Origin of the sequence: Chryseobacterium gotjawalense, assembly GCF_030012525.1 — a bacterium.
GTDB classification, from domain to species: Bacteria; Bacteroidota; Bacteroidia; order Flavobacteriales; family Weeksellaceae; genus Kaistella; species Kaistella gotjawalense.
The window spans coordinates 1499114-1556784 of record NZ_CP124855.1 but is presented as its reverse complement, the minus strand read 5'-3'; the positions used below and the strand labels follow the sequence as shown (position 1 = coordinate 1556784).

The 57671-nt window shown below is 38.0% G+C and carries 44 protein-coding genes, 3 tRNA genes, 3 rRNA genes and 1 riboswitch (2 of these 51 running past the window's edge); of the genes, 32 read left to right on the top strand and 18 right to left on the bottom strand.

What is annotated here, in order from left to right; all coding sequences use genetic code 11:
• The 12 genes from QGN23_RS07185 to QGN23_RS07130 form a co-directional block, all read left to right on the top strand.
• Positions 1–979 carry the 3' portion of a glycosyltransferase family 4 protein gene (locus QGN23_RS07185; RefSeq protein WP_282906297.1) on the top strand. Its footprint begins 110 nt before the window's first position, so 979 of the gene's 1089 nt are visible here — the last part of the coding sequence; its start codon lies beyond the left edge, outside the window; its stop codon occupies positions 977–979.
• Positions 969–1568, top strand: a complete 600-nt coding sequence (locus tag QGN23_RS07180) for a DapH/DapD/GlmU-related protein (RefSeq protein ID WP_282906296.1) — start codon at positions 969–971, stop codon at positions 1566–1568. Before QGN23_RS07185 ends, QGN23_RS07180 begins: the two co-directional genes overlap by 11 nt.
• A gap of 28 nt (positions 1569–1596) precedes the next feature.
• Complete coding sequence (locus QGN23_RS07175) at positions 1597–2733, top strand: NAD-dependent epimerase/dehydratase family protein (RefSeq protein ID WP_282906295.1); 1137 nt, start codon at positions 1597–1599, stop codon at positions 2731–2733.
• Between the two features lie 6 nt (positions 2734–2739).
• A complete protein-coding gene (locus QGN23_RS07170; protein WP_282906294.1) occupies positions 2740–3774 on the top strand; it encodes a hypothetical protein in 1035 nt (344 codons plus the stop codon).
• A 24-nt stretch (positions 3775–3798) separates the two neighbouring features.
• Positions 3799–4791 (top strand): MraY family glycosyltransferase, encoded by a 993-nt coding sequence (locus QGN23_RS07165; protein ID WP_282906293.1) that lies wholly within the window; start codon positions 3799–3801, stop codon positions 4789–4791.
• A 202-nt stretch (positions 4792–4993) separates the two neighbouring features.
• Positions 4994–6004, top strand: a complete 1011-nt coding sequence (locus QGN23_RS07160) for a Gfo/Idh/MocA family protein (protein WP_282906292.1) — start codon at positions 4994–4996, stop codon at positions 6002–6004.
• Between the two features lie 6 nt (positions 6005–6010).
• Positions 6011–6556 carry a dTDP-4-dehydrorhamnose 3,5-epimerase gene (gene rfbC / locus QGN23_RS07155; protein ID WP_282906291.1) on the top strand — a complete coding sequence of 182 codons (546 nt, stop codon included), beginning with the start codon at positions 6011–6013 and terminating at the stop codon, positions 6554–6556.
• A gap of 124 nt (positions 6557–6680) precedes the next feature.
• The gene (gene rfbB, locus QGN23_RS07150) at positions 6681–7760 is read left to right on the top strand and encodes a dTDP-glucose 4,6-dehydratase (protein ID WP_282906290.1); all 1080 of its coding nucleotides are present in this window, start codon (positions 6681–6683) and stop codon (positions 7758–7760) included.
• 56 nt (positions 7761–7816) lie between these two features.
• Entirely contained in the window at positions 7817–8215 is a 399-nt protein-coding gene (locus tag QGN23_RS07145; RefSeq protein WP_282906289.1) for a four helix bundle protein, read from the top strand.
• A gap of 67 nt (positions 8216–8282) precedes the next feature.
• Entirely contained in the window at positions 8283–9140 is an 858-nt protein-coding gene (gene rfbA, locus QGN23_RS07140; RefSeq protein WP_282906288.1) for a glucose-1-phosphate thymidylyltransferase RfbA, read from the top strand.
• 357 nt (positions 9141–9497) lie between these two features.
• Positions 9498–10799, top strand: a complete 1302-nt coding sequence (gene rimO / locus QGN23_RS07135; protein ID WP_282906287.1) for a 30S ribosomal protein S12 methylthiotransferase RimO — start codon at positions 9498–9500, stop codon at positions 10797–10799.
• Between the two features lie 342 nt (positions 10800–11141).
• The gene (locus QGN23_RS07130; protein ID WP_282906286.1) at positions 11142–11519 is read left to right on the top strand and encodes a septal ring lytic transglycosylase RlpA family protein; all 378 of its coding nucleotides are present in this window, start codon (positions 11142–11144) and stop codon (positions 11517–11519) included.
• Positions 11520–11816: 297 nt separating this feature from the next.
• On the opposite strand, the gene QGN23_RS07125 is transcribed toward QGN23_RS07130, so the two are convergent.
• Both QGN23_RS07125 and QGN23_RS07120 read right to left on the bottom strand, forming a co-directional pair.
• The gene (locus QGN23_RS07125) at positions 11817–12713 is read right to left on the bottom strand and encodes an IS3 family transposase (protein ID WP_282906285.1); all 897 of its coding nucleotides are present in this window, start codon (positions 12711–12713) and stop codon (positions 11817–11819) included.
• A gap of 23 nt (positions 12714–12736) precedes the next feature.
• The gene (locus QGN23_RS07120; RefSeq protein WP_133439681.1) at positions 12737–13003 is read right to left on the bottom strand and encodes a transposase; all 267 of its coding nucleotides are present in this window, start codon (positions 13001–13003) and stop codon (positions 12737–12739) included.
• Positions 13004–14389: 1386 nt separating this feature from the next.
• Here QGN23_RS07120 and QGN23_RS07115 point away from each other — a divergent pair.
• The 5 genes from QGN23_RS07115 to rrf all read left to right on the top strand — a co-directional run bounded on the left by QGN23_RS07115 (position 14390) and on the right by rrf (position 19789).
• A 16S ribosomal RNA gene (locus QGN23_RS07115) occupies positions 14390–15906 on the top strand.
• A 223-nt stretch (positions 15907–16129) separates the two neighbouring features.
• Positions 16130–16203 (top strand) — tRNA-Ile (locus tag QGN23_RS07110).
• 94 nt (positions 16204–16297) lie between these two features.
• A tRNA-Ala gene (locus QGN23_RS07105) sits at positions 16298–16371 on the top strand.
• 367 nt (positions 16372–16738) lie between these two features.
• A 23S ribosomal RNA gene (locus QGN23_RS07100) occupies positions 16739–19501 on the top strand.
• 180 nt (positions 19502–19681) lie between these two features.
• Positions 19682–19789, top strand: a 5S ribosomal RNA gene (gene rrf, locus QGN23_RS07095).
• Together the 16S, 23S and 5S rRNA genes with 2 tRNA genes alongside form the textbook arrangement of a ribosomal RNA operon.
• A 147-nt stretch (positions 19790–19936) precedes the next feature.
• On the opposite strand, the gene QGN23_RS07090 is transcribed toward rrf, so the two are convergent.
• From QGN23_RS07090 to QGN23_RS07080, 3 genes are all read right to left on the bottom strand, one after another.
• On the bottom strand, positions 19937–20881 hold the full coding sequence (locus QGN23_RS07090; protein ID WP_282906284.1) for an ISAon1 family transposase: 945 nt from the start codon (positions 20879–20881) through the stop codon (positions 19937–19939).
• 28 nt (positions 20882–20909) lie between these two features.
• Entirely contained in the window at positions 20910–21263 is a 354-nt protein-coding gene (locus tag QGN23_RS07085) for an ISAon1 family transposase N-terminal region protein (RefSeq protein ID WP_282906283.1), read from the bottom strand.
• Between the two features lie 575 nt (positions 21264–21838).
• Positions 21839–23134 (bottom strand): O-acetylhomoserine aminocarboxypropyltransferase/cysteine synthase family protein, encoded by a 1296-nt coding sequence (locus QGN23_RS07080; RefSeq protein WP_282906282.1) that lies wholly within the window; start codon positions 23132–23134, stop codon positions 21839–21841.
• A gap of 132 nt (positions 23135–23266) precedes the next feature.
• Positions 23267–23372: riboswitch (SAM riboswitch) on the bottom strand.
• A 384-nt stretch (positions 23373–23756) separates the two neighbouring features.
• Between QGN23_RS07080 and QGN23_RS07075 the strand changes: the two genes are divergently transcribed.
• Positions 23757–23954, top strand: a complete 198-nt coding sequence (locus QGN23_RS07075) for a dodecin family protein (RefSeq protein ID WP_133438710.1) — start codon at positions 23757–23759, stop codon at positions 23952–23954.
• An 87-nt stretch (positions 23955–24041) separates the two neighbouring features.
• Here QGN23_RS07075 and QGN23_RS07070 read toward each other — a convergent pair whose 3' ends face one another.
• Together QGN23_RS07070 and panC are read right to left on the bottom strand one after the other, a co-directional pair.
• Entirely contained in the window at positions 24042–24608 is a 567-nt protein-coding gene (locus tag QGN23_RS07070) for a hypothetical protein (RefSeq protein ID WP_282906281.1), read from the bottom strand.
• 180 nt (positions 24609–24788) lie between these two features.
• On the bottom strand, positions 24789–25637 hold the full coding sequence (panC, locus tag QGN23_RS07065) for a pantoate--beta-alanine ligase (RefSeq protein WP_282906280.1): 849 nt from the start codon (positions 25635–25637) through the stop codon (positions 24789–24791).
• Between the two features lie 196 nt (positions 25638–25833).
• Here panC and QGN23_RS07060 point away from each other — a divergent pair, with 196 nt between their 5' ends.
• The 8 genes from QGN23_RS07060 to QGN23_RS07025 all read left to right on the top strand — a co-directional run bounded on the left by QGN23_RS07060 (position 25834) and on the right by QGN23_RS07025 (position 36209).
• Positions 25834–26604, top strand: a complete 771-nt coding sequence (locus tag QGN23_RS07060; RefSeq protein WP_133438707.1) for a glycogen/starch synthase — start codon at positions 25834–25836, stop codon at positions 26602–26604.
• Between the two features lie 15 nt (positions 26605–26619).
• A complete protein-coding gene (locus QGN23_RS07055; RefSeq protein WP_282906279.1) occupies positions 26620–28212 on the top strand; it encodes a DUF4270 family protein in 1593 nt (530 codons plus the stop codon).
• 35 nt (positions 28213–28247) lie between these two features.
• Positions 28248–30101 (top strand): glutamine--fructose-6-phosphate transaminase (isomerizing), encoded by a 1854-nt coding sequence (gene glmS / locus QGN23_RS07050; protein WP_282906278.1) that lies wholly within the window; start codon positions 28248–28250, stop codon positions 30099–30101.
• Between the two features lie 107 nt (positions 30102–30208).
• On the top strand, positions 30209–31612 hold the full coding sequence (porK, locus tag QGN23_RS07045) for a T9SS ring complex lipoprotein PorK/GldK (protein ID WP_282906277.1): 1404 nt from the start codon (positions 30209–30211) through the stop codon (positions 31610–31612).
• A 43-nt stretch (positions 31613–31655) separates the two neighbouring features.
• Positions 31656–32342, top strand: a complete 687-nt coding sequence (gene porL / locus QGN23_RS07040) for a type IX secretion system motor protein PorL/GldL (RefSeq protein WP_282906276.1) — start codon at positions 31656–31658, stop codon at positions 32340–32342.
• Positions 32343–32393: 51 nt separating this feature from the next.
• Positions 32394–33953, top strand: a complete 1560-nt coding sequence (porM, locus tag QGN23_RS07035) for a type IX secretion system motor protein PorM/GldM (RefSeq protein WP_282906275.1) — start codon at positions 32394–32396, stop codon at positions 33951–33953.
• Positions 33954–34196: 243 nt separating this feature from the next.
• A complete protein-coding gene (gene porN / locus QGN23_RS07030; protein ID WP_282906379.1) occupies positions 34197–35075 on the top strand; it encodes a type IX secretion system ring subunit PorN/GldN in 879 nt (292 codons plus the stop codon).
• Between the two features lie 102 nt (positions 35076–35177).
• A complete protein-coding gene (locus QGN23_RS07025; RefSeq protein WP_282906274.1) occupies positions 35178–36209 on the top strand; it encodes an NAD(P)/FAD-dependent oxidoreductase in 1032 nt (343 codons plus the stop codon).
• A gap of 133 nt (positions 36210–36342) precedes the next feature.
• On the opposite strand, the gene QGN23_RS07020 is transcribed toward QGN23_RS07025, so the two are convergent.
• From QGN23_RS07020 to QGN23_RS06990, 7 genes are all read right to left on the bottom strand, one after another.
• Positions 36343–37659, bottom strand: a complete 1317-nt coding sequence (locus QGN23_RS07020) for an ABC transporter permease (protein ID WP_282906273.1) — start codon at positions 37657–37659, stop codon at positions 36343–36345.
• A 30-nt stretch (positions 37660–37689) separates the two neighbouring features.
• Positions 37690–38619, bottom strand: coding sequence for an ABC transporter ATP-binding protein (locus QGN23_RS07015; RefSeq protein ID WP_133438698.1), 930 nt, complete (start codon positions 38617–38619; stop codon positions 37690–37692).
• Positions 38620–38964: 345 nt separating this feature from the next.
• Complete coding sequence (gene dusB / locus QGN23_RS07010; protein WP_282906272.1) at positions 38965–39960, bottom strand: tRNA dihydrouridine synthase DusB; 996 nt, start codon at positions 39958–39960, stop codon at positions 38965–38967.
• 92 nt (positions 39961–40052) lie between these two features.
• Positions 40053–40256: a hypothetical protein gene (locus tag QGN23_RS07005; RefSeq protein WP_282906271.1), complete on the bottom strand. Its 204-nt coding sequence runs from the start codon at positions 40254–40256 to the stop codon at positions 40053–40055.
• Positions 40257–40258: 2 nt separating this feature from the next.
• Complete coding sequence (locus tag QGN23_RS07000) at positions 40259–40888, bottom strand: DUF3575 domain-containing protein (protein WP_396127347.1); 630 nt, start codon at positions 40886–40888, stop codon at positions 40259–40261.
• A 4-nt stretch (positions 40889–40892) separates the two neighbouring features.
• A complete protein-coding gene (locus QGN23_RS06995) occupies positions 40893–42065 on the bottom strand; it encodes a thioredoxin family protein (protein ID WP_282906269.1) in 1173 nt (390 codons plus the stop codon).
• 200 nt (positions 42066–42265) lie between these two features.
• Positions 42266–43939, bottom strand: coding sequence for a glutamine--tRNA ligase/YqeY domain fusion protein (locus QGN23_RS06990; RefSeq protein WP_282906378.1), 1674 nt, complete (start codon positions 43937–43939; stop codon positions 42266–42268).
• A 682-nt stretch (positions 43940–44621) separates the two neighbouring features.
• Here QGN23_RS06990 and QGN23_RS06985 point away from each other — a divergent pair.
• The 3 genes from QGN23_RS06985 to QGN23_RS06975 all read left to right on the top strand — a co-directional run bounded on the left by QGN23_RS06985 (position 44622) and on the right by QGN23_RS06975 (position 50824).
• The gene (locus QGN23_RS06985; protein WP_282906268.1) at positions 44622–48833 is read left to right on the top strand and encodes a T9SS type B sorting domain-containing protein; all 4212 of its coding nucleotides are present in this window, start codon (positions 44622–44624) and stop codon (positions 48831–48833) included.
• Positions 48834–48952: 119 nt separating this feature from the next.
• Positions 48953–49915: a YpdA family putative bacillithiol disulfide reductase gene (locus tag QGN23_RS06980; protein ID WP_282906267.1), complete on the top strand. Its 963-nt coding sequence runs from the start codon at positions 48953–48955 to the stop codon at positions 49913–49915.
• Between the two features lie 195 nt (positions 49916–50110).
• Entirely contained in the window at positions 50111–50824 is a 714-nt protein-coding gene (locus QGN23_RS06975) for a DUF3575 domain-containing protein (protein WP_282906266.1), read from the top strand.
• Positions 50825–50902: 78 nt separating this feature from the next.
• On the opposite strand, the gene QGN23_RS06970 is transcribed toward QGN23_RS06975, so the two are convergent.
• Positions 50903–51907 carry an o-succinylbenzoate synthase gene (locus tag QGN23_RS06970; protein WP_282906265.1) on the bottom strand — a complete coding sequence of 335 codons (1005 nt, stop codon included), beginning with the start codon at positions 51905–51907 and terminating at the stop codon, positions 50903–50905.
• Positions 51908–51956: 49 nt separating this feature from the next.
• On the bottom strand, positions 51957–52973 hold the full coding sequence (gene fbp / locus QGN23_RS06965) for a class 1 fructose-bisphosphatase (protein WP_282906264.1): 1017 nt from the start codon (positions 52971–52973) through the stop codon (positions 51957–51959).
• A 263-nt stretch (positions 52974–53236) separates the two neighbouring features.
• Here fbp and QGN23_RS06960 point away from each other — a divergent pair, with 263 nt between their 5' ends.
• The 3 genes from QGN23_RS06960 to QGN23_RS06950 all read left to right on the top strand — a co-directional run bounded on the left by QGN23_RS06960 (position 53237) and on the right by QGN23_RS06950 (position 56478).
• Positions 53237–54475, top strand: a complete 1239-nt coding sequence (locus QGN23_RS06960) for an aspartate kinase (RefSeq protein WP_282906263.1) — start codon at positions 53237–53239, stop codon at positions 54473–54475.
• A gap of 5 nt (positions 54476–54480) precedes the next feature.
• Positions 54481–56319, top strand: coding sequence for a lysophospholipid acyltransferase family protein (locus QGN23_RS06955; protein WP_282906262.1), 1839 nt, complete (start codon positions 54481–54483; stop codon positions 56317–56319).
• Positions 56320–56405: 86 nt separating this feature from the next.
• Positions 56406–56478 (top strand) — tRNA-Phe (locus QGN23_RS06950).
• Between the two features lie 216 nt (positions 56479–56694).
• Here the strand turns inward: QGN23_RS06950 and QGN23_RS06945 are convergent.
• Entirely contained in the window at positions 56695–57639 is a 945-nt protein-coding gene (locus tag QGN23_RS06945; RefSeq protein ID WP_282903876.1) for an ISAon1 family transposase, read from the bottom strand.
• A gap of 28 nt (positions 57640–57667) precedes the next feature.
• Positions 57668–57671: the end of an ISAon1 family transposase N-terminal region protein gene (locus QGN23_RS06940; RefSeq protein WP_282903875.1), read on the bottom strand. It continues 350 nt past the right edge of the window; the window shows 4 of its 354 coding nt (coding positions 351–354); its start codon lies beyond the right edge, outside the window; its stop codon occupies positions 57668–57670.

The following is a 57671-nucleotide window of genomic DNA, read 5'->3' as shown; positions in this document are numbered from 1 at the left end:
TATATTTTTTGACCATGGAAATAATTCATTGAATTTTTTTAGAAACGAACTCCAGCTGAAAATTGTAAAAAAGGAAACTGCTTTTAATTTAAAGATCAGGAGATATCTGCCTTTTACTAAGAAAATATCCAATAAGACAATTTTTCATTCAAGCTATTATCGGTACAGCAATTCTAAATATGCGATTAATGTTACGACCATTCACGATCTGACCGCTGAAAAATTCAGAAGTGGCTTAGCGCGATGGATTAATCTGCAGCAGAAAAAACAGGCGGTCCGAAAATCAAAAGGGATTATCTGTATTTCTGAAAATACGAAAAAAGATTTATTGCATTATATTCCTGAAGCCTCAACGAAAGAAATACGGGTCATCTATAATGGCGTGAGCGATGATTATTTTAAAATCGATAATGATTTTGATATATCCTTAAAAGATCGCCGTTTTAAAGCGTTACAAAATGGTAAATATGTACTGTATGTAGGACACCGGTCGCATTATAAAAATTTTGATATTGCTGTAAAGGGCATGCAGGAATGTATAAAAGATTATCAGTTCGTAATCGTGGGTGAACCTTTGAGCAGTACCGAAAATAGTTTAGTGGAAAAGTATCTTGGTTCTGGCTATACCGTGCTTTCAGGACTGAAGAATAGTAAGTTAAATTTGCTTTATAATAAGGCATTTGCTCTTTTGTATCCCTCTTCCTATGAAGGGTTTGGCATTCCCATTTTAGAAGCGATGAAAACACACTGCCCGGTGATTGCAAATCATAGCTCTTCTATTCCGGAAGTGGCAGGGGATGCCGCTATATTGATTGGCGATATAGCACCAGAAAAGATTGGGAAAGCCATAAAACATTTAGAGGAGCACGATTTTAGACAGGAGTTAATCAAAAAAGGGATTTTGCAGAGCGCAAAGTTCAGTTGGGATAAAACAAGTGAGGAGTATTTAAATTTTTACAAAGATTTATATGAAGAGTAGTATTCTAAGAAGGTACGGGCTGTGGGGAACTGTGGTGATGTTTTTTAATCTAATAAGAACAAAACTGCTGTTTCCCAAAGCGAGATTGATTAGGTTTCCCATTGACGTGCGTGGCATAAGGTTCATTCACGTCTCTGAAGGGTTTACTACCGGTTCAGGTTGCAGGATTGAGGCTTATCCCAACCGCGATGAAAAAGTGCTGTATTTCGGCAGAAACTTCCAGATGAATGATTATGTTCATATCACTGCAACGGAATCGGTGCGTATTGGTGATAACGTGCTGTTGGCGAGTAAAATTTATATTTCGGACTGCGCTCACGGAAGTTATGGCGGAAACCAGCACGACAGTCATCCTGCATCAGTCCCAAGTCAGCGGCATTTATTTTCGAAGCCTGTCGTGATTGAAGATAATGTATGGATCGGTGAGATGGTGTCTGTTTTGCCGGGCGTTACTATCGGAACAGGCAGTATTATTGGTGCGAATTCTGTGGTTTCCAAAAGTATTCCTCCCAACGTTATTGCAGTAGGATCGCCTGCTAAGCCAATAAAAAAGTTTAACTTTGTTACCAAAATTTGGGAGAAAATATAGCGGAATCAGTGGATGTTGATTAAAATAAATGATGAAAAATATACTCATAACAGGAGGGGCAGGATTTATAGGATCGAATCTGGCGCTCGAACTCCTCAATAAAGGCTATAATGTAACTGTTCTGGACAGCTTGTCCCCACAGGTTCATGGCTGTAATCCTAATCAATCATCGCCCCTTTACCGCAATATTAAGGACAAGGTGAGATTTATTCAAGGGTCCGTAACGCATAAAGAAGACTGGCAGAAGGTTTTACCAGACCAGGATGCTGTCATACATTTGGCTGCAGAAACAGGCACAGGCCAATCGATGTACGAGGTGGAAAAATATACGGAGGTGAATATCGCAGGTACTTCCTTAATGCTCGATTTGCTTGTCAACGGTAATTATAAAGTAAAGAAGGTTGTGGTCGCTTCTTCCCGCTCCATTTATGGGGAAGGCAAATACCGCCACCCTGAACTGGGCATCGTATATCCAGACCACAGGAAGGATGAAAGGATGCAGCAAGGCGATTTCGAAGTTAAGTATCATGATGATCAACTGTTGGAAGTCCTGCCCACCTGTGAGGAGTCAAAAATTCATCCCTCTTCGGTTTATGGAATTACCAAACAGACGCAGGAACAGCTGGTGATGACCGTGTGTCCCACGGTAGGTATTGCCGGCGTGTCTTTGCGTTATCAGAATGTTTATGGTCCAGGTCAGTCTTTGACCAATCCCTATACGGGCATACTTTCAATTTTCTCTACGCGGATTAAAAATGGCAACGCTATCAATATCTTTGAAGATGGAAAAGAAAGCCGGGATTTTGTCTATATTGATGATGCAGTGGAGGCGACGCTGTTAGGCCTGGAAAAAGTCGAAGCCAATAATAATGTGTTTAATGTAGGGGCTGGTGTTGCCACCAACATACGGTGCGTGGCTGAAATGCTCTGTGAAAATTTCGGACTGCAGGTTCCCATAGACACCTCAGGTAATTACAGAATGGGAGATATCCGTCATAATTTTGCAGATTTATCAAAAATCAATTCCAAATTAGGCTTTATCCCTAAGGTAAGTTTTGAAAAAGGGATTAAGCAGTTTACCGACTGGGTTTTGGAACAGGAAATTCACGAGGATAAGCTCAGCTACTCTCTGGAGGAGATGAAGAAAAAAGGATTGTATAAATAAAGGGAAATGAATCAAAATAAATTTTTTGGAAAAAAAATTCTGTTCTTCTCTGTGCAGACTTTTGATTTGGAAAAAAAAATTCAAGCTAAGTTGGAAGAATTGGGTGCCACCGTACTGTATTTTGATGAAAGACCTGCCAACAGTATTTGGGCTAAGGGGATTATCCGTGTCAAAAAGAGTTGGTATCAGTGTAAGATCGACCGGTATTATCATAAGGTATTTGAGCACATAAAAAATCAACATTTTGATTATTTACTGGTGAATAAGGGTGAGGTGATGCCCGCCTTTTTTTTAGAGAAATTAACACAGCAAATGCCTGATTGTATAAAAATATTTTATACCTGGGACTCTTTCAAAAACAACAGACATCCCGAAAAAATAATCGATCTTTTCGACAGAAAATTTTCTTTTGATGCAGAAGATGCGGCAGCGTATGGTTTAAATTTCAGACCTTTGTTTTTTCTCGATGATTACAGGAAGATCCGGAATTCCTGCACAAATAAAAAATTTGATCTGATTTTTTTAGGAACCGCTCATTCAGACCGGTACAGAATTACCCGGGAGGTTAATGATTGGTGCCTGAGCAAAGGATTGCGGACTTACTATTATTATTATATACCTAACAAAATAGTGTATTATTTAAAGAGGAAATTGGATAAAACCTTTTTGCAGTTTGATATTAAAAAATTGAGTTTTAAAAGTTTAAGTGCCAGTGATATTGTGAGGTGGTATGATGAGTCTAATGTTATTTTAGACGTGAACCATCCCTCACAGAGCGGTTTGACGCTCAGGGTTTTTGAAGCCATAGGAGCCGGAAAAAAATTAATTACAACAAATCAGGAAGTCATCAAATATTCCTTTTATAATCCGGTAAATATTTTTATTATTGACAGAAAAAACATCGTCTTGAACGAGGGGTTTTTTATGAACGACTACCAGGAAATATCAATGGATTTATATGAACGGGCCTCACTTACCGGTTGGCTCAATTGTCTCTTTTTTGAAAAAGAGTCGAACATTTGGATCAACGATAGATTTTGAATATAATTTAAAGAGAAATTCTACATGCAGTATTTTATTACCAGTTTTATTTTGTTTGCCCTTATTTTGGTTTATTTCAAAGTTGCCAACTACTACAATATCATCGACAAACCCAATCACCGAAGTGCCCATACCGAAATTACCTTACGTGGAGGGGGGATTATCTTTCTGTTTGCCTATTTGTTATTGATGGGCTCCACAATTGTACGGAATGATTACCGCTTATTCCTTCCTTCTGTAGAACCTAATTTCTGGATTTTTGGAGCAGGTCTACTGATGATCTGTGCCATAAGTTTTATTGATGACGTCATCGATTTGTCCAGTAAAATTCGGCTGATATTTCATTTCATTGCCGTGACTTTGCTGCTTTGCTTTCTTAATGCATTTCAGTTATTTCCCTGGTGGATGACGCCGGTATTTTATATCTTGATTATCGGTATTTTGAATGCCTATAATTTTATGGATGGAATTAATGGCATGTCAGGAATGTACAGTCTGGTAGTTTTGGGGTCATTATGGTATGTTAATTACTATGTGACTGCTTTTGTAGCAGAGGATTTCATCATTTATCCGATGTTAGCCTGTTTGGTATTTCTTTTTTTTAATTTCCGAAAAAAAGCCAAGTGTTTCCTGGGTGACATCGGCAGCATGGGTATCGCTTTTTGGGTAATTGCCCTGTTGGCTTTATTAATGCTAAAGACTGGCGAACTGAAGTGGATTCTTTTTCTCACGGTGTATGGTGCAGATGCAATTCTTACCATTATTGAAAGGCTAAGGTTAAAAGAGAATATTTTCGATGCGCATCGACGGCATCTGTATCAGCTTTTCGCCAACGACCTGAAGGTCTCTCATCTTAAAATAAGTTGGTTCTATGCACTCCTTCAATTGGGCATCAATACAGTTGTTGTCTTTGTCAACTTTCCGGATGGGCTCAGTTTTATAGTGATTTTGGTTCCTGCGGTTGTAATTTATGTGATGGTGAAATATTGGGTGAAAAGGAAGATTTCTTCGAAGTAATCCGGGATAGATATAATAGATGATGGATCAAAGAGACTGACACATGACAGATCAGAGACTTAAAATGTGATATAAAAATTCATTTTAGAAAGTATAGGTTGAATTCAATAAGGCCTTTTCGGTAAAAATGATTATTTTTGTCCTTGTAAAGGATAAACTGGAATTAAACAAAATTTATTTGTAAATTTGAGGCTGACTATTAATGGAAAATACACTAAAAGCAGCCGTACTCGGTTACGGGCATATTGGCAGAAGACATGCACAGATGATTGCCCGGAATGAAGCCTATGAACTGGTGGCTCTTATTGATCCGAAATTCATCACCGGAGCGAAAGCGGAGGTTTTGGGGGTTCCCGGGTTCAGTTGTTTAGAAGACTTTTTTAATTCTCAACTTCCGGTGGACCTGATTGCGGTGTGCACCCCTAATGGTCTGCACTTTGAACAGGCGAAAACCATTATCGAGCACAACATCAGTGTTATTATCGAAAAACCGATTGCGCTGCAGTCGGCTCAAGTAGAATTGTTGGAACAGGTGGCAGTTCAACACGGCGTTCATATTTTCCCGGTCATGCAAAATCGGTTTTCGCCACCGGCCTTGTGGTTGAAAGATTTAATTGAATCCGAAATTTTAGGGAATTTATTTATGGTGCAGATTGCTTGTTTCTGGAACAGAAACGAACATTATTATGCAAAAGGCTCATGGCGCGGAACCAAAAATATGGATGGCGGGACGCTTTATACGCAGTTTTCCCATTATCTGGATATTATGTTCTGGCTTTTTGGCGATATTACCAATATCAAATCCAAATTTGCCGACTTCAACCATTCTCATTTAACGGAGTTTGAAGACAGCGGCATCATCACTTTTGATTTCGCCTCCGGAGGTATGGGGAGTTTTACCTTTTCGACTTCCGTGTGGAATGAAAATCTGGAAAGTTCCCTCACCATTATTGCCGAAAACGGTTCTGTGAAAGTGGGCGGACAATACATGAACCATGTGGAAAAATGCATAATTAAAGATTATACCGCACCCGAATTACCTGCAACGAACGGAGCCAATGATTACGGAAGCTTTAAAGGTTCTGCCCAGAATCACCAGCATCTGTACAGGAATGTAATCGATTTTTTACGCCACGGAAAAGAAATTCAAACAACCACAGACGACAGTGTGAAAGTACTGAAAATGATAGAAAATATTTATTCCTCAAATTAAAGCCAGATGAAAATTAAAGAAACTCCCCTAAAAGACTGTTACATCATTGAACCCACCGTTTTTGAAGACGAGCGCGGTTATTTTTATGAAAAGTTCAATGAACAGAAATTTGAAGAATTAACCGGCTTAAACGGCCATTTCGTGCAGGATAACATTTCCAAATCTTCCTACGGTGTTTTGAGAGGACTTCATTTGCAAAAAGGCGAACATGCTCAGGCAAAACTCGTTTCTTGTCTAGAAGGAAAGGTTTTCGATGTGGCCGTAGATTTACGGAAAGATTCTCCCACTTTCGGGAAATGGTTCGGCGTAGAATTGACTCCTGAAAACAAATTGCAGCTCTATGTGCCAAGAGGTTTTGGACACGGCTTTTCAGTTTTAAGTGAAACTGCCATATTCTCCTACAAGTGCGATAATTTCTATGATAAAGAATCCGAAGGAAGTGTCATCTGGAATGATAAAGATTTGAATATCGACTGGAAACTTCCCAAGGACGCAATCATTCTTTCTGAAAAAGACCAAAATTTGCCGACCTTTGCAGAAATGAATTTTTAAGATTTCAGTATTTTTGAATTAATTTAAACGTTTAACTCAAATACTCAAATACTCAAATACTCAAATACTCAAATACTCAAACACCCAAACACCCAAACACTCAAATACTAAGCATTCAATTTCTATGAAAAACATAATCATCACCGGTGGAGCCGGGTTTATCGGATCTCACGTCGTTCGTGAATTTGTAAAGAATCATCCGGATTCTAAAATCATCAATCTCGATGCTTTGACCTACGCCGGGAATCTTGAAAATTTAAAAGACATTGAAAACGAACCGAATTATGTTTTCGAAAAAGCAGACATTACCAATGTGGATGAATTGCGAAGAGTTTTTGAAAAATATAATCCCGACGCAATTATCCATTTGGCAGCAGAAAGTCATGTGGACAGAAGCATCACCGATCCAAATGCATTTATTAATACCAATGTCAACGGAACGGCAAATCTTTTGAATTTAGCCAAAGAATTCTGGACACTGAATCCAGATCATCAACACGGAAACTTTCCTGATGAAACCAGAAAAAATTTATTCTATCACGTTTCTACCGATGAAGTTTACGGAAGTTTAGGAGAAACCGGATTTTTTCTAGAAACGACAGCTTACGATCCGAAATCTCCATATTCCGCCAGTAAAGCAGCATCTGACCATTTGGTCCGCGCTTACGGAAACACCTATGGAATGCCGTTTATTATTTCAAACTGTTCCAATAATTATGGTCCCAATCATTTCCCGGAAAAATTAATTCCATTGTGTATTTCTAATATTTTGAATGGAAAACCGCTTCCAATCTACGGTGACGGAAAATATACCAGAGATTGGCTCTACGTTATCGATCACGCCAAAGCGATCCATCAGATATTTTTTGAAGCAAAAACCGGAGAAACATACAATATCGGTGGTTTCAACGAATGGAAAAATATTGATCTGGTCAAAGAACTCATCAAACAAATGGATGAAAAATTGGGGAATCCAGCGGGTCGTTCAGAAAAACTCATCACTTATGTGAAAGATCGTCCAGGTCATGATCTTCGCTACGCCATCGATGCTTCAAAACTCAATAAAGAATTGGGCTGGAAACCCTCCGTAACTTTCGAACAGGGATTAAGCAAAACAATCGACTGGTTCCTCGAAAATAAAGAATGGCTGCAAAATGTGACGTCCGGAGATTATCAGAAATACTATGCAGAGCAATATAATTAGTAATTGAGTATTTGGGTTATTGAGTTTTTGAGTTTAATAATGTGAAAATTTAGAATATGACTTTTGTGAAATTCCATAAAGATTTAGTTGTTTATCAAAAAGCATTTTCTGCAGCAATGGAAATATATACGGTTTCAAAAAAGTTTCCTCAGGAAGAAAAATATTCACTAACCGATCAGATAAGAAGATCCTCCCGTTCTGTTAATGCAAACATTACCGAAGCCTGGAGAAAGAGAAGATATGAAAAGTCTTTTATCAGTAAACTCAATGATGCAGACGGTGAAGCGGCGGAAACTCAAAATTGGTTAGATTTTGCATTCGCATGCGCATATATTGATGAAAATACCTATTTAGATTTGTATAAAAAATATGATGAAATTTTAGGAATGATCGTTTCAATGACCGTCAATGCTAAAAAATGGACTTTTTCTGAACCTAAAAACCTCAATCCTTAATAGCTCAACAACACAAACACTCAAACACTCAAATACTCAATCACTCAAATACTCAATCACTCAAATTATGAAAGGAATAATACTCGCCGGCGGCTCCGGAACAAGACTTTATCCATTAACCATCGCGGTTAGCAAGCAGTTAATGCCGGTTTACGACAAGCCGATGATTTATTATCCGCTTTCGACATTGTTGTTGGCCGGGATTAAGGATATTTTAATTATTACAACACCTCACGATCAGGAAGGATTCATTAAGCTTTTGGGAGATGGTTCGGCGATAGGCTGTACGATTCAGTATAAAGTGCAACCGAGTCCAGACGGTTTAGCCCAGGCGTTTATTTTGGGCGAAGAGTTTATTGGTGACGATTCTGTTGCCTTGGTTTTGGGAGATAATATTTTCTACGGTGCGGGTTTGCCGGAGCTTTTGGAAAGTAAAACCAGTGTAGAAGGAGGTTGCGTTTTCGCTTATCAGGTTTCAGATCCTGAAAGATACGGCGTCGTTGAATTTGATGAAAATTTAAAAGCAGTTTCTATCGAAGAAAAACCGGAAGAACCAAAATCTACCTTTGCCGTTCCGGGATTATATTTCTATGATAATTCGGTAGTTGAAATTGCAAAAAACCTGAAACCTTCACCAAGAGGAGAACTGGAAATTACAGATGTCAACAGAATTTACCTTGAAAAAGGACAGTTGGAAGTCGGTGTAATGTCCCGCGGAACAGCTTGGTTAGACACCGGAACTTTCGATTCTCTGCATGAAGCTTCAGAGTTTGTAAAGGTTTTGGAGAAAAGACAGGGATTCAAAATTTCCTGTATCGAAGAAATCGCTTACGTGAAAGGTTTCATTAATAAAGAAGAGTTGCTGAAATCTGCTGAAAAATACGGAAAAAGCGGTTATGGTGATTATCTGAAGAAGCTGGTGTAAAACTTTTATTTCTAAATTTCAATAGGCCTGTTTTGAAATGAAAAAAATATTTAAATAACAATAATTTGGAAATAAAAACTTCTGAAAGAGTAAAAAGACACCTTTTTAGGGCAGTTTCCTTATTTGTTCTTTTGAAAAACTTAAAAAAAGATCAGCGCTATTGTGCCTTTTGTGGTTTTTAAAACAAAATTTAAGCATGCGCTAAGAATATTTAAAATCCTTTGGGCGAACTGCCGCTGAAAGGATTTTTTTTCTTTTAAATCTTCAAAGTTATTTTGGTTTTCTCTAACAAATAAATCACTAAATTTGCACCCACAAAAAATTAGCAATTGCTAATCAACTTATTATATTAAAAATATGCGTACAAAATCCGTCGGAAAAAAGAAAATCAATATCGTAACATTAGGCTGTTCCAAAAATGTATATGATTCTGAAGTGTTGATGGGACAACTGCAAGCCAACGGAAAAGAGGTGGTACACGAAGAAAAAGGTGATATCGTGGTTATCAATACCTGCGGTTTTATTGATAATGCCAAAGAGGAAAGCATCAATACCATTCTGGAATTTGTTGAGGCGAAAAACAGAGGCGAAGTAGAGCAGGTTTTTGTGACGGGCTGTTTATCAGAGAGATACAAACCGGATTTAATAAGAGAAATCCCGGATGTTGATCAATATTTCGGTACCCGTGATTTACCTTTATTATTAAAACATTTGGGCGCCGATTACAAACACGAACTGGTGGGCGAGAGAATGGTGACCACGCCAAGACATTACGCTTATTTGAAGATTTCTGAAGGATGTGACCGCCCCTGTTCTTTCTGCGCGATTCCTTTAATGAGAGGAAAAAATATTTCAACACCAATTGAAAACTTAGTGATTGAAGCAGAAAAATTAGCGAAAAAGGGAGTTAAAGAACTCATTTTAATTGCGCAGGATTTAACTTATTACGGTTTAGATTTATATAAGAAAAGAGCCTTGGGCGATTTGCTTTTGCGTTTGGTAACAGTAGAAGGAATTGAATGGATCCGTTTGCATTACGCGTTCCCAACTGGTTTCCCCGAAGATGTTTTAGAGATCATTAAAAACGAACCGAAAGTTTGTAACTACATCGATATCCCGTTACAACACATCAATTCTGATTTGTTGAAAGCCATGAAACGTGGAACTTCTCACGAAAAAACCAATGCATTGTTGAATAAATTCAGAGAAAAAGTTCCTAATATGGCAATCAGAACAACCCTGATTGTCGGTTTCCCGGGAGAGACAGAAGATAGATTCCAGGAAATGAAAGAGTGGGTTAGGGAGCAAAGATTTGACCGCTTAGGTTGCTTTACATATTCCCATGAAGAAAATACGACCGCTTACGTTCTGGAGGATGACGTTCCTCAGGAAGTAAAGGAAGCGAGAGTTGAGGAAATTATGGAATTACAATCGCAGATTTCCTGGGAGAAAAACCAGGAAAGAATCGGGAAAGTGTACCGGTGTATTTTCGACCGTAAAGAAGGAAATTATTTCGTGGGAAGAACAGAGTTCGATTCCCCGGATGTTGACAATACCGTTTTGGTTCCGGCAGAAAACACGTATTTGTCCATCGGTGAATTTGCCGATATCAAAATTACTTCGGCGGAAGAGTTTGATTTGTACGGCGAATTAGTTTAAGATATTGCAATATTTGGTCATTTTTTTGACAATTGTGTAAAGGTTATTAATGAAAAAATACTTCTGGGTTTTCCGGAAGTATTTTTTGTTTAATTAACTGTTAGTCAGGTAATTATTATTCCGAATGTTGGCTTGCTATGCAGTAATTAGTTAATATTGTTAACATATGGAGGTGTTTTTTAACACAATTTAACATAGATTGTAGATAGGCGGTATTAAAGGGAATGCGGGAGTTGTTAACAAAAATTTAACAATTCATTAAGACTGTTTAACGGTCGGAGTGTTGTATAAGTCAATTTCGGGATAAATTTGCAGAGTCAAAACCCATAAAATAAATTCAAAATGATGAAAAGAGGAATACTCCTAATCATAATGATGATTTCAACACTCGGCTTGTTTTCTTTTAAGACAACTGCCGAAGATGCTAAAAAAACAAGTTTTGCATCGTTTTACCATGATAAGTTTAATGGTAAAAAAACAGCTAGCGGGGAAGTTTTCAGTAATGAAAAATTAACTGCCGCCAATAGAACGCTTCCTTTCGGGACTATGTTAAAAGTAACCAACCTGAGATCAGGAAAAAGTGTAATTGTAGAAATAAATGACCGTGGTCCTTTTCATTCTTCCAGAGCACTCGATCTTTCTAAGGCAGCGTACCAAACCATCGGGGATCCTAGAAAAGGAACAATGCCCGTTGAATACGAAATTATCGAAATCGATTAACATTAACTTTTACGTTAAAAAACAACCAAAGCCGTCTCATAGGAGTCGGCTTTTTTATTGGGACGAACTGAGCCGCCTCTTCTTAGACCAGGCACAAGACTTCAGGAGAAAAATTAAATGGGTTCGATGCAGAATAAAGCCGCACCCTTCAAACTCCTGTTACCCGGATTCTATTGCACCCAAACTTATACCAACTGGTAGTGTATGCTGACTGTATGCTGACCCGTAAGGCAGGAAGGAGGCTTCATAATGAAAAGATTGCAATCTGTCCAGAAATATATTGTAATCTTCCCTTGTTTAGGCACACTCAAAAGTAGAGTTTTTTGTTAATATTTTATTGTTGTCGTTGTTGAAATTTTGTTGGAATGTGGGAAACTCATTTGCGCTATTTTGATTGAGTTTTCCATATTTCAATAAAAAATCATGTGGCGTAAGGTATTGTAACGCACTATGCGGTCTCTCATTATTGTACATCCACATCCATATTTCTGCATAATTTCTCATTTGTCTGATGTTCTCAAAGAGGTAAACACTTAAAAACTCTGTCCGGAACGTTCTGTTAAACCTCTCAATCAATGAGTTTTGTGTAGGTTTCCCTGGTTGAATGAAGCCCAGTTCGATATTTTCTTTGTTGCAATAATCTTTCATCTTTTCTGCAATAAATTCCGGTCCGTTGTCCACTCTTATCTTTTCAGGTTTTCCCCGCCATTCAATTAATTGTTCCAATTGCGAGATTACTTTTGCAGAGGGCAAGCTGCTATCAATAGTGATGTTTAAAATCTCTCTGTTAAAATCGTCAATGATATTAAGGGTTCTCACGCTTTTGCCATTTTCCAAGCTGTCGTGCATAAAATCCATGCTCCAAGTAACGTTCGGATAGATAGGGCGAACCAGTGGTTGTTTTATCCGTGCTGGAAGCCGCTTTTTCCTTTTACTTCGCAAATTTAATCTCATCGACTTATAAATCCGATAAACCCTTTTGTGATTCCATCCAAAGCCTAAGTTTTTCAACCGATTGTGCATCATCCAAAAGCCCCACGTTTGATTAGAATCTGCAAGTAAAATAAGTTCTGCACGGATCTCATCATCTGAACTTTTAAATACCTGACGATAATAATAAACTGAACTTCTTAAACTGAACACTTTACACGCCTTGCGCAAACTCATGTTATGGATTTCTTTCGAATAATCCACCAACTCACGCTTCTCACAAGGCGTTAGAGCTTTTTTTCGATCACATCTTTTAAGACGACAATCTCCAAAGTTTGCTCAGCTACGATCTTTTTATATTGCGAAAGTTGCTTTTCCATCTCTTTCATTTTTGAAAGTTGCTGAACATCCAATCCACCATATTTACTCTTCCACTTGTAAAAGGTTGGCTGGCTAATTCCATGCTCCCGGCAAATCTCATTCACCGTTTTTCCTTGATTTTGTTCAGATAATATCTTGATGATCTGAACTTCTGAAAATTTACTGTTTTTCATAGTCTTTCAAATTTAAAAACTATATTTTTAAATGATCCTATTTTTGGGGAAGATTACAATATGACTTGTTTTTTTAATATTTCATGCTGTCATTTCTGGAAAGAGATCTCAAAACAGGAAAGTGCATCAAAAGGAGTTTCAGAAAAAAGAACTTATTTTAAATTTCATTTAATTAAAGTTACACACTGGTTTTTTCTTAAAAATAGAAGAGAACGGAATCAGGATATTCTGTGCTGATAAATTGAAAGACTTCCACAATAAACTCCTGCAAACATAATTGAAGGTGTTCAAAGCGATTTGTCATTTAACAAAAATAGTAAATTATATGAGTATGTTTAAATTTGATTCAAACTAATTTTTTAAATTTTATCGAAAATATTTGCATGATGAGTAAAACGGTATGTATATAGAAATATCGCATTTCCTCACTTTTGATACAACTCCTTAATATTGGCTTCTCATATAGTATTACTTGTTGACATTTTTTTTAAACAGAACTTTAGACTTTCTTGGATAAGAATTAGTTTACTGTTAAATGACTACACTCTAATTTTGAAATAAGGTAACAGATGACTAGTCTAATAATGTCTACAACTAAAATCAAAATCTTCCAGTAAGCTTCCAGAGTAATTTCGTCTGGGAGAATTTTCCTCACAAGCCGAAATCTTACGCGAGGATTTACATTACGGTTAGAATGTAAAAAAGAAAGACCGTACTTTTTTTGAATTTTTTCATAAACTGTCTTATATATATGCAGGAACTATTTTCCAATATCTGCAGTTTCCCCGTCTAAGCCCTGCTCTTGTCTTTGGTTTTAGTAGTGTTTTTCTATAAACTCAGTCTCTTTCGGTATTTCCACATAAAGTGGATAACTCCATTGAGTTCGTATTTCACTATTAATTAATAAGTTGCATTATTAGTTATTCACATTTTCAAATTAGGTCCGAAATAAGTTGCAAGATATAGATAGTAAGCCTACATTTGCACCACTCTAAAAAACAGAGTAGCGAAGTAGACAGGACAGGTAATATATAGAAAGAATAAGAGGATTAGCTTTCTTTTATTTAATTTAAAAAAAGCTTGTGAATTAACAAAAACTTCTTATCTTTGCAATCCCAAATCGAAAGAGTGGGGAGCGAAGTAGAAGCGGATTGAATGAGGATGAGAGGATTTTAATGGTTACTTAAAAAACTTTTAAATTTCTTCGATAAACATTTGGTCATTAATAAAAAACTTTATACTTTTGCACTCGCAATTCGGAACCAACGACAGAAAGAGTTTCCGGATATACGCGAAAAGAACAATAGATCATTGACATACAAATAACAACCAAAAAAGTAAGGAAAAACTAAAGCGATAATAACTTTGAGTGAGTCAGACAAACATACAATGGAGAGTTTGATCCTGGCTCAGGATGAACGCTAGCGGGAGGCCTAACACATGCAAGCCGAGCGGTATTTCTTCTTCGGGAGAGAGAGAGCGGCGTACGGGTGCGTAACACGTGTGCAACCTACCTTTATCAGGGGAATAGCCTTTCGAAAGGAAGATTAATACTCCATAATATATGAACAGGCATCTGCTTATATTGAAAACTCCGGTGGATAGAGATGGGCACGCGCAAGATTAGATAGTTGGTGAGGTAACGGCTCACCAAGTCGATGATCTTTAGGGGTCCTGAGAGGGAGATCCCCCACACTGGTACTGAGACACGGACCAGACTCCTACGGGAGGCAGCAGTGAGGAATATTGGACAATGGGTGAGAGCCTGATCCAGCCATCCCGCGTGAAGGATGACGGTCCTACGGATTGTAAACTTCTTTTGTATAGGGATAAACCTTTCCACGTGTGGAAAGCTGAAGGTACTATACGAATAAGCACCGGCTAACTCCGTGCCAGCAGCCGCGGTAATACGGAGGGTGCAAGCGTTATCCGGATTTATTGGGTTTAAAGGGTCCGCAGGCGGACCGATAAGTCAGTGGTGAAATCTCATAGCTTAACTATGAAACTGCCGTTGATACTGTCGGTCTTGAGTAAATTAGAGGTAGCTGGAATAAGTAGTGTAGCGGTGAAATGCATAGATATTACTTAGAACACCAATTGCGAAGGCAGGTTACCATAATTTAACTGACGCTGAGGGACGAAAGCGTGGGGAGCGAACAGGATTAGATACCCTGGTAGTCCACGCCGTAAACGATGCTAACTCGTTTTTGGGGCGCAAGCTTCAGAGACCAAGCGAAAGTGATAAGTTAGCCACCTGGGGAGTACGTTCGCAAGAATGAAACTCAAAGGAATTGACGGGGGCCCGCACAAGCGGTGGATTATGTGGTTTAATTCGATGATACGCGAGGAACCTTACCAAGACTTAAATGGGAAATGACCGGTTTAGAAATAGACCTTTCGCAAGACATTTTTCAAGGTGCTGCATGGTTGTCGTCAGCTCGTGCCGTGAGGTGTTAGGTTAAGTCCTGCAACGAGCGCAACCCCTGTCACTAGTTGCTAACATTCAGTTGAGGACTCTAGTGAGACTGCCTACGCAAGTAGAGAGGAAGGTGGGGATGACGTCAAATCATCACGGCCCTTACGTCTTGGGCCACACACGTAATACAATGGCCGGTACAGAGGGCAGCTACACAGCGATGTGATGCAAATCTCGAAAGCCGGTCTCAGTTCGGATTGGAGTCTGCAACTCGACTCTATGAAGCTGGAATCGCTAGTAATCGCGCATCAGCCATGGCGCGGTGAATACGTTCCCGGGCCTTGTACACACCGCCCGTCAAGCCATGGAAGTCTGGGGTACCTGAAGTCGGTGACCGTAAAAGGAGCTGCCTAGGGTAAAACAGGTAACTAGGGCTAAGTCGTAACAAGGTAGCCGTACCGGAAGGTGCGGCTGGAACATCTCATTTTTGAGACTCTTCGTTAGGAGAGTATAAACAAACAACACGATACGCAAGTATCAGAGCACTTGCTCAAAGTTAGCTTCAGTTTTTTCTTATTTGGACGGTTGATTATTTAAAAATATACCCACTAGGATTAGTAATCAGGGAAAGAGAGACCAGAGATGGGTAGATAATAGATGAGAGACATAAAGTCTAATATCTAAAGTCTAAAAATCTCAAATCTAAATGAAGTCTCGTAGCTCAGCTGGTTAGAGCGCTACACTGATAATGTAGAGGTCGGCAGTTCGAGCCTGCCCGAGACTACTAATAATAAGACGGGAAGGTAAAAGAAGCAAGATAAAAGACGATTTATTAGTCTTTACTCTTTATTCTTTACTCTTCAAAGTCTCATACTAGCGGGGAATTAGCTCAGTTGGCTAGAGCGCCTGCCTTGCACGCAGGAGGTCAAGGGTTCGACTCCCTTATTCTCCACAAGTTATAGGAATATAACGGGAATAGTTACAGAAATGTAACGAAAAGCTTCAAAAAAGAAGCAAGCATAGAAGATAATTACATTACAGATTTAAGAATTATGCCAGGAGGCAGAGCGGACTAAGTAATTAGTAAGTTTGATAGGATCGATACCTATATTATTCACATATTATGACTTTGATTTAAAAGTTACGGAAAGAGCCAAAAACAATTTCTGTTCATCAGGGAAGTAATAAGATACAAGATCATTGACATTAACGATAAGAACATCACAAAGAGAAAACCGAGCACTTTCGAGTGCCGAGTTTAAATAAAACTAGTCTAACAGCAATGTTAGACAACAAAACTGAACTAATATATTATTAGGAAAGAAATCGTTAAGGGCGTATGGCGGATGCCTAGGCTTTCAGAGGCGACGAAGGACGTGGTAAGCTGCGAAAAGCTGCGGGGATCGGCACACACGAATTGATCCGCAGATGTCCGAATGGGGCAACCCGGCTGGTTGAAGACCAGTCACTCTAATTTATTAGAGAGCAAACCCGGAGAACTGAAACATCTAAGTACCCGGAGGAAAAGAAATCGAAGAGATTCCGTAAGTAGTGGCGAGCGAACGCGGATTAGCCCAAAAGTCTTTATATGTTTAGAAGAATGTTCTGGAAAGAACAGCCATAGACGGTGATAGCCCGGTATTTAAAAGGCATACATAGATGATAAATGAGTAGGGCGGGACACGTGAAATCCTGTCTGAATATGGGGGGACCATCCTCCAAGGCTAAATACTCCTGAAAGACCGATAGTGAACAAGTACTGTGAAGGAAAGGTGAAAAGCACTTCGAATAGAAGGGTGAAAGAGAACCTGAAACCGTACGCCTACAAGCGGTCGGAGCCCACAAGTTGGGTGACGGCGTGCCTTTTGCATAATGAGCCTACGAGTTAATTTTACTAGCGAGCTTAAGTACTTCAGGTACGGAGGCGGAGCGAAAGCGAGTCTGAATAGGGCGCTTAGTTAGTAGTATTAGACGCGAAACCTTGTGATCTACCCATGGGCAGGTTGAAGCTTTGGTAACACAAAGTGGAGGACCGAACCGGTTGACGTTGAAAAGTCTTCGGATGACTTGTGGGTAGGGGTGAAAGGCCAATCAAACTGGGAGATAGCTCGTACTCCCCGAAATGCATTTAGGTGCAGCGTTGCGACAAGTTTATTAGAGGTAGAGCTACTGATTGGATGCGGGGGAGTCAAATCCTACCAATTCCTGACAAACTCCGAATGCTAATAAATGTTTCGCAGCAGTGAGGGCATGGGTGCTAAGGTCCATGTCCGAGAGGGAAAGAACCCGGACCAACAGCTAAGGTCCCCAAATCTATACTAAGTTGAAATAACGCGGTTGAACTGCATTGACAGCTAGGATGTTGGCTTGGAAGCAGCCATTCATTTAAAGAGTGCGTAACAGCTCACTAGTCGAGCGGTTCGGCATGGATAATAATCGGGCATAAGTATAGTACCGAAGCTATGGATTTATAATTTTTGAATTATATCTGGTAGGGGAGCATTCTGTTTGCGCCGAAGCAGTGTCGTGAGATGTTGTGGAGCGGACAGAAAAGAAAATGTAGGCATAAGTAACGATAAAGGGGGCGAGAAACCCCCTCACCGAAAGACTAAGGTTTCCTCAGCCATGCTAATCAGCTGAGGGTTAGTCGGGACCTAACGCGAACCCGAAAGGGGAAGTGGATGGATAATGGGTTAATATTCCCATACTTGCTCACACTAAAAAGGGGACGGAGTGCCGTACTTACTGGAGACTGACGGAATAGTCAAGACCTAGCCTTCGGGCGAAGTTGTTGTAGGGAAAGTGCTTCCAAGAAAAGCCGAAGTGAAGCAACTCGTACCAAAACCGACACAGGTAGTCGAGGAGAGAATCCTAAGGTGCTAGAGTGAATCATGGTTAAGGAACTAGGCAAAATAGTCTCGTAACTTCGGAAGAAGGGACGCCAGCAGCAATGCTGGCCTCAGTAAAGAGGCCCAGGCGACTGTTTATCAAAAACACAGGACTCTGCTAAATCGAAAGATGCTGTATAGGGTCTGACACCTGCCCGGTGCTGGAAGGTTAAGGAAGGTTGTTAGGGTAACCGAAGCAATTAACTGAAGCCCCAGTAAACGGCGGCCGTAACTATAACGGTCCTAAGGTAGCGAAATTCCTTGTCGGGTAAGTTCCGACCTGCACGAATGGTGTAACGATCTGGGCACTGTCTCAACCATGAGCTCTGTGAAATTGTAGTCTCGGTGAAGATGCCGAGTACCCGCAATGGGACGAAAAGACCCTGTGAACCTTTACTATAACTTCGTATTGACTTTGAATAAACAATGTGTAGGATAGGTGGGAGACTTTGAAGCTGGCACGCTAGTGTCGGTGGAGTCAACGTTGAAATACCACCCTTTGTTTATTTGGAGCCTAACTTCCTAACGGAAGGACATTGCGTGGTGGGTAGTTTGACTGGGGTGGTCGCCTCCAAAAGAGTAACGGAGGCTTTCAAAGGTACCCTCAGCACGCTTGGTAACCGTGCGTAGAGTGTAATGGCATAAGGGTGCTTGACTGTGAGACCTACAAGTCGATCAGGTGCGAAAGCAGGACATAGTGATCCGGTGGTTCCGTATGGAAGGGCCATCGCTCATAGGATAAAAGGTACTCCGGGGATAACAGGCTAGTCTCCCCCAAGAGCTCATATCGACGGGGAGGTTCGGCACCTCGATGTCGGCTCGTCACATCCTGGGGCTGGAGAAGGTCCCAAGGGTTGGGCTGTTCGCCCATTAAAGTGGCACGCGAGCTGGGTTCAGAACGTCGTGAGACAGTTCGGTCTCTATCTATTGCGGGCGTTAGATGTTTGAGAGGGCTTGAATCTAGTACGAGAGGACCGATTTGAACAAACCTCTGGTGTATCAGTTGTTCCGCCAGGAGCACCGCTGAGTAGCTACGTTTGGAAAGGATAAGCACTGAAAGCATATAAGTGCGAAACCTGCCTCAAGATGAGACATCTTTTAAGGGTCGTTGGAGATGACAACGTTGATAGGCTATAGGTGTAAAGGCAGTAATGTCATAGCCGAGTAGTACTAATTACCCGTAGATTTATTGCCTAATTAAGGTACTTGGAAGTGCAACAAGGTTTGCTCTTTGTGAACGTTTTTATCGATTTTTTAGTTAGACTGAAAGAACCAAGATTAAAGAAGCAAGACTGTAATGTCTTTTATCTTTCTTCTATCATCTTTTATCTACTAATAACATATACTGTACATCCTTTTGTACAAAACAACCTTTAGGGTGGTTTTAGCAGAGGGGCTCACCTGTTCCCATTCCGAACACAGAAGTTAAGCCCTCTAGCGCCGATGGTACTGCTAACGCGGGAGAGTAGGTCGCCGCCAGTTTTTTTAAAGCTCATCAATTTATTTTGATGGGCTTTTTTTATGACCTAAACCCAGGAAAAAAACTGAAATACAAAAGAAAGACGGAGAATAATTTGATCCAAAAGATATTAAAATTAAAAATCAGGGATCAGTATCAAAACTTGGGGACTAAGCAAAAATTTTGGATAATCTGAAAAGGAAAAATGATTTGTCTTTTACCCCTCGAAGTTGTAATCTGAAGTTTTTTATTTTCGCATTAAAAGATTCTGCCGACGCATTGGTGCTTCTTTGGTCAAAATAATTGAGAATGTCATTGTAATGATTCATAATGGTCTTCATGAGTACTGAAAATGATTTAAACCCACATTCCTCTACTTCTTTGAACCAATGTGCTAATTTTAGGATTGCTACAGACTTTTGAATATTTTGATTGTAAATTTTCCTCAGCCCGTCTGATAAATTATACGCTTTTTCTAAATCAGGATAGTGAGAGAACAGTATTTGTGCTCTTTCATTTTGTGTTGATGTCCACTTTTCCCTGGTTTTGTAGAGTAAATATCGGCTTCTTGCCAAGAGTTGCTTTCTGGTATCACCATTTTCAAAAATTTCAATTTCAGGAGTTTTCTTCTTTTCTTTTGCTTCTGTCAAACAATTGTTTTCCAATTCAATGGCTTGCCACCGATGTTGTATCCTGAGGTCTTGCAATGCTTCTGTGGCGAGCTTCTGAACATGAAAACGGTCGATGACCTGAATGGCATTGGGGAAACATCTTTTGGCAATGAGTTTCATTGAACCTGCCATGTCGAGCGTGATCTCTTTAACTTTCTGTCGGAGTTTTCTGCTGATTTTCAGTATCTGTTCAATGACTTTATCGCTTTGAGTACCTTTAATAATGGCTACGATGCTTCCTTTTTTGCCTTTCGCTTTCTTGCAAGTAAGAACGGTGTACAATTCCCCGTCTGAAAGAGCGACTTCATCTAAAGAAAGCTGGTCAGAGAGGTTTTCAGAATATAAGATCCAGTCTTCAGCGTGTTGTTTTTGATCCCAGTCTTTAAAATCGCTGATGCTTTTTTTATATTGTCTTTGAAATTTCTTTCCATTTATGCCATACATTTCTGCTATGGTTTTACAGGGAAGCGCTTTAGTATCGGCTGATTTTTTTTAAGAACTCCGCAAAATCATGTGTCATGCGAGTTCCTTTGGCGATGAGATTCCAGTCTCTTTGAATAATGTTTGCGGATTTTACATCCGTCCATCTTCGGCGTTTGATATGCAGTTTCACGGACTTTCCGCGCAGTGGAAAATCATCTACCGTTATTTCCGGCAGAAAACCCTTTGACTGCAAAGTAAGAGAAGAAAACTCCTTTGGAATCGTATTTTTTTCTTCAAAATAAAGATGTAGCACTTTATTTACTTCTTCGAATTTCACAATCTCAAAATGGTCAATTAAAAATTCAGGTAATAAAAATTTGAGGACTTCTGTTTCATTTAGCATCTAACAAAATTATTAAATTTATCTTTTCTCCCCAAGTTTTGGGATTGATCCGAAAAATGGGATTGATCCACAATAATTTGATCCAAAAGATATTATAATTTAAAATCAGAAACTACTAAAGTTTGTTTTCAATAAAAAGAGTCAAATTTTGAAGGTTAAAAGCAACAAACTTTTGTTATTGAATATAAAATATTGCCTCTGAAATTCAACCTTTTAATTATTAAATTGATTTTAAAGAAATAATACCGTTGCTTATTCTGGCAGCGCTTTTTTTTAAGAAGTTAACCAAAAAGATCAATCAATTTAATCGACTGAATGCTCAGCATGGAAGTAAAAATAAAATAATTTCTATCGAAATGCTTTGGCTGAGATTGTAACCAATCCCCACTTCTTCATTTATTGAAAAGGTCGGAGATCAGAATATTGGGGTTTAAAGATATTCTTCAGGTTAACTGACTGAAACATTATTTTACACTTTATAAATTCTAAAATTGTTAGAGAAACTCACCTGTTCAGCAGATCGATTAAATAAGAAAAGAGTGAATAATTTCACTCTTTTCTTTTAACCTTAGTAATTAAATGATCGAAAAACCTGATTCCAAATCAGCGATAATATCGTCAATATGTTCGATTCCCACACTCAATCTTATTTGACCGGGACGAATGCCCGCTTTTTCTCTTTCAGCGTCGGAAAGTTGTTCGTGGGTGGTGGATGACGGGTTGATAATCAATGTTTTCGAATCCCCAACATTGGCAACATGACTGATTAAGGAAAGATGATTAATGAATTTCACAGCGGACTCTTTTCCACCCTTAATATCAAAACTCAACACGCCGCCAAAACCTCTTTTTAAATATTTTTTGGCGTTTTCATGATCCGGAAAACTCGGTAATCCCGGATAAAGTACCTTTTCTACTTTAGGATGATCTTCCAAATATTCAGCGATTGTTTGCGCATTACTCACCGTTCTTTCTAAGCGAAGCGACAATGTTTCTAACCCTTGCAACAAAAGGAAAGAATTGAACGGGGAAATCGTAGGACCGAAATCACGCATACCTTCAACCCTGGCTTTAATGACGAATGCGATATTTCCAAACTGAGAATCTACCCCAAAAACATCTGAAAATACCAAACCGTGATAACTTTCACAAGGTTCGGATAATTGCAGGAATTTTCCGTTGCCCCAATCGAAATTTCCTCCATCAATAATGATTCCACCAATAGAAGTTCCGTGGCCGCCGATCCATTTGGTAGCCGATTCTACTACGATATTGGCACCATGTTTCAGGGGTTGGAAAAGGTAACCGCCGGCTCCAAAAGTATTATCGACAATTAATGGAATACCGTGTTTTTTGGCAACTTCGGCAATCGCCTCAAAATCGGGGATATTTAAACTTGGATTTCCGATGGTTTCCAAGTAAATAGCTTTCGTACTTTCGTTAATCAACCGGTCGAAACTTTCCGGATGATTATTATCTGCAAAGCGCGTTTCTATTCCTAATTTTTTAAAAGAGACTTTGAACTGGTTATAACTTCCGCCGTACAAATAGGGAGAACTCACGAAATTGTCGCCGTTTTGAAGGATATTTGTCAAAGCTAAAAACTGTGCGGCATGACCGGAACTTGTTGCCAAAGCGGCAATACCGCCATGCAAAGCTGCCATTCTTTTTTCGAAAACATCGGTGGTTGGATTCATCAAACGGGTGTAGATATTCCCGAATTCTTTTAACCCAAAAAGATTGGCTGCATGTTCTGCATCATCAAAGGTATAACAGGCGGTTTGGTAGAGCGGAACAGCTCGTGAGTTGGTGGTTGGATCTACGGTTTGACCGGCGTGAACCTGTAAAGTTTCAAATTTTAAATTGCTCATATTTTAATTTATTTGTTTTAAATTTTGCAACTTATCCTTTGAAAATACTTGTCGAAAGAGCATAAAAAAGCTCTTTCGACAAATCAAAAGAGCTTAATATATAGAATTTATATTTTCTAAATTTTAATATCTGACTTATCTTTCCCGCGCTGGCGAGTTGAATTTTGCACCTTATTTATTTCTAAACAGGTTGCCAAAGTTTCAAAGGGTCAATTCCCTCCACTTTTCTGAATAAGTTGCGATTTTTTAAAGAACGATTAGAGTGCAAATCTATATAAATATTTTGAATCTCCAAAAAATGTCAGTTATATTTTACGTGTATTTTTTTAAGCTATTGATTTGTAAGTCGATTTAAATAGAAATGCTATTTTTTTATGATTTCGCTTTTTCTAAAGAAATCGGTGTTGTTATTTTATCGTTTAAATTCAAATTGTTGAGTTGGTACTCGCGGATTTCAGAATGATTGATTCAGATTAATTCTTCTCCGTTTATCAGGGATTTTTATCTAAGTACCTAATTATTAGACTTAAATTTATTCTTAACCCATTGTATTAAAGTTTGTTAAATCTTCTTTCGTTTGCAATGTTTAGATTAAATTTAGGGTAACTTAAAAACACCTATTATGATTGTAAAAGTACTTGAAGTAATTGCTACTTCAGAAATTAGTTTTGATGACGCTGTGAGAAATGCCGTAAAAGAAGTTTCCAGAACGATAAAAAACATCGACAGCGTTTATGTAAAAGACATGAAATGCCATGTGAAAGATGGCGAAATTTCAACTTACGGATGCGTTTGTAAGGTTTCTTTCAGGGTTGAATAATTAAAATATTTGGCAATGAAAAAACATCCGTTTTGTGGTTTCAAAATGGATGTTTTTTATTCTGAATCTATGATTTTGCGATTGATTTTAATTTTTCGTTCCCCAAGGCGCACCTGGTGCTTCAATCGTTTTAGTCAAATCAAATCGTACGGTGAACAAACGGTCGCTTCCGACTCTGCGAAGGTTATAAGTGAAGCTTTCACCATCAACAGTAAACCACCAAACGTTAGTAGCCGCTTTTGGTAACATTGCGGTGGTGTGTGCATCAGCAGGAAACATTTGAAGATTCTCCAGACCGACATTTGAACTTGTGCCACCATATTGCGTTACTTTTTCCGGTGTCCCGTCGGGATTGCGGTGATCGTGTTTTAAACTTAAAATTTTGTCGGGATTCATATGCAAAACCCATGTTCGGGATTTATCGTCACCTACGAAAAATGAAATTTTAATCTCTTTTTTTTCGCATGACCGAACGTGCATTACCAGTTTTTTTCCGGTAAATCCATCGCCTTCAGCACCTCCAGAAATTATTTCCCCTTCATACGCTTTTCCACAATGTGCTGCTAATTGTGTCCAGAATTTTTCGGACGTGGTTTGTTCCTGCGCCAGGAAATTGATGGGAAGTAAGAGTGCGAAATAGAGAAGTGTTTTCATGTTTTCGTTTTTAATAATAGGTTCTTTAATAAAAAGGTAAACATACAAAAAATCCCCTGAAGATTAAGGTTCAAGGGATTTGTTGAAAAGTATCTACAGTTTGTCTTTTTCCAAATATTCGGAGTTTTTTATAATGACCGCCAATAAAAACAAATGCTTTATTTAGGTTTTTGAAAGAATTTAATCCAAATGCAAATTATCAATTAGTCGGACTGTACCAACATTTACGACGATAAAGGCGCGGTATTTTTTGTCTTTGTAAAAGAAATCGGTTTGTTTTAAAGTTTTTTCATCAGCGATTTCAAAATATTCCAGAGTCATTCCGCGCTGGTCATCGAAAATATCTTTCACGCGTTTATTTATTTCAGCAACAGTAATGATCCGGAACCAGTCATTTACTTTTAGCAGAGTATCATGAATGACTTTGGCTGCATCTCTTTGAATAGGGTTCAGTCTTTCATTTCGCGAACTCATGGCGAGACCGTTTTCTTCACGGTAAATTGGCACACCGTGGATTTTCACAGGAAGATGCAATTGCTCTACCAGTTTTTCGATAATAGCCAATTGCTGATAATCTTTTTCTCCGAAGTAGGCATTGTCTGGTTTTACCTGTCTCAAAAGTTCTTCCACTACGGTTCCTACCCCGTCAAAATGTCCGGGACGAAACTTGCCTTCCATTTCATTTTCCAGACCATCGAAATCATAGGATTTACTTTTTAGTCCTTCGGGATACAGATCGACAACTTCGGGGAGATACAAGGCATCAACGATTCCTGTATTTTTCAGTAGCGCAATATCCCGATCGGTATCTCGCGGATATTTTGTTAAATCCTCAGGATTATTAAATTGTGTAGGATTTACGAAAATGGAAGAAATAACCAGATCGTTTTCTGTGGCGGCTATTTTGTATAATGAAAGATGGCCACCGTGCAATGCGCCCATTGTAGGAGCAAACCCGATTCTTTTGCCCATTTCTTTCTGCCGTTCGACATAATCTATAAGTGTTTTTTTGTCTCTGAAAATTTCCATAATTAATTAGAATATCCTTGTAAAAATAACAAATTCCGGCAAAAGGGGAGGTAAATTTTTGCGATTTTTTTCGAAGACTTGCAGTTATTTTAGGTAATAATCTTAATTAATGTTAATTAAAAATTATTACATTAAAATTTCGTAAATTTGCGTTGTAGAATATTCTGCCCAAAAATTTAGAAGAAAGTTAGAATTTATGCCGAACCAAAAGATTTTATATGTAACCACGGAGATGTCTCCTTATCAGGAAGATAACAATATGGCGACAATGGTGAGTAAGATGGCACTCAAAATGCACCAAGACGGAAATGATGTGAGAGTGTTTATGCCAAAATTTGGCCAGATCAGCGAAAGAAAATTTCAATTGCATGAGGTAATTCGTCTATCCGGAATGAATATTATTATTAATGATTTGGATCAACCCCTCATTATTAAGGTAGCATCTTTGCCGGGAGAGAGATTGCAGGTTTATTTCATCGACAATGAGGAGTATTTTAAGAGAAAGCAATTCTACATCGACGATAAAGGACAGCCTTTCACCGATAATGATGAACGGGCAATTTTCTTTGCCAGAGGAGTGATTGAAACCATCAAGAAACTTAACTGGGTGCCGGATGTGATTCACCTGAATGGATGGATGGCCTCTTTTATACCTGTTTATTTAAAGACTTTTTACAAAAATGATTCTTATTTTAATGATTCCAAAATAGTTCTTTCCGTTTATAATGAGGATAATATGGCATTATCTGAGTCTGTGGAAGAAAAAATGAAATTCGACAATATTACCGGCCTAAAAGCGTTTAAGAATCCAAGTTTTCAGAGTTTTGTTATCGAAAGTATCGATATGGTTGATTTAGTAATAAAAGGTGATGAATTCCTGGAAGAGGATCTTAACAAAGCTTTTACCGATACTAAAACGGCCAAATCAGAATATATAGACGCTGATTCAATCAACAAGTTATACTAAATCAATTTATATTTAATGATAAGAAATATCCAAGAATTATTCAAAATTACTGCAACATTAGTAATTGGGAGTTTAATTTTAGTGAATTGTGAACCGGATGCAGATCAATTAGGTTCACAATTTTTTCAAGACGGAGCGAAAGGGAAAGAAGTATCTTACCCGATTATCGCTTATAATTCCAATAATCACGATTCAATAAGAACTGATGCGGCGCGATTGCAAAGTGCAACCTTGGGTGCTTTTTCGGAGTCTCAATTTGGAATGCAGAAATCTGCATACGTTTCTCAGGTTAGGCTATCTGGAGCAAATCCCGATTTCGGAACCAATGCAAAACTTGATTCAGCAGTGTTGGTAATTAAGCCACAGTATGCTGCAGATTCTGTGACTACAGTGACCAATGATAAATATATTTATCCGGAAGGGGCTGTACCGGCAAAAAAAGTTGTCAGTACCTACCCAGTCATTAAATATGGTAATACCAAAATTGGTGGAAAAACGCTTTTGAACTTTAAGGTTTATGAAGTTACCGACTTTTTGGGCGCAAATACTGATGTTGTTTATTCTAACAAAGTTGTGAATACGGGAGCGCAGATTGGTGCAAAAACTTTTGACGGAAATGTTCATTCTGTTAAAGTGACCAAAACGGGTGATGATACGGTATTGTTTGAAAGAAGTGCTGCACTAAGAATCCCTTTAGACAGTGCTTTTTTTGCGAATAAGATTATTAATAAAGCATCTTCGCCGGAGCTTTCTGATGCAGCTTCATTTATAAGATATTTTAAAGGGATTAAAGTTTCTGTTGATGAAAACAATGGCTATCTTTTTAATTTTGATCCTACTACCACAGAACTTAATCTTTATTACAAAAATGATAAAGTTGCCAATGGAGTAACCACTAGAGAGCAGTCGGTGTACATGATGAATATGGGAGGTTCTAATGCGTATTTTAATCAAATTGCTTTCAACCGTACAGGAACACCTTCTGCAACTGGTTTAGCAACATCAAACCAAATAACCGGTGATGCGAAGCTTTTTGCGCAGGGAATGGGAGGTCCAGGAATTGGCCTTCGGGTTCCAGCTGCAGATGTTGCAAATATCAGAACTTTATTTAACAGTAATAAGATTGGTATTATCTCAGCTAAAATCCGTATTTATACAGACCAAAGTTGGACTAATGCTTATAAAAAACCTGATAATTTTGTTGTAAGACAAAGAAATTTAAATCCTAAACCAGGTGAGAAAGAATATCTTGACAATTATTTGATTGATATGAGTACTTTAGCAGGTACTGGAATTTATAATTTGGTAAAAGCTTATGATTTGCAAAAAACTCCTGCGCATTATGATATCGGAATTACACAGACTTTCAAAGATATTATTGAAAAACAAGAGCCTAACTATGACCTAATTATAAACGTAGGTTCCTACACAACAGATACCGCTGGTAGTTTACTGGGTGCCATATATTCGTCTTTAGGATCTCAGAATTTTAATACCAGAAGTTATACTCCTAACAGAGCAGTATTTGAAGGTACAGATACAAATCTTGCTAATCCTGTAAGTGATAAAAGTGCAAGATTGATCCTGACTTACGGACAAAAACAATAATTAGAAAAACAATAACTAAAAAAATAAGATATTATATGTGTGGAATTGTAGGATATACTGGTTTTCAAGATGCTTATGAAGTAGTAATTAATGGGCTTCGCAGATTAGAGTATAGAGGATACGACAGTGCGGGAATTGTACTCGAAAATAGTAATTCAGTTTTTAGTGTTTCAAAGACGAAAGGAAAAGTAGATGATCTGGTTGCTATTTCAGGAAATTTAGCAGGTACTGCACATATAGGAATGGGGCATACCCGATGGGCAACGCACGGGGTTCCAAGTGACAGAAACTCACATCCACATCTTTCAAATAATGGTAAAATCGCTTTGGTTCATAATGGGATTATCGAAAACTATGATACCCTGAAAATTATGCTGACCGAGAAAGGATTTACTTTTCACTCAGAAACAGATACAGAAGTACTGGTGAATCTCATTCAGTACATTATGGATATTAATGAAGAAATGGATTTCCCTACGGCAGTTCGTTATGCTTTGAATGAAGTTTTCGGCGCATATGCAATTACGGTAATGCACGAAGATTTTCCGGGAGTATTGGTGGTTGCCAGATTAGGTTCTCCTTTAGCCATCGGTTTAGGAAATAATGAATATTTCATTGCCTCAGATGCTTCTCCTTTTGTTGAATTTACAAAAGAGGCCGTTTATTTGGAAGAAGGGCACATGGCTACTATTTCTTTAGAAAACGGGGTTGACATCAGAAATATTAAAGATAATGTAAAGATTACCCCAGAAGTTCAGCAATTAAAATTGAGTTTGGAGCAGATTGAAAAAGGAGGTTATGAACATTTCATGTTAAAAGAAATTTTCGAGCAGCCAAAATCGATTCACGATACTTTAAGAGGCAGATTGCTGGTAGAAGAAGGAATCATCAAGATGGCCGGAATCTGGGATAACCTGGAAAGATTAAACCAAGCTCAGAAAATCACCATTATCGCCTGTGGAACATCTTGGCATGCCGGTCTTATCGGAGAATATTTAATCGAGGAGTTTGCAAGAATTCCTGTAGAAGTAGAATATGCTTCAGAATTTAGATATAGAAATCCAATTATTTCTGAAAAAGATATCGTGATTGCGATTTCTCAGTCAGGTGAAACTGCCGATACGATGGCTGCTATAAAAATGGCTAAAGAGAAAGGTGCTTTCGTGTACGGAATTTGTAATGTCGTAGATTCCTCTATTTCGAGAGTTACTGATGCAGGATCTTATACGCACGCCGGACCGGAAATAGGTGTTGCTTCAACAAAAGCATTTACTGCCCAGTTGACAGTTCTTTCTTTGATTGCTTTAAAATTAGGGAAGCACAACGGACATTTAAGCAACCAGGAGTTCATGAGATTAATCACTGAACTGGATACCATTCCGCAAAAAGTTCAGGAAGTTTTAGATACCACCCACGAAATTACAAAGGAAATCGCAAAGAACTTTGTTGATGCCCAAAATTTCCTTTATTTAGGAAGAGGATATAATTTCCCTGCAGCGCTGGAAGGAGCTTTGAAGTTAAAAGAGATTTCTTACATTCACGCAGAAGGATATCCTGCTGCCGAAATGAAGCATGGTCCAATCGCATTGATTGATGAAAATATGCCAATCGTTATTATAGCACCGAAAAAAGGGCATTATGACAAAATTGTGAGCAACGTTCAGGAAATTAAAGCCAGAAAAGGAAAAGTTATTGCAGTGGTGAATAAAGGCGACACACAAGTTGCTTCTGTGGCAGATTACGTAATTGAATTCCCGGAAACTTCAGAATGTTTCTCTCCAATTATCGCTTCTGTGCCTTTACAACTATTAGCGTATTATATTGCAGTGTACCGCGGAGCCAATGTTGACCAACCGAGAAACCTTGCAAAATCAGTTACTGTTGAATAAAAAGTAAACGATTGTAAAATAATACAGACATTTTTACGTTTTTGAAAAAAAATCATAAATGTTTTTTCAAAAAATTATATATTTACCGCTTAATTTCAATTATTAGAATGAAAAGAGTATTCCTTATATTATTATCAGCTACTGTAGTAATCTCGTGTTCAAAAAGCGGGGGAAGCTCCGCCGGCAAGGGAGGATCCAAAGGAGAGTTGATACCAAGAAACAAAGCAAAATCCTTTGTTTCAGAAAGACCTTACGGTATGGTGGCAATTCCTGCCGGATCTTATGTGATGGGTTTAGCTGATCAGGATTTTACCAATACTCCAGAAAAGGCAACGCTTAAAACGGTTACTGTTTCTTCGTTCTTTATGGATGAAACCGAAATCACCAACGCCGAGTATAGAGTTTTCATTAATTATGTACGGGACAGTGTTGTGCGTTCTTTATTAGCTGAAGCAGCTGGCGACGGTTCAGGAGCAGGGATTGGTAATTTTGCCTACGCTTCTAAAAAAGCAGGTACTACTCCCAATGCTTACCAGGAATTCATGGAGTCCCAAGGGGGAAGAGATGGTTATGACGAGTCTAAAAAATTAGATTGGAGCGTTCCGCTGAAATGGAGAACTTCGGATTATCCGGATGCTCAATATGCTGAGATTTTAGAATCAGTATACCTCCCACCGGCAGAAAGAATCAATAATGAGAGAATTATCGATACCAGAAAATTGAAGTATTCTTATAAATGGGAAGATATTGAGTCTGCAGTTAAAGATAAATCGAGAGGTGCTAAATACTTGAAAAAAGAAAGCATCGCCGTTTATCCCGATACTACGGTTTGGTTAAAGGATTTTAATTATGCCTATAACGAACCTCTGTATGATGGCTATTTTTGGCACAGTGCTTATAAAAATTATCCTGTAGTCGGAGTAACCTGGGATCAGGCAAGAGCGTTTTGTAATTTCAAATCAAAGTTAAAATCAGATTATAACGAATCTTTGAAAAAGAAAAAGCAAAAAGCAATGTCATTCCGTCTTCCAACTGAAGCTGAATGGGAATATGCTGCCAGAGGAGGTAAAGAGAACGCAACCTATCCTTGGGGTGGGCCTTATCTGCAAGATGACAGAGGATGTTATTTGGCAAACTTCAAACCGAAAAGAGGTAATTATATCGAAGACGAAAAGAAAGGAACCTACACTTATACGGCTCCTGTAAAGAAATTCCCTAAAAATGGATTTGGGCTTTATGATATGGCAGGAAACGTTGCAGAATGGACGGAGTCTCCTTACAATAATTCAACCTACCAGTTTGCTTCTACCCTGAACCCTTATTTGTCAAATCAAGCATACAGAGAACCTCGAAAAACAGTACGTGGTGGATCTTGGAAAGATATTGGTTATTTGTTAATGACTGGATCTAGAGATTACGAGAGAAAAGATTCTGCAAGAAGTTATATTGGTTTTAGAACAGTTCAGGATATTCCTGAGGGAACAGCTAAGTACAAGAAAAGAACAAATTAAAAAAACAAAAAACAGTTAATAACTACTAATAAAATTCATAACCATGTTTAAAACTAAAGAAGCAACTTACAATTTCATCTATTCATTTGGAGCTGCAATCGTAATTTTAGGAGCACTTTTCAAAATGACTCACTGGAGTATCGGACCGATTTCTGGAAACGTGACCCTTGCCGCTGGTCTTATCACGGAGGCAATTATCTTTGTTATTTTTGCATTCGATGCTCCTAAAACTGAAGAATCTTATGCTTGGGAAAACGTGTATCCGGAGCTTTTAGATAGCCATGCTACGCCAAATCCAAAACATTCTACCGGTGCAATGCAATTGGCAGAAGTGAAAGAACTGGAAGTTTCTTTGTCTGATAAATTAGACAAAATGCTTGCTGATGCTAAATTGGATGTAAACTTATTTGACCGTTTAAGAACAGGAATCGAAAAATTCTCAAGTTCTGTAGATCAAATTAATCAAACAGTGGATGTTGGTGGTTCTACGGCAAAATATAACGATCAGCTGATGTTGGCTGCAAGTCATCTTGAAAGCATGAATGCATTATATGCACTCCAGTTGGAACACGGAAAAACACAAACTGAATATAGCAAAAAATATGTCGAAGACATGCAGAAATCAGCTTTACATTCAGAGAAATTTAACGAAGAATTATCAGGATTAACTTCTAACCTTAACAGTCTTAATAGAGTTTACGGCGGAATGCTTAGCGCAATGAAATCATAGTTTCCTTACCATTTATATTTAAAATTTAAACTATTAACAAAATTTATTAAAATGGCACAAGGAAAACAGACACCCCGTCAGAAGATGATCAACTTGATGTATTTGGTTTTCATTGCGATGCTTGCAATGCAGATTGATCAGGAAATCATCAGATCATATAAAGACACGACCGGTTCTTTGGAAGAAACCAGGGTGTTGACGGAGAGTAACAATGCGATATTTAAAAAGACTCTCGAAGTAAAAGCTGAAAAATCTCCAGAAACATTTACTACACCTCTGAATAACTATAAAGGACTGGAAGCGAAAGCTGAAGATTTAGTGGGATCCATCGAACAGTTAAAAAGAGATCTAAGTAAAGATGCAGAATACGACACCAAGAATGAAATTCAGGAAAGTTTTGCAGCGCTAAATAATACCGAACCTTCTACCAATATGTTTTTTGCTGGAGGCGATGAAACAAAACCATCAAAAATAGCTCTTGATTTAAAAGCAAAGATTGATGATTTCAGAACTTATGTAAACCAGACTTTTGGCTCCAATCCGTTGATGAAAGAATTGGTGAACAGAACCAATAAGCAGATGATTTCTGAGTTTGATAAACCTAAAAACAGTAAGAATTTCCTTCAATATAAATTTTATAACCAGCCTTTAATTGCTGCCTTATCGAATTTAGAAGTAATCCAGTCTTCCGCAAGAGGAATTCAGGGTGATGCTTTATCGGTAATGCTTCAGGAAAAAGTGGACGCAGATATTAAGTTTGATGCTTACTCTGCGATTGTTTCCGCACCGGCAACTGTTATTCAGGGAGAACCTGCACAGGGTAAAGTCGCTATTGGAAACTATTCCAGCAATGTTCCGGGATTATCGATGCCTGGTTTGACGATTGAAAATGGTCAGGGAGTTAAGAATTTAGAGACAAGTACATTAGGTGAAAAAACCTTTAGTGGGGAAATTTCATTTACTGACGTAAAAGGCAAAGTAATTCCTTTAAAATACAACCATACTTATAAAGTAATCGCAGGTGCACAGGAATTGAAAGCACAGAAAGGAGCACTTGTAACTGCTGATAAAATGAATGTGCTATACCGTGGATTGCCGAATCCAATTTCAGGATCGATCTTAGGAGCAGATATGTCAGGAATTTCTTTATCTGCACCGGGAGCATCTGTAAGCGGAGGCGGAGGAAAATGGACCGTTACACCTGGAGGCGGAAGCACGGTGACCTTAACCATTTCAGGACGTGATCCGAAAGGTGGTGTTATTTCACAGGCGTTCCCTTTCAGAATTAAAAGTGTGCCGGCACCGGTCGGAGAAATTCAGGGGAACTATGTGGTTTCGATGCCTGCAAGTTCAATTCCGAACCAAAAAGTTTCTGTAGTAATGCCGGACTTCGATTTCCCGGTAAGTTTTACCGTAAACAGTTTCATGTTTAGAGTACCTGGAAAAGCAGGAATGTTGATTAATGGAAACTCACTGAGTTCTGTAGCTAATCTCACGAAAAATCTTCGTAATGGGGATATTGCGTATGTATATAATATTAATGCAACAGCGACTGGCCTTGGTGGACAAACCTTAAAACAGATTCCTCCGGTAGTAATAAACGTACAATAATTACGTTAATGATTTGATAGTACATCTTATCATTAGTATAAATAATTTAGAATGAAAAAATTCATATTGATAGTGCTTGCTTTGAGTTTTAGCGCAGTTGGAGCACAAACCAAGAAAAAACCACAAAAGAAAGCTACGCCTAAAAAGACGGTTGCTGCAAAACCAATTGTGCAGGCGGAACCTGTGGTACAAGAGCCTGCTGAATATCAGGGTGGAGCAGTAGAGGATACACCGATTAATTCAATGTCTATATTAAATGCGAAATCTCCCGAATCCTTTAGAAAATATAGAGATTTGAACTTAATCAAGCAGGGTGACTCTATGGTTTCTAATAAAATCACTCCTTTAGATTATGGATTTATTGAAGATAAAGACGTTTTGAAGAGTATGGTAGTTTGGGAAATCATCGATATGAATGATAAGATTAATCAGCCTTTTTATCATAACGAAGATGGATTAGTCTCGGAAAATAAGTCACTCTATCAGCTTTTGTTCGATGCCATTAATGACGGTAGAATCAAAGAAGTGTATGACGATGAAATGTTCCAGACAAGACTTAGACCAGATGCAATTCAGTCCCGTATTAAAAACGAGGTGATGAGCAACGCAGGAATTGACCGGATTAATGAAGCCGGTAAATTGACTGCCGAGGAAATGAAGGAGTACACCAACGTGTATGAAACCAAAACTGAAAATGTAAAGGTTTTAAAAATTAAAGGAATGTGGTATATCGACCGTAGAGATAGCCAGATGAAATACAGATTACTAGGGATTGCAGCGATGGGTCAGGATCCTTCATTGATGGGGCAGTTTGGCCCGGATGGTCAGCCGCTTGCTTCTAAGGATGAACTGATTGACTTGTTTTGGGTGTATTATCCCGATGCAAGGAATGTTTTGGCGAACGCTGTGGCTTTTAACAATAAAAATCTTTCTTCTGATATTTCTTTTGATGATTTATTAAATGCAAGAAGATTCTCCAGCATTATCTATAAATCAGATAATGGTTTAGGAAATGGGATCATCAAGGATTATATCCCGAATGATGCCGACGAACAGTTAGAAGAAAGCGAAAGAATCAAAGCGCAAATCCTGCAAATGGAAAGCGACATGTGGAATTATTAATCAATTCCTTTGAAGATAAACAAAAACCTGAGTACCTTTACTCAGGTTTTTTTTAGAACTTATACTGAGTTCAAAAATCCCTTTTTATCAATTAAATTATCAATGAAAAATGTAGATTATATTATCGTTGGCGACGGCTACGCTGCTTTCTTTTTTGCCCATCAGTTAATTCTTCATCAAAAATCTTTTGTTTTGTTTTCGGCAGATAAAAAAGGAGCTTCTCAGGTTTCCGCAGGAATTGTGAATCCTTTGGTGTTAAAGAAATTTACCACATTTTGGCTGGCTGCGGAGCAAATAGAATTTTTGACCAAAACAGTTTCGGAAATTGAAACTTATACCGGCGAAAATTATTTAATTCAAGAAAAAATCCACCGTATTTTTCATGATGAAAGAGAAAAGGATTTATGGTTAATGAAAACGGAAACCGATGAATTGAAACCCTTTCTAAATCCAGATTTTGAAACACTGGAAATCATTATAAATCCATTTGGAACCGGCGAGGTAAATCATTCCGCCCGTTTGGATGTTAACGGTTTTTTCAAAGGAATCTCGGCCTATTTACAAGAGCGTGAAATGGTAGTAAAGCAAAAGTTTGATTATTCTAAAATTGAAGGCTCAACTTATGAAGGATTTACTTTTAAAAATATTGTCTTTTGTGAAGGAATGGGCGTGAGAAAAAACCCGTTTTTTACCGATATTCAGGTGATTGCAAATAAAGGTCATCATTTAAAAGTGAAACTATCAGAAAAATTGAAACATCAGTATACTTTAAAGAAAAAGCATTTTCTGTTTCCTTTAAATAATGATATTTACTATTACGGAGGAACTTATGATCCCAACGAACGGGAAAATGAAATCGATGACTTTAAAACTGAAGAGTTGAAAGAAGGACTTTCTGCTTTCTATCCGCATGATTTTGAAGTCCAAGAAGTGAATTACGGTTTTCGTCCGACAGTAAAAGACCGCCGGCCGATTATCGGAAATCTTCCTGACCACCAAAATTATTATATTTTTAACGGTTTGGGAGCGAGAGGTATTCTCAATGGTTGTTACTTTTCTAAAGAATTGTATGAGCACATCGAAAATGGCCACGAATTAATGAAAGAAGTTGATTTAAAACGATTTAATAAATAAATTTAAAGATCAGAAATGAAAAACGCCGCAGTAATTGCAGCGTTTTTTATTGGTAGGAAGTTTCCTGTAATTTTCATCTAACATCTAACATCTAACATCTAACATCTAACATCTAACATCTAACATCCAGCTCCTAACTTCTGATCCATTTCCAAAGTTCTTTCGCGGTCGCTTTGTTTCCGTACATTAAAATGCCCACGCGGTACACTTTTGCAGCAATATAAATCATTAATAAAGTGGAAACTAAAAGCAAGGAAGCGGAAAGTATAATTTGCCAAACCGGCACTCCAAAAGGAATCCTTGCAATCATCGCAACCGGTGAAGTAAACGGAATCATGGACAACCAAAAACCAAGCGGACCTTCGGGATTATTCATGATCGTGAAACTTCCGTACATTCCCACCATTAGCGGAATGATGGCAAACATGGTAAACTGTTGGGTTTCTGTCTCGTTATCAACTGCAGAACCAATTGCCGCATACATCGAGCTGTAGAAAATATAGCCGAGTAAAAAGAACACGATAAATACGCTGATGATCAACGCAACATTCATGTCTAAAAGAATATGGGAAACTTCTCCGGCGATTTGCTGAAAGTCGAATTTCTGCATCATTTCCGCCGATTGTTCACCGCCTGGAATCTGATTTTTCATCGCAGCAATTCCTGTATTTAGAAATAAAGCTCCGATTACAGACATCGTAATCCAAATGCAGAATTGCGTTAATGCAACTAAAGTTACGCCCAGAATTTTTCCCATCATCAACTCAAATGGTTTTACTGACGAAATGATGATTTCTACGACGCGGTTGTTTTTTTCTTCTAAAACACTGCGCATGACCCGAACTCCATAGATGATGATGAACATAAAAACGGCGTACATGAGAACCATCGCTAAACCGGATTTTACGCCGAACGATAAATCATTATCAGAACTTTTATTGTCCACTACGTTTTGAGTATTCAGTTCAAAATTTGCATCCAGATTTTTCATCTGGTTTTCAGAAATGCCCAGGGTTTTTATTTTTTCTTTCCTTATAATTTGAGCGAGGTCCGATGCTACTTTTGTTTTGGTGTCAAAACCTATTTTCTTATTAATTAATAACTTAGAGTCTTTTTGTAACTCGTCGTAATTTTGATTTTTTAATTCCGGAATAATCAGTAAACCTTCAATGCCATCCATATCTTTCAAAGTTGCTACTAATGATTTCTCATTTACAGCAGGCACAAATACATATTTAATTTTATCGGTACTTTTCAGATTTCCTACAAAAAGTCCGCTTTTGTCAACCACGTTGAAGGTGCTTGTGCTTTCATTTGCCTTAAACATAAAACCAATCAATGCGGCAAAACCAATCATCAGAACCGGTGCTAAAAGCGTCAAAATAACAAAAGATTTTTTCTTAACCTGCGTCAGATATTCTCTTTTGGTAATCAGGAATATATTTTTCATAAATATTTTTAATTAAAGTTTTAGGCCGGATTATAAAGAGAATTCCGGTTTTTCAGTCCCACTTACCGCATTGATGAAGACTTCGTTCATGCTCGGAATTTTTTCATCAAACGAACGGATTTTTCCAACTTTCATCAGTTCGTTCAGTAACAGATTTTGATCTTTATCATTTTTCAAATCGAATGACACCAGTTGATTCTCTGTGGAATAATTCTGGATTTCAAACTGACTGTTAAATTGGGTAAATCTTTCCTGATCCACTTCAGCTAAAGTAACATTGAAAATATTTTTCTTGAACTGTTCTCTGACATCAAATACTTTTCCGTCTAAAACTTTTCTTGACTGGTTGATCAGTGCTACATAATCACACATTTCCTCCACACTTTCCATGCGGTGAGTAGATAAGATAATGGTAGTTCCGTTCTTTTTTAAATTAAGGATTTGATCTTTAATCAGATTGGCATTTACCGGATCGAAACCCGAAAAAGGTTCATCCAGTATCAATAATTTCGGCCGGTGCAAAACCGTTACCACAAACTGAATTTTCTGTGCCATTCCTTTCGAAAGTTCACTCAGTTTTTTCTTCCACCATTGGTCGATTTCCAATTGTTCAAACCAATATTTAGCTTCTTTTAATGCGTCATTTTTGGTCATTCCTTTCAGTTCCCCGAAATATAAAAGTTGGTCGCCAACGGTCATGTTTTTATACAAACCACGTTCTTCCGGCATATAACCGATTTGTCGGATATGGTCAGGATTCAGTTTTTGTTTATTGATATAAACGTTGCCGGAATCGGCTTGTGTAATCTGATTGATGATTCTGATGAAAGTAGTCTTTCCCGCACCGTTCGGACCTAAAAGTCCGTAAATACTTGCTTCCGGAACATCTATGGAGAAATCCTCTAGCGCCAGTTTTTTACCTGCGTTATAGGTTTTAGTTACGTTTTCTGCTTTGAGCATCGAAATAATTTTAAATGATTAGTCCTTTAAATAAGGCAAAAGTTACGGAAATTAAGGCAATTTTTTAAGAGCCGTCTCATCCTAAAGACGAGATGCTTTCACTGCCGCTTTTTACCGCTTTTCGCAACCGCTAAATGTCATCTGGAAAATCTGGAAAAAGAGCTCAAACATGCTGTACAATCAGGGCTGTGTAGAAGCTTTGGTGTAATTCCGTAATCGGATGTTTGAGTGAAAAGTAAGAAAACAGGTGTTTGTTCAAATACTCAATAATTCAACTACTCAATAATAACCTAAACACTGAATTACAAACTTGGCTCTTTTTACTTTTACCTTGGCTCTTTAAGATTAATTCACAAAATCGAAATTCCTGTAAAAAGCATCCGCTTCAGCGATCACAGCATCCATTTCTTCTAAAGTGAAAACCTCTAGAAATTTACGGCGGAAATCTTTAAAATGTGGAATACCACGGAAATAATTGCTGTAATGTTGGCGCATTTCTATCAGTCCTAGCCGTTCGCCTTTCCAGTCTTTGCTCCATTTAGCGTGTTGTCTTACGGCCTCTAATCTTTGAGTAATAGTTGGTTCGGGCAAAATTTCTCCAGTTTTGAAAAAATGTTTTACCTCATTAAAAATCCAGGGATAACCGATCGCGCCACGGCCGATCATTATTCCATCACAGTCGAATTTATTTTTATATTCCCACGCTTTTTGCGCAGAATCAATATCACCATTCCCAAAAATTGGGATTTCGATATTCGGGTTATTTTTTACGGCATGAATGTAATTCCAATCCGCTTCTCCTTTGTACATTTGAGCGCGTGTTCTTGCATGAATCGTTAAAGCTTTTACTCCCGCATCCTGCAATCTTTCTGCAACTTCCATAATGTTGATGCTTTCTGTATCCCAACCTAGCCGGGTTTTTACAGTCACGGGAAGATGGGTAGAATTTACAACAGCTTTGGTCAATCTGATCATCAGATCGATATCTTTCAAAACGCCGGCACCAGCTCCTTTACAAACTACCTTTTTTACCGGACAGCCAAAATTAATATCGACGAGATCAGGATTTACAGCTTCTACAATTTTTGCTGAAAGTGACATCGCTTCTTCATCGCCACCGAAAATCTGAATTCCAACGGGTCTTTCGTAATCGAAAATATCGAGCTTCTTCATGCTTTTCATCGCATCGCGAATTAATCCTTCGGAAGAAATAAATTCTGAATACATCAAGTCTGCACCGTGCATTTTACATAACTTTCGAAATGGTGGATCCGAAACATCTTCCATCGGTGCAAGCAACAACGGGAATTCGGGCAGTTCTATATTTCCGATTTTTATCATGGTGCAAAGATATTAATTATGAGAGGAAAAACGAAAGCCGTTTGTTATAAAAAAATAGACCTCAGCTGAAGTCTATTTTGTTTCTTTTTACTTTAATCAAAGTCGTGATGGGTATCGTCTTTCGAGTTTTTATAAACGAACCACATTCCGATGGTTAAGCCGATGACTCCGGCAACAGCAGTCATCAGGGCACGTTCTATTTTATCTGGTTCCGTATTTCCGATATAATTAAACAGGAATAAGATGATGAAGGTCAATACGGCAATAACCGCAAATTTTGTGCTTTTTATATTCATGATTATAATTTATAGCCGATCATTATTCCGCCTCGGTACGGAATCCATTCGCCGCTTTTGTCCCAGCGGCGGCCATCGTCATCATATCGGATTCCCAATTCTTTGTGATAACCTCTATAAAAACCCTGCGAATTACCGGCTCCTAGATACAAATCCATATTCCACCGGTCACTTAACTGAAACTGATATCCAACTGTTGCGCCTAAAATAATAGCAAAACCTTCTTGGTAAAGATCTTTGTTGTTATAAATTGGTGACTCGGGAGTATATTGAAAAATACCGTCGCCCCAATAATTATATTTTTGAATGATAAAACGAGCACCGGAAATATTAGCGCCTACGTAAAAATGTTTGAAAGCTTCGTCAAAATAGTATCTTCCGTCGAAACCTATCATATAAACCTGGGCATATTTCCCCATAAATGATTTCCAGGGGGAAATAAAAATATCGGCTTGCAGCGTTACCTTTTCTTTTAATTGATATTCCACGCCTGCATTTAACATTCCCAGCGGAAGAAAAAGAGCATTTCCTTTAAGATAGATGTTTTTAGAAGTTTGATGGTTTTGGTTTTGAGCCTTACTCAGAAGACCAATTAAGAGGACGAACAGTAGAATTGTTTTTTTCAAAATCACTAGATTATTTTAAATTTTCTAAAAGTTGGGTAGCTGCAGAAGAATCTTTTCCTTGTTGCTGTGCCAAATTTTTAGCTATTTCGGCATATATTTTTGCATTCTCTTTCTTTCCTGTTTTTTGGTAGATTTTGGCAAGAATATAAGTGTTTTCTGCATTTTCAGATTTCATTACCGATTTTTCTGCCCATTCTTCAGCTTTTTTTAATGACGTTTTATTGTCCACATGCTCACTGAAAATCCACGCTGCTTTCAATAATTCTTCAGGATCGAAATCATCTGCATTTTTATAATAAATTAAGGCCGCTTTTTCATATTCCTTAAAATTGCCAACATTGGGATAATAAATAATTTTCATTCTGTTCAACGCAGTTTCGGCTTCTGCTTTTCCTACCAATGGAACTGCGTTTTTGTAAAAATAATCATCATTAATAATTCCTGAATTTTGATCCAGGGAACTTTCCATTACTTTGGAAATTTTAATATTCACATCAAACTGGTTGTAAATATCTTCTGACATTTCTTTAACGATATTTGCTTTTCTATCTTTAAAAACCTGGTAATTTGGATCACTGGGAGATTTCAGAAAATACAGCAACATTCCAATATCATCTCTCGTTAATTCCTGATCTTTCTTAACTTTAAAATAACGCTCGGAAACTTTCTTTGCCAACTCATAATCACTTTGTGCATTTTGGCGCATCATATTTAAGAGAAACGCAGGATCACTTTCCCCTTTTTCGAAAAGTTGTTTGGGATTACTGTTTACTAATAAAGGATTATTGGCTTCTTTCGCAATTGCAATGAAATCTTCTTCGCCCATATAGCCGTAGTTTTTCATCACCACTTCGCCATCACCATTTAGAAATAGAAAAGAAGGATAAGAGCGGACTTGATATTTTAAGGCGATATCCCGGCCTTCTCCTTTTTCCATGTCGAATCTCGCATTAATGAAATTGGCATTGTAATATGCTTTTACGGCGGGAAGCGTGAAAATGTTTTTCTCCATTAATTTACAGGGTCCACACCAGGAAGCGTAAGCATCCATAAAGACCAGTTTTTTTTCGCGTTTTGCTTTTGCTAAAACTTCTTTAAAGCTGGTGTTTTCAAAATTAATCGACTCTTGAGAAAATGATATCAAGAAAATAAGTAAGAAAAGGAAGGTAAGCGTTTTTTTCATTTTAATAAAATTCGATGCGAAGTTAATTATAATATTATAAAATGGAGTTAAAATAGAAGCTGAATTAAAGTAATCTGAGCATTTGAGTTAAAAAGTGCAGGACAAAAGATTTTGATTTTCAGTGATGTAACTGAAATTTAATTCAAATAAAATGAAAAAACTCCGGAAATTCCGAAGTTTTAAATATTATCTTTAAAAAATTACTCTGGCTTGAATCCATCTTTTAAAGTTACGGTTCTGTTAAACACAAGTTTTTCATCAGAAGAATCTCTGTCTTTGGTGAAATAGCCAATTCGTTGAAATTGATAAGGATGGCCGATTGCGGCGTTTTTTAAACTTGGTTCTGCAAATCCCTGAACGATTTTTAAACTTTCAGGATTAATGAATTGCATGAAATCAGTTTCCTTCTCCGCATCGGGTTGTGGTGTTGTAAAAAGTCGGTCGTAAATTCTAACATCCACCGGAATTGCGTGTTTTGCCGAAACCCAATGCAAGGTTCCTTTTACTTTTCTCAAACTTTCTTCCGTACCACTTCCAGATTTGCTTTTCTCGTCGTAAGTAGCATATATAGTTGTGATCTCGCCATTTTCATCTTTGTCTACACTTTCAGCTTTAATAATATAAGCCGATTTCAAACGAACTTCTCCGCCTAATTTCAAACGGAAGAATTTCTTATTTCCTTCTTCTTTAAAGTCTTCTCTTTCGATATATAATTCTTTCGAGAACGGAACTGTTCTTGTTCCTGCATCATGCTGCTCCGGATTATTCTCAGTTTCCAGCCATTCTTCTTCATTTTCCGGATAATTGGTAATCACCAGTTTTACTGGATCAACGACTGCCATAACGCGGGTTGCAATTTTATTTAAATCTTCGCGTACGAAAAACTCCAGCAACTGAATGTCGATGAGATTTTCTCTTTTTGCCACACCAACTCTTTCAATAAAATTTTTAATGGAAGCCGGCGTAAATCCTAATCTGCGCATCCCTGAAATGGTAGGCATTCTTGGATCATCCCAACCTGTAACTGCGTTCTCGGCTACTAATCGCTGTAATTTTCTTTTAGAAGTGATCATGTAAGAAACATTCATGCGTGCAAATTCACGTTGTTTGTTTCGTGTGGTATCATTTACGTATACCTGATCTAAGTACCAATCGTATAACGGCCGGTGATTTTCAAACTCTAAAGAGCATAAAGAGTGTGAAATCTGTTCGATATAATCGGATTCGCCGTGTGCCCAATCGTACATCGGGTAAATTTTCCATTTGTCGCCGGTGCGGTGATGCGGTCTTTTTAAAATTCGATACATCACAGGATCGCGCATATTCATATTCGGAGAAGTCATATCGATTTTTGCACGAAGCGACATTGCACCTTCTTCGAACTCGCCGTTTTTCATTTTTTCGAAAAGAGCTAAACTTTCTTCAACCGCACGGTTTCTAAACGGTGATTCAACACCATCTTCGAAAGGGTTTTTTCTCTGCTCAGTAATTTTTTCCGAGGGTTGCTCATCGATATAAGCTTTACCGTTTTTAATCATCTGAACGGCCCAGTCATATAATTGGTCGAAATAATCGGAAGCATACAATTCCTGATCATATTTAAAACCCAACCAGTCGATATCAGTTTTAATGGAATCAACAAATTCCTGTTCTTCTTTTTCAGGATTGGTGTCATCAAAACGAAGGTTTACCGGCGCGCCATATTTTTCACCCAGCCCGAAGTTGATGCAGATCGCTTTGGTGTGACCTATATGCAGGTATCCATTGGGCTCTGGTGGGAAACGGAAACGTAATTTCTCTTTCGGTAATCCATTCGCTAAATCTTCTTCTATTATTTGCTCAATAAAATTGAGGGGTTTTTTATCTTCTTCCATGGGATTGTTCATTTGGCAAATTTAGCGAAAAGTGAGGAAAATAAAAAGTAGAATATTTTGGTGCTTTTTTTCGTTTAATAGGAAGTTACCCTGATTTATTTTGAAGTTTAAACAGATTTGTTCCACTGTTTAAAGGGTTATATTTTATATGAATCATTCGATGAATAAAGCAGTATGGCTTATGAATTTTAAACACTGAATTTGTTATTATTTTTAAACTCGATTTTATTGCTTGATAGTGGGAGTTTGGATATAATGATAAATTTAAACATGATATTTAAATTATAAGATTTATTTTAATCTTATTCAGCTTTTTTAAGATAAATAAGTTGTTCGATATCAGATAGTATTAATTAATGTAACGGTCCGGCATTTGTCTTAAAGATCTTGATTTATTTTCTTTCAATCCGCGAAAAGGCCTGCCAGGATCTGAAAACTGATATATTTTAAATCTTGTAGAAAATGCTGCTTTGAGTGGCAGGCGAAATCTGTATCAGGCAGTCTTTCAGGGTATTTAATAATTTATTTCTAAACTTATAGAAATGAATTATTAAATTTAACTTAACATAATATTATTAATTCGGAATATAATCGTAAATTGTGGGCTAGGATTTAAGGGGGATTATTTCCGACAAAAACACAAATTATGAGGGGTGAATAATATAAAACCGTCAATAATGTTATGCATAGAAGATTAATTTTTTTAACATTATCTTTTTTAACATACTGCCTGCCTTTATTTGGTCAGCAATTCTGCAATACGGTAAAAATTACTGATGTTAATGGCAACAAAGATCCTGTTATAGACTGCAATTATCCACTCACCGGAAGCTGTCTTCAATTGAAGGCAACCTATCCAACTTTTTTTGAAACAACATCGTACCGTGTTTCTTCGGAAAATTTCAGTCCTTACGGTGATTTCAATTCCGGAACGCCGCTAAATGCAGATGCAGATGATTTGTTTTTCAGTAAAATAAATATTCCTTTTAATTTTTGTTATTTCGGAAAAAATTACAGCGAGGTAATTGTCAGTAGCAATGGTGTTCTTACTTTTGACAGTACCCAGTTGGGGAAAGTAAATTATCCTAATGTGGAGGAATTGAATCCCAGCATCACGCTTCCTAAAAACAGTATTTTCGGCGTATTCAGTGATTTGGTTTTTTCTAAAGCGAACGATTCCGAAGTGTATTACAGCGTCATCGGAACAGCTCCCTGCCGGAAACTCGTCGTGAATTTCTACAAAGGAAGAGTGTTGGGTTGTGACCAAACGGTGACTTCCCAAATCGTGCTTTCTGAAGGGTCTAATATTGTTGAGATTTTTGTGGAAAACAAACCTTTACTCTGTGCGGAAGCCAAATTTAAAAATTCGCTTTTGGGAATTATAAATTCGGAAGCGACCATAGGGTATTCACCTGCCGTCAGAAATTCGGGAATTTGGGAAGCGCAAAATGAAGCCTGGAAATTTACGCCAAACGGTAATGCAGTTATTCCACAAGTTTCTTGGTTCAATTCAAGCAACGTAAAGGTTGGAAGTGGAGATATTGTAAAGATTTGTGCGGAAAAAAATGAAATTTATACCGTGAAAGTTTCCTATCCGCTTTGTGGTAATCTGGAGTATGTTTTACAGGATACTTCAGCGGTAACTTATGCGCTGGATTACCCGTTGGCAAAAAATTCGACTGAAGTTTTCTGCGGAAACAGTTCATTTAACGTTAATCTGGAGGATTATGTTGCTGATCTCACGCCTCAAAATCCGGGTAATTTGATTTTTAGTTTTCATAATTCGTTGGCAGATGCTCAAAATGCGGTGAATCCGCAACCTGTAAATTTTGTACTGAGTGCAAACAGAATTTTTTATGTGCGTGTTCAAAGTAAATCTGATCCGGGATGTTTTCGGACTGCCGTTTTAAATCTCAATCTCATTTCAAAAAGTTTGCTTACTTCGAACATCGCTATTTGTGACATTAATAATGATGGGGTAGAAAACAATTTTAAACTTTCACTTCTTGACCCGAAATTATTTGCTTCGCCTGTTAACGGAAGTATTCATTATTTTTTATCGCAGGCAGATGCTGAAAATAATATTAATGAAGTTCAAACGGCTAATCTTGTTAACAATCTTCAGCTTTACGTTAATTATAAGACCGCGACATGCAGTCAAACTTTTGGTCCTGTTACGTTGAATTTCTTATCGTCACCTGTTGTAAATTCTCCGATACCATTGGTGCTTTCCACCTGCGATTATTTGGGTGATTTGACGGAACCTTTTGATTTTATGGCGGCGTTGGGTTCTCAAGTCACCTCTGATCCAAACGTGATCTTAAGTTTCTATGCGACATACCAGGAAGCGTACTCCGGAACAGGCTCTGTTTTGACTACTGTTAGGGATGGGAAGTATCAGGTTTATGTAAGGGTGCAGGCACCTGGAGGCTGTTTCAGTATTGCTGTTATCAATCTGGATATCACCTTAACCAAAGTTGAAGCAAAAGACCACACGGCTTATATCTGTTTTGATGGAACTCAGGATATCGCTGTTGATTTAAATGATTATGCTCCGGGAATGTTGTTGCAGTCATCCGCTGGTATTACGACGACATTCTTTTTGTCAGCTGCTGATGCAGAAGATGATATAAATCCAATTTCAAATTTCCAGACCATTACGGATAACGGCGATTTGGTGACCAAAACTTTTTATGTGAAGTTCTCCGACGCTACAGATTGTTATGCGGTGAGAGCGCTTGAAATTAATTTGGTGCATGTGGTCATAAAACAGTCTGTGTTTGAAATTTGTGACTTTAAAAATGATGGTGAAGAAAATGTGACGCTTTCTACTCTAAGCAAACGGATCATAGGATCTCAGAATGCTGCTGTTTCCTTTTTTTCTAATTATACAGATGCCCAGAATAATACGAATGCAATCAGCAGTTATAAAGTTCAGAATACGGCGAAACTCTTTGTGAGAATAGTATCCTATAGTTGTTCAGCAGTTTTTCAAATTGAGCTTTCTTTGGTTTCAACACCCGTTGTTGAACAAGTGATCACAGTTGTTAAGGATAATGTTTGCGATAATAATAATGATGGACTGGAACCCTTCGATCTCACCAATTACGAGTCCGAAATTTATACAGGTTCTGATGCTGTCAGCTTTCAATATTATACGGGGTATAATCCTGCGAACAATTCTTTGACAGGTTTGATCTCCACGCCTACTGGATTTGTTATTCCCAAAACGAAGGTTGTTTATGTGAAGGTTTCCTTCGGAAGCGGCTGTTTTTCTGTGAGCACGTTAAATATTCAACTGAATTTTTTACCGGTTGTTGTTTTAAAAAAAGCAATTCTTAAAAAATGTGATTATGACTTTAATCTCAATGAGTCTTTTGATCTGACAGAGGCTTTGCCGCAGTTATTTTACCAAAATGAAAATTTACTGGCCATCGGCGATCTCACGATTTCTTACTATAAAACAGAAAGTGCGGCCAATGCGGGAGTTCCTGCTACACAAATTAATTCACCGGTAGTCACGATCAATTCAAAAACGACTGTATGGGCGAGGTTTACGTCTAAATCAATCGGTTGTTATTCTGTGGCACCAATTGAACTTCAAACCTATCTTCCTCCGAAAGCGATGAACGCTGTTATTGGAGACTTATGCGACGATAATCTCGATGGTCTGACAGATGTTGATTTAACAAGTTTTACAGACCGAATGGTGTATACCGCAGATACCGAAAATATTTTCAGTTTTTTCCAGACTAAAGCAGATGCTGATACCAATACCAATCCGATTGCAAATCCGGCGAAATACAGTTTTGGTCCTGCGACAACCAGAATTTGGGTGCGGGTAGAAAATATCCCGGGATGTTTTGATACCGCTTCCATTGATTTATCTCTGGGAAAAAAAATTACCTTTAACAATAGCGGACCATTTTTAATTAATGACTGTGACACGGGAAACGATAACGTTGAAAACCTGGATATCACGCGGTTTGAAAAAACTATTTATTCTGGCACTGCAACATTTGAATATTATCCGACTGTTTTAGATATTAATAACGGAACAAATAAAATTTCTAATCCACAAAGTTATTTATTTAATGAAAACTCGGGACCAAAAACGATCTTTGCGAAAGTAAGCGCTCCGGGATTCTGTCCGGAAAAGGTGGAAATTAAATTAAGTCTTAAGAAAACACCGATGATCATTTTGCCGGATTATTATTTCTGTCCGGATGGTTTCGTGGATATTAAACCCGATTTTTCTAATCTTAATATTGTGAGTTTTGAATGGAAAAATCCAGCGGGAGAAGTAGTCTCAACTACCAAAGAGTTAAGAAATGTAAAAACAGCGGGCGTTTATTCATTAATGGTAACGGCTTCTAACAACTGTACCTTCACTACTGATGTAAATGTTAAAATTTATGAGGTTCCCATTATCACTAAATTATTGCCAAGCGGAAATTCTTATACGGTGATTGCGACCGGAAGTAAAAAAATCCTTTATTCCATCGACGGTATTAACTATCAGGACGTAAATGTTTTCTACAATTTACCTTATGGCGTAATCACGTTTTATGTGAAATTTGAAGATTCAGATTGTAATCCACAAATAAAAAAAGGATTGGTTTTAAATATTAGAAATGCTTTCAGTCCGAATGACGACGGTATTAATGATACCTGGATTATCGATGATCTCAATGTTTTTGATGGCCAGAAAACAAATTTAAAAGTATTCAACAGATTCAAAGAAAAGATTTTTGAGCAGGAAAGTGCAACCCGTTTAGAGTGGGATGGCAAAACTTTGGGTCGCGTGGTTTCCACGGATGCTTACTGGTATGTTTTAACTTTGGCTGATGGCCGGGTGTTTACAGGCTGGGTTTTAGTGAAAAACAGAAATTAAATCCCGGTTGCAATAAGTACAAAGCAACTTCTTTAATACTGTAATTGTCAATTTTTGAATTTACGAAATTTCAGACGCTGTTTTAATCTGAAGAAATTTCAGTTCAATATATTTGCACTATGAAATTATATGATCTTATAATCATCGGTGGCGGACCGATTGGCTTAAACTGTGCTTTGGAAGCCGAGAAAGCGGGACTTTCTTATCTCATCATCGAAAAGGGAACGATTGTAAATTCACTTTACCATTATCCTTTATATATGACTTTTTTCTCCACCGCCGATAAATTGGAAATTGGAGATATTCCCTTTATTTCTACTGCGCAAAAACCGGGTAGGAGAGAGGCGCTGGAATATTATCAGGGTATTTCGCGACATCTGAAAATCAATATCAATTTATACGAAGAGGTTTTAAAAGTGACCAAGAAAGATAATTTCTTAATTGAAACGGCCAAAAATAAATACCTCGCCAGGAAGGTCACCATCGCCACAGGTTTCTACGATATTCCCAATATGATGAATGTCAAAGGAGAAAATCTGCCCAAGGTCAAGCATTATTATTCCGAGCCTTATCCTTATGCCCATCAAAAAATTGCCGTCATCGGTTCCAGTAATTCTGCGGTTGATGCTGCTTTGGAAACCTACCGAAAAGGGGCAGAGGTTACCATGATTATCCGCCATGCTGAAATTTCTAAAAGCGTGAAATATTGGGTGAAACCTGATATCGAAAACCGAATTAATGAAGGAACTGTTGCCGCTTACTTCAATGCAGAGGTTTTAGAAATAACTCCGGATGCCATTATCTTTAAAGATGAAAACAACACTATCCGGGAAATAGAAAATGATTTTGTCTTAGCCATGACCGGTTATCTTCCGAATTTTGAATTCCTGAGAAATTCTGGCATCGAACTTCACGGAGATCATCTGAAACCTTTTTATAATGAAGATACCATGGAGACCAATGTAGCTGGTTTATATTTAGCCGGCGTAGTTTGCGGAGGGAAAGACACGCATCTGTGGTTCATTGAAAACTCCCGGGTTCATGCAGAAATTATTATAAAAGATATTTTGGCTAAAATTTAAAATTGAGGTGAATGCCTATACAATCCCTTTAAAACGGACAAAATTCAAATTTGAAAAATAGCAAATCACAAGAATAATTTGTAATAATTGCTGAAGCTATATGATAAATTACCGCATAAGGTTTCTTTAAGATTATTTTAATATCTTGGGCTCTTCTTAAATGAAAAGCTAATACAAACCAATAACTATAACTTTATGAGGACTTTATTTTTCATGCTGTTTATTTCAGGCACTTTTTTTTCACAAACCGGTTCACCGGAGAAAATGAACATTGTTAAAACAAACATCACGGCTTACGCGTTTCGAAATGTTAATCTCAGTTACGAGCGTATTATCAATAAAAAATTCTCCGTTGCCGTTGGATTTGGGTCGATGGGAAAGGGTGGTGTTCCTTTTAGCAGCAGTTATATAAAAGATACAGAGCTTTCCAATATTGAAGTTTCTTTGACAAATTTCACGATAGAACCCAGAATATATTTGGGTAAAGGATATGGGCATGGTTTTTATCTCGCGCCCTATTACAGATATTCGTCTTTTAATGCTGATAATGTGGTCTTAACTTCAGATTATGGAATGGGAGATGTTGCTTTGAAAATTTCAGGAAAAGCAAAAGGAAACAGTGGTGGATTATTAGTTGGCGCCCAATGGTTTTTAGGTGAAAAAAATAACTGGGTTTTAGACTGGTGGATTATTGGCGCCCATTACGGAAAAGGCAAGGGAGATTTCCGTGGAAATTCATCCAGAATCCTCACGCCTTCTGAGCAGCAGGAATTGAAAAAAGAAATTGAAGGGCTCGATATTCCTTTCGTAAAATATACTGCCACAACAGATGCTAATGGAGCAAGTATTAATGTAGACGGACCGTGGGCCGGAGTGAGATCTGGTCTGTCAGTGGGATATCGGTTTTAATATTTAATTTTTCATCACAGTTATTTCGGCTCAGCTTTGAAAACTTTATTAAAGAATTCAAAACTGAGCCGAATTAATTTATCTCATCATCAATTCATCTCCATGGAGAACCAATCGGGTTTCTAAATTATTGGTAAACAATCCGCCGGTTCCCAAACCTTGCGGAATTTTTGGATTTTTGGTGAAAGTATATTGTGCAATCGCATTCAGGCCGATATTGCTTTCCAGGGCAGAGGTAATCCACCAACCGATTTTCTTACTTTCTGCAAAAGCAATCCATTCATCAGTACCGGAAAATCCGCCAACCAATGATGGTTTCAAAATAATAAACTGTGGATTGATTTTTTCTAAAAGCTCCTTTTTGTCCTCGAAATTTAAGACGCCAATCAACTCTTCGTCCAAAGCAATCGGTGTTGGACTTGTCTTGCAAAGTTCGGCCATTTGATCGGTGTTTCCAGCTTTAATCGGTTGTTCGATAGAATGAATTCCCAAATCCGAAAGTTCCTGTAAAACCACTTTCGCTTCTTCAAAAGTGAATCCACCATTGGCATCAACTCTTAATTCTAGTTCCTCTTTTGGGAACTTTTTTCGGAGTTTTTTTAGAATTTCTTTTTCCGACTTCCAGTCCGCACCGATTTTCAGTTTCAGACAAGCGAATCCTTGATCTAATTTCTCTTCAATTTGCTGCTCCATAAAATCCGCATCGCCCATCCAAATCAAACCATTGATTTTGATGGAAGAATATCCTTCTGAAAAATCACTGGGGAAATAGAGGTCTGCACCGTTTTTCAAATTCAGCATCGCCTGTTCATAACCAAACCAGATGGACGGAAAATGAAGCAGTTCTTTTCTAAGAAGTTTCTTGTTCTCATTAATATTATCGCAAAGCCATTGCAGCATTTCTTCATACTCGGGAACGTCTTCGAAACTCAGTCCGCGGAAAATTGCACATTCTCCGATTCCTTTTTTATCACCCTCGGTTATTTCGAGAATATAGGTTTCCTTGGAGGTTAGAATACCGCGGGATGTTCCGCTGGCTTGTTTGAATTCTAAAAGATATTGTTTAAAAGTTGCTTTTTTCATAAAAAAAGTCAGAGCACGCTCTGACCGGATTAGATTGTTTTTGTTTTGTTTATTTCGCAGCGGCTTCTCTCATGAACTCTTCTGCTTTTTCTACCATATCATAACTTCCGCAGAAAAACGGAACTCTTTGATGCAGTTCGGTCGGTTGAATTTCCATAATCCTCTGGAAACCGTCGGTGCATTTTCCGCCTGCTTGTTCAGCCAGGAACGCCATTGGATTGCATTCGTACAAAAGTCTCAGTTTACCGTTGGGTGATTGCGAAGTTGAAGGGTAAATGTAGATTCCGCCTTTGATCATATTTCGGTGGAAATCAGAAACCAAACTTCCGATATATCGGGAAGTGTATGGGCGGTCTTCCTCTTCCCGCTGACAATATTTAATATAATCTTTCACTCCCTGTGGAAATTTAATGTAATTTCCTTCATTAATGGAATAAATTTTTCCGGTTCGGGAAAACATCATATTGGGATGGGAAAGGTAATAAGTGCCTAAACTTGGATCCAGGGTAAAACCATTTACGCCATTTCCGGTCGTGTAAACAATCATCGTGGATGAACCGTAAACCACATATCCCGCAGCAATCTGATTGACTCCTTTTTGTAAGAAATCCTCCAGAATAACTGGAGTCCCCGGTTCGGAAACTCGTCTGTAAATCGAGAAAATTGTCCCAACAGAAACATTCACATCGATGTTTGAAGATCCGTCTAGAGGATCAATTAAAACCACATATTTGCTCAAATGCGCATTGCAGCTTGCCTGAATTTCGATAAAGTCATCGCTCTCTTCCGAGGCAATTCCGCAGACCACTTCTCTTTGGGATAATGCTTCGATGAAAATTTCATTGGCCAGTACGTCTAACTTCTGTTGTTCTTCGCCTTGAATGTTTTCATTACCGGCTTTACCGATGATGTTTGCGATTCCGGCTTTGTTCACCTGACGGTTAACCACTTTCGAGGCCAAACGGATGGCACTCAGCAGGCGCGAAAGCTCTCCTGTGGAATACAAAAAATCTTCTTGTTTGTCGATGATGAATTCACCAAGAGTTTGGAACGACTGTTCTGACATTATTTTTCTTTTTGGGTTGTTACAAATTTCGTAAAATTCTTTCAATTTAACAGCATTTGTTTTTATTAAATGGCACAAATCGGCGTTTCTTTTCTCTAAAGCGTGCTTATGCGAAATTATCTCGCAACTTTTATTTTTAAAATCTCATTTTTAATATGAATCCAAGTTTTTTTTATTCATCGATAATTAATAATTTTGACCCTTGGTATTTTGTACAGAGATTTCCTCTGGTGAAAATAAATTATTGATATTGAAGTATTTAGATGAATGTTTTTAAATTTGGTGGCGCATCGGTAAAAGATGCACAAAGTGTAAAAAATGTAGCCCTGGTTTTAGAAACGCAGGGTTTTGAGAGTTGTCTCCTCGTGGTTTCGGCCATGGGAAAGACCACCAACGCTTTAGAAAAAGTCGTAGAGAACTATTTTTCCAAAACCGATTACCAGGCTGAAATCGAAAAAGTGAAACAGAATCATTTGCTGATTTCACAGGATTTGTTTGCGGAGAACCATCCTGTTTTTGCTGAAATTTCGGTCTTTTTTGGGGATATCGAATCTTTTTTAAGAAGAAATAAATCACCGAATTATAACTTTGTTTACGATCAGGTAGTGAGTTGTGGTGAATTGATATCATCTAAAATTCTGAGCGAATACTTAAATGATATTCAGTTTAAAAATACCTGGTGTGATGCAAGGGACTTTATTAAGACCGACAATAATTACCGCGAAGGAAATGTCAACTGGCAGGAAACCGAACAGAAAATGAAATCGCTGAATCAGCAGAATTGTTATGTGACGCAAGGTTTCATTGGTTCTGACGACAATAATTTTACGGTCACTTTAGGAAGAGAAGGATCCGATTATTCGGCTGCAATTTTCGCCTATTGTCTCGATGCCGAAGCCATGACGATCTGGAAAGACGTGCCGGGAGTCATGACTGGCGATCCCAGAAAGTTTGCAGATGTTTCCCTGCTCGATCATATTTCCTACGAAGATGCAATAGAAATGGCTTATTACGGCGCATCGGTAATTCATCCCAAAACGCTGCAGCCGCTTAAACAAAAGAATATTCCTTTTTATGTGAAATCGTTTTTGGAGCCCAAAAATCCGGGAACCAAAGTAGGCGCGAGTGAAGAAAGAAGTCAGAAAGAATCTTTTATTTTAAAGGAGAACCAGCATTTGATGAGGATTGCAACCCGCGATTTTTCTTTCATTGCCGAGGAGCATTTAAGCCAGATATTTTCTCTTTTAGCCAAATATAAAATCAAAATTTCTTTGATGCAGAATTCTGCGATTTCTCTGGATCTGTGTTTAGAAGATCTCTATCTGACTATTGAAGAAGTGGATGAAGAACTTCAAAAACTGTTCAATACAGAAATTATTAAAAATGTTTCGCTTTATACCATAAGAAACGCTAATTTAGAGCAGTTGAATAAATTTTATCAAGATAAAAAAATAATGCTGGAGCAGATTTCCCAAAAAACCATACAGGTTGTAATTAATTGATTTCAATGAGTTTAATTTCTAAAAGTGATTTGATTAAAGCCTCGGGTTTAAGCAAATTAGGATTACTGAAAAATCCTGCGGCGTCGGCGATTATGCGGTTGACAAAAATAAATGAGGTTAATAAATTGTACGATGTGCTGAAGGACAAAGTCGGAAAAGACTTTTTTGATTCTTTCGTGCGGGAACGCGATTTGAAATATATCGTTTTCGAAGAAGACTTGGCCAGGATTCCCAAAACCGGTCCTTTCATTCTGGTTTCCAATCATCCGCTTGGTGCTATTGATGGAATTTTAATGACCAAAATTCTAACCGAGATTCGACCTGATTTCAAGATCATGGGGAATTTTTTATTAGAAAAAATTGAACCGATGAAACCTTTCGTAATTTCGGTAAATCCCTTCGAAAACAGGAAAGAGCTCAGAAGCAGTTCGGCGGGAATGCGTGAATCTTTAAAACACTTGGAGAATGGCGGCTGCATCGGCATTTTCCCCGCTGGCGAAGTCTCGAACCGTAACAATGAATTTGGTGAGATTTTAGATAAGAAATGGGAAAAGCCTGCACTGAAATTAATCAAGATGGCAAAAGTTCCCGTCGTTCCGATGTATTTTCACGCAAAAAACAGCCGGTTATTTTATCAGATGGCGAAAATGCATCCCGATTTACAAACCCTTTTATTGCCATCTGAAATGATGTATAAAAGAGAAAAACCCATCCGCATCAGATTGGGAAAACCAGTCTCGGTGAAAGTGCTGGAAGATCATGACAGCATAGAAGAAATGGGAGAGTTTCTGCAAAAGAAGATCCTCCTTTTAAAGTCTTATTATGAAAAAAGGAAATCGATTACCGACCGTTTAAATATTCCCAACCTGAAACTTAATTTTTCTTTAAAAAAAGAGGCCAATGTCGTTCAGAATATTATTGATGAAACCCCAACAGCGGATATTGTACGTGAAATAGAAATACTCAGCAAAAATGATAAAATGCTTTTCAGGAATGGAAATTATGAAGTCTTTTTTGCCTCGTATAACGATATTCCTTCCATCATGCGTGAAATCGGAAGGCAGCGCGAACTTACCTTCAGAAAAATCGGCGAGGGAAGCAATCTCCCGTTTGATCTTGATGAATATGATGAGCATTATCACCATTTGTTCCTGTGGGACAGCCAGGCACAGAAATTAGCCGGAGCTTACCGCATGGCCCTGGGGAGTGAGGTGATGAAGAAACACGGTATCGATGGTTTTTATACCAGTTCTCTTTTCGAATTTGATCCTGAACTCCGCCCTTTTTTCCGGAAAGTAATCGAGATGGGAAGAGCCTATATTTCCAAGGAATATCAACAGAAACCGCTACCGCTTTTCCTTTTGTGGCGCGGTATTGTGCATGTCTGTTTAAGAAATCCGGAACATAAATTCCTGATGGGTGGCGTAAGTATTTCCGATAAGTTCTCGGAATTCTCCAAATCCCTGATGATTGAATTTATGCGGTCGCACTACTACGATTCTGCTGTGGCGCAATATATTCACCCGAAAAATGAGTTTAAGGTGAAGCTAAAGGACCGTGACAAGCATCTTTTTTTCGATGACGTAGAATCTGATTTAAATAAACTCGATAAGATTATCGACGATTTGGAGCCGGAGATGCGTATGCCTGTTTTGATTAAAAAATATATCAAGCAGAATGCGAAAGTGATTTCTTTCAATGTAGATCCCAGTTTTAATGACGCGATTGATGGGTTGATGTATATTCGGATTAGTGAATTACCGGAGAGTACAATCAAGCCGGTTTTAGAAGAAATGAGTGAGCAAATCAGACGGGAAGAAAATAATGTCTCTGATAATCAGTAATATTGTTAAAATTGTTAAAATTAGTTTGCAAATGATTTGCATGGTAAGGATAAAGTTGTTACTTTTGCACCACTCAATTAACGAAAGGTCTCTTAGCTCAGTTGGTAGAGCAATGGATTGAAAATCCATGTGTCCCTGGTTCGATTCCTGGAGAGACCACAAAACGAAAGAATGAAAATTCTTAGAAACATTAAAAAGCCCCTATTTAAGGGGCTTTTTTAGTATAATTAAGTTAATAACCAAGACTTCGGATCAGTATCAAAACTTGGGGACTACGCAAAAATTTTGGATAATCTGAAAAGGAAAAATGATTTGTCTCTTACCGGATCAGTATCAAAACTTGGGGACTAAGGGATCAGTATCAAAACTTGGGGACTACGCAAAAATTTTGGATAATCTGAAAAGGAAAAATGATTTGTCTCTTACCCCTCGAAGTTGTAATCTGAAGTTTTTTATTTTCGCATTAAAAGATTCGGCCGACGCATTGGTGCTTCTTTGGTCAAAATAATTGAGAATGTCATTGTAATGATTCATAATGGTCTTCATGAGTACTGAAAATGATTTAAACCCACATTCCTCTACTTCTTTGAACCAATGTGCTAATTTTAGGATTGCTACAGACTTTTGAATATTTTGATTGTAAATTTTCCTCAGCCCGTCTGATAAATTATACGCTTTTTCTAAATCAGGATAGTGAGAGAACAGTATTTGCGCTCTTTCATTTTGTGTTGATGTCCACTTTTCCCTGGTCTTGTAGAGTAGGTATCGGCTTCTTGCCAAGAGTTGCTTTCTGGTATCACCATTTTCAAAAATTTCAATTTCAGGAGTTTTCTTCTTTTCTTTTGCTTCTGTCAAACAGTTGTTTTCCAATTCAATGGCTTGCCACCGATGTTGTATCCTGAGGTCTTGCAATGCTTCTGTGGCGAGCTTCTGAACATGAAAACGGTCGATGACCTGAATGGCATTGGGAAAACATCTTTTGGCAATGAGTTTCATTGAACCTGCCATGTCGAGCGTGATCTCTTTAACTTTCTGTCGGAATTTTCTGCTGATTTTCAGAATCTGTTCAATGACTTTATCGCTTTGAGTACCTTTAATAATGGCTACGATGCTTCCTTTTTTGCCTTTCGCTTTCTTGGAAGTAAGAACGGTGTATAATTCCCCGTCTGAAAGAGCGACTTCATCTAAAGAAAGCTGGTCAGAGAGGTTTTCAGTATATAAGATCCAGTCTTCAGCGTGTTGTTTTTGATCCCAGTCTTTAAAATCGCTGATGCTTTTTTTATATTGTCTTTGAAATTTCTTTCCATTTACGCCATACATTTCTGCTATGGTCTTACAGGGAAGCGCTTTAG

What these genes read in the sequence shown, in the direction of transcription:
- panC (WP_282906280.1), bottom strand. Translation starts at nt 25,637, where the DNA reads ATGGAAATTTTCAGAGACAAAAAAACACTTATAGATTATGTCGAACGG.
- QGN23_RS07170 (WP_282906294.1), top strand. Translation starts at nt 2,740, where the DNA reads ATGAATCAAAATAAATTTTTTGGAAAAAAAATTCTGTTCTTCTCTGTG.
- QGN23_RS07075 (WP_133438710.1), top strand. Translation starts at nt 23,757, where the DNA reads ATGATTGTAAAAGTACTTGAAGTAATTGCTACTTCAGAAATTAGTTTT.
- QGN23_RS07145 (WP_282906289.1), top strand. Translation starts at nt 7,817, where the DNA reads ATGACTTTTGTGAAATTCCATAAAGATTTAGTTGTTTATCAAAAAGCA.
- QGN23_RS06970 (WP_282906265.1), bottom strand. Translation starts at nt 51,907, where the DNA reads ATGAAAAAAGCAACTTTTAAACAATATCTTTTAGAATTCAAACAAGCC.
- QGN23_RS06955 (WP_282906262.1), top strand. Translation starts at nt 54,481, where the DNA reads ATGAGTTTAATTTCTAAAAGTGATTTGATTAAAGCCTCGGGTTTAAGC.
- QGN23_RS06945 (WP_282903876.1), bottom strand. Translation starts at nt 57,639, where the DNA reads ATGTATGGCGTAAATGGAAAGAAATTTCAAAGACAATATAAAAAAAGC.
- QGN23_RS07130 (WP_282906286.1), top strand. Translation starts at nt 11,142, where the DNA reads ATGATGAAAAGAGGAATACTCCTAATCATAATGATGATTTCAACACTC.
- QGN23_RS06960 (WP_282906263.1), top strand. Translation starts at nt 53,237, where the DNA reads ATGAATGTTTTTAAATTTGGTGGCGCATCGGTAAAAGATGCACAAAGT.
- glmS (WP_282906278.1), top strand. Translation starts at nt 28,248, where the DNA reads ATGTGTGGAATTGTAGGATATACTGGTTTTCAAGATGCTTATGAAGTA.
- QGN23_RS06980 (WP_282906267.1), top strand. Translation starts at nt 48,953, where the DNA reads ATGAAATTATATGATCTTATAATCATCGGTGGCGGACCGATTGGCTTA.
- QGN23_RS07020 (WP_282906273.1), bottom strand. Translation starts at nt 37,659, where the DNA reads ATGAAAAATATATTCCTGATTACCAAAAGAGAATATCTGACGCAGGTT.
- QGN23_RS07160 (WP_282906292.1), top strand. Translation starts at nt 4,994, where the DNA reads ATGGAAAATACACTAAAAGCAGCCGTACTCGGTTACGGGCATATTGGC.
- QGN23_RS07055 (WP_282906279.1), top strand. Translation starts at nt 26,620, where the DNA reads ATGATAAGAAATATCCAAGAATTATTCAAAATTACTGCAACATTAGTA.
- rfbB (WP_282906290.1), top strand. Translation starts at nt 6,681, where the DNA reads ATGAAAAACATAATCATCACCGGTGGAGCCGGGTTTATCGGATCTCAC.
- QGN23_RS06995 (WP_282906269.1), bottom strand. Translation starts at nt 42,065, where the DNA reads ATGAAAAAAACGCTTACCTTCCTTTTCTTACTTATTTTCTTGATATCA.
- QGN23_RS07120 (WP_133439681.1), bottom strand. Translation starts at nt 13,003, where the DNA reads ATGAAAAACAGTAAATTTTCAGAAGTTCAGATCATCAAGATATTATCT.
- rfbC (WP_282906291.1), top strand. Translation starts at nt 6,011, where the DNA reads ATGAAAATTAAAGAAACTCCCCTAAAAGACTGTTACATCATTGAACCC.
- QGN23_RS06975 (WP_282906266.1), top strand. Translation starts at nt 50,111, where the DNA reads ATGAGGACTTTATTTTTCATGCTGTTTATTTCAGGCACTTTTTTTTCA.
- QGN23_RS07015 (WP_133438698.1), bottom strand. Translation starts at nt 38,619, where the DNA reads ATGCTCAAAGCAGAAAACGTAACTAAAACCTATAACGCAGGTAAAAAA.
- QGN23_RS07080 (WP_282906282.1), bottom strand. Translation starts at nt 23,134, where the DNA reads ATGAGCAATTTAAAATTTGAAACTTTACAGGTTCACGCCGGTCAAACC.
- porN (WP_282906379.1), top strand. Translation starts at nt 34,197, where the DNA reads ATGTCTATATTAAATGCGAAATCTCCCGAATCCTTTAGAAAATATAGA.
- dusB (WP_282906272.1), bottom strand. Translation starts at nt 39,960, where the DNA reads ATGATAAAAATCGGAAATATAGAACTGCCCGAATTCCCGTTGTTGCTT.
- QGN23_RS06990 (WP_282906378.1), bottom strand. Translation starts at nt 43,939, where the DNA reads ATGGAAGAAGATAAAAAACCCCTCAATTTTATTGAGCAAATAATAGAA.
- porM (WP_282906275.1), top strand. Translation starts at nt 32,394, where the DNA reads ATGGCACAAGGAAAACAGACACCCCGTCAGAAGATGATCAACTTGATG.
- QGN23_RS07005 (WP_282906271.1), bottom strand. Translation starts at nt 40,256, where the DNA reads ATGAATATAAAAAGCACAAAATTTGCGGTTATTGCCGTATTGACCTTC.
- QGN23_RS07175 (WP_282906295.1), top strand. Translation starts at nt 1,597, where the DNA reads ATGATGAAAAATATACTCATAACAGGAGGGGCAGGATTTATAGGATCG.
- QGN23_RS06985 (WP_282906268.1), top strand. Translation starts at nt 44,622, where the DNA reads ATGCATAGAAGATTAATTTTTTTAACATTATCTTTTTTAACATACTGC.
- QGN23_RS07180 (WP_282906296.1), top strand. Translation starts at nt 969, where the DNA reads ATGAAGAGTAGTATTCTAAGAAGGTACGGGCTGTGGGGAACTGTGGTG.
- QGN23_RS07070 (WP_282906281.1), bottom strand. Translation starts at nt 24,608, where the DNA reads ATGAAAACACTTCTCTATTTCGCACTCTTACTTCCCATCAATTTCCTG.
- fbp (WP_282906264.1), bottom strand. Translation starts at nt 52,973, where the DNA reads ATGTCAGAACAGTCGTTCCAAACTCTTGGTGAATTCATCATCGACAAA.
- rfbA (WP_282906288.1), top strand. Translation starts at nt 8,283, where the DNA reads ATGAAAGGAATAATACTCGCCGGCGGCTCCGGAACAAGACTTTATCCA.
- QGN23_RS07025 (WP_282906274.1), top strand. Translation starts at nt 35,178, where the DNA reads ATGAAAAATGTAGATTATATTATCGTTGGCGACGGCTACGCTGCTTTC.
- porL (WP_282906276.1), top strand. Translation starts at nt 31,656, where the DNA reads ATGTTTAAAACTAAAGAAGCAACTTACAATTTCATCTATTCATTTGGA.
- QGN23_RS07090 (WP_282906284.1), bottom strand. Translation starts at nt 20,881, where the DNA reads ATGTATGGCATAAATGGAAAGAAATTTCAAAGACAATATAAAAAAAGC.
- QGN23_RS07060 (WP_133438707.1), top strand. Translation starts at nt 25,834, where the DNA reads ATGCCGAACCAAAAGATTTTATATGTAACCACGGAGATGTCTCCTTAT.
- rimO (WP_282906287.1), top strand. Translation starts at nt 9,498, where the DNA reads ATGCGTACAAAATCCGTCGGAAAAAAGAAAATCAATATCGTAACATTA.
- QGN23_RS07085 (WP_282906283.1), bottom strand. Translation starts at nt 21,263, where the DNA reads ATGCTAAATGAAACAGAAGTCCTCAAATTTTTATTACCTGAATTTTTA.
- porK (WP_282906277.1), top strand. Translation starts at nt 30,209, where the DNA reads ATGAAAAGAGTATTCCTTATATTATTATCAGCTACTGTAGTAATCTCG.
- QGN23_RS07165 (WP_282906293.1), top strand. Translation starts at nt 3,799, where the DNA reads ATGCAGTATTTTATTACCAGTTTTATTTTGTTTGCCCTTATTTTGGTT.